A 57,671-nucleotide genomic window follows, 5' to 3' on the forward strand; every position below is an offset into this window, starting at 1 on the left:
CGCCAATGCGCCCAAGATGGTGGGCATTGGCTAAACTCACCACCGCCAGACCATGCGTTTGTGCGCGTGCAATACCTTCTGCCAGCGCCTGCTTTGCCACCACTTGCCCAAAACCCTGCTGACCGTCAAACGAGATCAGCGTGCCAAAATCCAGCGTTTTTTCTGCCTGCGCGTGAGGTGACAGCCCGCCTTCACGAATCGCGTCAATATAACGCGGCAACATACTGACGCCATGTGAGTCATGCCCTTTCAGGCTAGATTCGACAAGATTATCCGCCACAATTTCTGCGATTGATGCGTCCACATTATTCTCTGTCAGTCGGTCACGTAAATAATCACGTAAATAGTGATGGCTAAAAACAGGCATATCATTCTCTGTATACTGAAATATAAATGTAAGGCTCACTATAACGCGCAGGTTTTTATCCATAACTGACAAATAAGACTATCTATAGCGAATATTTAGCTAAGACAGTTATTGGCTTGTTTTCTCGTGCACATTGCTATTTAAAATCACATTTATTCTAACTTATTCCAAAAAACACTTTATCAGCAACGCATCAAGAAAATAGGATGTTTCTTTAGTACATTATTTACAGCATGTTATTTATTTAAATATTAACCTGCCGTTTTTATTATTTATTCCATACCCTTTTTTATTACTGCTTAACCATGAGAGATAACAATAATGAATCACTCACTACCCGCGAAAAAATCAACGCGTTTCACACGCCTTGCCGCCATGATTGGCCTGACGTTAACGGCATTCAGTGCTAATGCCGAAGGCACCATCAGCATCGCACAGCAGTTTGGCATTGGTTATCTGATTCTGGATGTCGTGCGCGACCAGAGCCTGATAGAAAAACACGGTAAGCAGCAAGGGCTGGATATCAAGGTAGACTGGCGCACGCTATCTGGCGCGACGGCGATCAACGAAGCGCTGCTGTCCGGCGCGCTGGATGTAGCCTCCGCCGGTGTTCCACCAATGCTGACCGTATGGGATCGCACGCAGGGTCGCCAGAATGTGAAAGCCATCGCCTCACTCGGCTCCATGCCCAACTATTTGCTCAGCAATAACCCAGCGGTAAAAACCATTCGCGACCTGAGCGATAAAGACCGTATCGCCGTACCTGCCGCAGGGGTTGGCTTCCAGTCACGCACGCTGCAAATCGAAACCGCGAAGCTTTACGGGGCGGAGGATTTCAAACGTTTCGACAAGATTTCTGTCAGCCTGCCGCATCCCGATGCTAGCGCGGCGCTTATCGCTGGCGGTTCCGAAATCAACGCCCACTTTTCTAGCCCGCCTTTCCAATATCAGGCATTGGAACATGCCAATGTGCACAAAATTCTGAGCTCTTATGATGTGCTGGGCGGTCAGGCGACGTTCAACGTGCTGTACACCACGCAGAAATTCCATGACGAAAATCCAAAAACCTACCGCGCCTTCTACGATGCCCTGAAGGAAGCCTCACAGATCGTCAAGGCAGATAAAGCCGCAGCGGCCGAAACCTATATTCGGGTCGAGAAATCGAAATTAAACCCTGAACTGGTGAAACGCATCGTCGCCGATCCTGAGATCGATTTCACTATCATCCCAGAGCGCACCTACGTTTATGCCGAAAAGCTGCAACAGCTTGGCGTGTTGAAAAACAAAGCCGCCTCCTGGAAGGACTATTTCTTTGCAGAAATCCACGACCAACCGGGTAGCTAAACGGCCAGAGTCAGCTTCATTCGACGAGAGCCATCGTCGCTACGCAGGAGAACAAGCATGACACATCGCTCTCACGACGCTGTCGCCCAGCCGCTGTTGCAGGTGGACAGCGTCGGGCTGGAATACCGCACGCGGCGCAGTCTGGTACGCGCCACCCATGATGTAAGTTTTGACGTCTTTCCCGCCGAACGCTTTGTGCTGTTAGGGCCTTCCGGCTGCGGCAAATCCAGCTTGCTCAAATCTATCGGCGGCTTTTTGTCTCCGGTAGACGGTGAAATTCGCCTCGACGGCCAGCGCGTCACACGACCGGGGCCCGATCGCATTATGGTCTTTCAGGAGTTTGACCAGTTGCCGCCGTGGAAAACCGTGCTGGAGAACACATCCTTTCCGCTGGTTGCCAGTCGTCAGGCAACGCGAGCCGAAGCAGAAGATCGCGCCCGTTATTTTCTCGATAAGGTCGGACTAGCAAAGTTTGCCGATGCCTATCCTCATACCTTATCCGGTGGGATGAAACAGCGTGTTGCCATCGCGCGGGCGCTAACCATGCAACCGAAAGTGCTGCTCATGGATGAACCGTTCGCCGCACTGGATGCGCTAACCCGTCGCAAAATGCAGGAAGAATTACTGGCGCTGTGGGAAGAGGTGCGCTTTACGCTGCTGTTTGTCACCCATTCGATTGAGGAAGCACTGATCGTCGGCAGCCGAGTTTTGCTGCTCTCACCGCACCCGGGTCGCGTGCGGGCAGAAATTAACTGCCACCAGTTCACGCTGAGCGATCAGGGCAGCGAAGTTTTTCAAAACACGGCACAGCGCATTCACCGTCTTCTTTTTCCAACCGATGCAGACACGCGATCGCCTGCCGCATCCACGCAAGGTAAACCCTATGAGCATTCAGCCCCCCGTGCGGCCTGAGTATGAGCGTGAACTGGCACCGCTGAAAGACTTTACCCTCGCCCAGCCGCTGCCGCTGGCAACCCGTCTGTGGAATCAGACCTGGATTCGCAAGCTGGTGCTGCTGGCTGGGTTGCTATTACTGTGGGAAATAGGCGCACGCTGGCAGAATAACGATTTGATGCTACCCAGTTTCCTGCAAACGTTTCAGGCCTTTCGCGACGACATCGCCAGCGGCGAGCTACCGCATAAGATGGTGGTTTCACTCGGTACGCTGATAAAGGGCTATGTCATCGGCAGCCTGCTTGCGCTAGCGCTCAGTGCGTTGGCGGTGTCCACCCGTTTTGGCCGCGACCTCTTAGGTACCTTGACCTCCATGTTCAACCCACTGCCCGCGATTGCGTTACTGCCGCTGGCCTTGCTGTGGTTTGGACTGGGAGAAAAGAGCCTGGTCTTCGTGCTCGTCCACTCGGTGATGTGGCCGATGGCGTTGAACACCTACTCCGGCTTTCTTGGCGTTTCAGAAACGCTGCGTATGGCGGGTCGTAACTACGGCCTGACTGGCTTTCGCTACATTAGCGCGATCCTAATCCCTGCTGCGTTTCCGTCGATTATCTCCGGCCTGAAGATCGGCTGGGCATTTGCCTGGCGCACCCTGATCGCCGCTGAGTTGGTGTTCGGCGCCTCGAGCGGCAATGGCGGTTTAGGCTGGTACATATTCCAAAATCGTAACGAGCTTTATACCGATCGGGTTTTTGCCGGGCTGGCTTCCGTCATCATCATCGGATTGCTAGTTGAGGGACTGGTGTTTTCCACGATCGAGAGAGTGACGGTTAAACGCTGGGGAATGCAGCGCTAGATGCTATTTCAGTTATGCGAAATCTGCCCGTTCATAGCCAGAATTGTTCTTTTGCGGCGATCTCTATCGCTGTTACAACTGATTTGTCTTTTCCTACAGAGATGAGAGATCGCGAACATGATTGCAATACAAGCGCCGCAAACCTATCTGAATCGTGACGGCGTCATTCGTTCTGTTGGTGACTATGTTGCCCCTCACGCCAGCACGCTGTTGATTGTGACGAGTCCGCAGGCGTGGAAAAGGACGGCCGATGCCGTCGAGCGTAGCCTCAATGAACATGGCTTACAATATCAGGTCGAATTTTTGCCGGGCGATTGCACCAAGCCAGCAATAGAGGCGCTAACCGCACAGGCGCGCGCATTCAGCGCAGAACTGATTTTAGGTATCGGTGGCGGGCGTGTGCTCGATGTCGCCAAAGCCGTCGGCGACATTCTGGGACAGATCCCCGTCATCGCCGTCCCTACCATTGCCGCAACCTGCGCCGCGTGGTCGCCGATCAGCGTGATTTACAGCGACAGTGGCGCACACAACGGCCCCTTTCCACTGACGCGACTGCCAGTCTGGGTGCTGGTAGACAGCGAGATTATCGCCCACAGCCCCTCGCGTTACCTCAAAGCTGGTATCGTGGATGCACTGGCAAAGTGGTACGAATTTCAACCTTATTTGCGTCACGGCGATGACGGGTTGGCGCTGGCGCTCAAAGCGCAGGCAGCACGACTGGCCGTCGAGACGTTTAATACATATGGCGAGCAGGCCATTGCGGATAATGAGCAAGGTCTGGTCACGCCAGCGCTGCGCCGCGTGATCGACGCCGTTATCGCACTGGCTGGCGTGGCGAACAGCATGAAAGACGAGGTGCCACGCATTGGCGTCGCGCATGCTATTCACAACAGCATGACACGCCTGCCGGAACTGCATGACTGGCTGCATGGGGAGAAAGTGGGTTTTGGTCTGGCTGCACAGGCTTTTCTGGAACACGATAACGACGCTGACCGCGAAGAACTGTTCGCCCAACTGCGCCGCTACGGAAGCCCAATCACGCTGAGCGCTCTCGGCCTGAATGAACGTCCACAATTAGTTGAAAGTATTGCGCAGAACGTGAAGATTGCACCGAAAATTGCCGCACGTCTGCCTTTCATAACGGATGCTGAACATATTCAGCAGGCGCTGTGGCGCACCCAAACGCTGGAAGAAAATACGTTCAACAGCCACGCGGCGTAGTTGATACTCACCCTGCAAAATAGAAACGGACGCCTCGATCACTCGACGCGCCCGTTGCATAGGCTATTTGAAATAGTCCGGCATTATCCCTGCTGGGCAGGCTGTATACTCATCCCTTTAATCTCGCGCTCATAGGCCAGCGCTTTCTTTTCATCGAACTGGTGTTCCCATTTGGCAATTACCAGCACCGCCAGCGCATTACCAACCACGTTCAGTGCAGTACGTGCCATGTCGAGGATACGGTCGACGCCCGCAATAAATGCCAGACCTTCCAGCGGAATGCCAACGCTACCCAGCGTGGCGAGCAGTACGACGAACGATACCCCCGGTACGCCCGCAATGCCTTTGGACGTCAGCATCAATGTCAACACCAGCACGATTTCCTGCCCGATCGACAGTTCGATACCGTACAACTGTGCGATGAAGATCGCCGCAATACTCTGGTACAGCGTCGAACCATCGAGGTTGAAGGAGTAGCCAGTCGGCACCACGAAACTGGTAATTGATTTCGGCGCACCATAGGCTTCCATTTTTTCGATGATACGCGGCAGCACGGTTTCTGAACTGGCGGTGGAGTACGCGAGGATCAGCTCATCTTTCAGAATGCGGATCAACATCGTAACGCGCAGCTTGCACAACCGCGCCACTGCGCCGAGCACCACCAGCCCGAAGAAGAGGATTGCCGCGTAAACCAGCATCACCAGCTTAGCCAGCGGCCATAGCGAAGCGAAACCAAAATTGGCAACCGTGACGGAAATCAGCGCAAACACCCCAACCGGGGCATAGCGCATGATCATGTGCGTCACTTTGAACATGGTTTCCGACACGCCACGAAAGACATTCAGCAGCGGGTCACGATGCTCTTTAGGCAACGAAGACAAGCCCAAACCAAACAGCACCGAGAAGAAGATGATTGGCAGCATGTCACCACGAGCCATCGCCGCGAAGATATTCGGCGGGATCAGCGACAGCACCGTACCAACCAGACTATGCGAACCACTCTGCACCTGTTCCGTCGTCTTTTGATACTGCGAGATATCAACAGCGGTCAGCGTCGACATATCAATGCCGTGCCCCGGTTGGAAGATATTGGCTAGCGTAATGCCAAGGATAATCGCCACTGTCGTGATGATTTCAAAATAGAGGATGGTTTTGAAGCCGATACGCCCAAGTTTTTTGGCATCCCCTACGCCCGCAATCCCGACAATCAGGGTGGCGATAACAATGGGGACCACAATCATTTTAATCAGGCGGATAAAGATATCACCCGCAGGGCTGAGAATATTGCTGATGAGCCACTGGCGACTTTCCTGCTGTTCATGCAGCACGGCACCAAGTGCAATACCAAGAACCAACGCAATAAGGATTTGCCAGGCAAGGCTGATTTTTTGTGTTTTCATCGTCATTTTCCGTTTTAAACTCCCCGCCATCACAAACATGGCGCTAGCGCGACTCCGGCGCAATACGAACCGAAAAAATCAACGTGGAGGTGATTGACTAGTAAGAATATCTGATTGGTTGCTATCGTTATTTTTCTACTGCGACACAAGAATCGTTAACATAATTATTCAATAAAAATGCACAACTATTTGTATTGCTTAACAAAAACAAACATATAAGTTATTGTTATGATAGGGATGCTACTATTCCACCACGTTCAGATCAAGCAGATTATCGGCATGAGAAACCATATTTATGCTGAATCGAGAACAGAAGACGGCGAGTGTCGCGCGACAAAAAATCGCGACGACGTAGGAAGGAAAAGTCCTACCCAGTCAGGAAAATGCTGGCTGGGCATCAGGTTAGGAAGGTGTGTCACGACTCAAATTTGGTAATCAATCACCGCTTCATCGTTATCTGAGAACACCTTGTCCTTAATTTCATCCAGCGACAGTTCGGTGTTGCACAACTGAATAAATTTCCAGGCATAGTTACGTTGTAATTGACCCTTTTTTAGCCCCAGCCAAACCGTGTTGGCTTCAAATAAGTGTTCGGCATTCAACCGTACCAGCCCCTTATCACGCACGGGATCGTATGACATATCGGCCAGAATTCCAACGCCGAGCCCCAGCTCAACATAGGTTTTAATCACATCCGAATCCTGTGCGCTCAGCGTAATTTCCGGCGACATCCCCGCCGCATGAAACGCACGATCCAGTCGTGAACGCCCCGTTATCCCGTGACGATAGGTAATCAGCGGTTCCGCATTGAGCATCTCCAGCGTAATCACGGGTTTTTCCGTCAACGGATGGTGCTCCGGCACAATCACCGAATGGTGCCAGCGGTAGTAGGAGAACGCTGCTAGCGAAGGATCGTTAATTAATTGTTCGCTGGCAATACCGATATCGGCTTCGCCAGAATGAAGCATCGCCACGATTTCATCCGGCGTACCCTGATTCAACACCAGTCGCACCTGCGGATACAAAGAACGGAAGGCTTTAATCACTGGCGGCAAACTGTAACGCGCCTGCGTATGCGTAGTTGCTATCACCAGTTGCCCGGTGTCGTTATTGGTGAAAACATTCGCTAACCGACGAATGTTGCTCGCGTCATTAAGAATGCGCTCAGCCACCACCAGCAGCTCTTTTCCCGGCTCGGTCATCCCTAACAGGCGCTTACCACGACGGATAAAGATTTCAATCCCCAGCTCCTCTTCCAGCTCGCGGATATGGCGACTCACGCCGGATTGAGAGGTAAACAGCGTATTCGCTACCTCGGTCAGGTTGTAGTTACACCGTGCTGATTCACGAATAATCTTCAGTTGCTGAAAGTTCACCTTTCACTCCCTTGCTCTTTATTACAGATAACAACATTGATCCAAGGAATGAGAGGCAGAACAAATAAGCAAATGGAGTTGATTATATTTTTTTATACTAACGGTATGTCTACTACGCTAGATTACCTAACAAGGAATAGACATAAATAGTAAAATCAAAAGGTTAAATAAAAACCTTTTTATGTCACACACCACGTCAATCAACCATTTCGCTATGATTTATGCCTTTCTGATCTATTTACCTCGGCGTTTTTATTCCTATTTTCGATATTACTTCCTCCACTAAACTTCAAGCGGGCGTGCTATCACTGCTATGATGGAAAGCAGGATCAGAGACTAGGTAGCAGCATGCAGGGCGTACCGGAACACTTTACCGATGAAAGAGATTATGCCCAGTTTCGGCACTTGCCGACGCTCCCCGGCATCGAGCTTTACCACGCGCATGTCTGCCGCTATGCCTTTGAACCACACACGCACGAAGCGTTTGGCATCGGCACCATTGATGCTGGCGCGGAGCGATTCCGCTATCGTGGTGCCAAACATATTGCGCCTGTCGATTCGTTAGTGTTGATGAACCCCGATGAACTGCACACGGGGGAATCTGCCACGGAAGATGGCTGGCGTTATCGCATGATCTACATTCCGCCCGATGTGCTGGAGAGCGTCTCCGGCGAGAAAGGTTGGTGGTTTACCGACGTCGTGCGCCACGATCCCGCGACCGCGCGCCAACTGGCTATGACGCTAGCCGCCATGTGGCAGACGACCGACCCCTTGGCGAGTGAGAGTTTGCTGCTGTCGCTGATTGCGCTTTTCCGACCCCACGCGCGCATTGCACAGCGTCAAATTATTGAACCGTTCCATCGCTTTGATGTGGTGAAAGCCTATCTGCGGGAGAATTTCGCCCACACCATTACCTTAAAAGAGCTGGCGGCGCTGGTTTCCCTCAGTCCATATCATTTCCTGCGCCAGTTCAAAGCACAGTTTCACGTGACACCACACCAGATGCTGATGGCGATTCGGCTGTATGAAGCTAAACAACTCCTGACGCGGGGTATGGCCGCCGCTCATGTTGCCGTCGCCGTTGGATTAACCGATCAGGCGCACCTGACTCGTACCTTTGCTCAGCGCTATGGCGTCACACCTATTCGCTATCAAAAGCAGGTTTATCCGGTTCTGCGCTAGCCTTTTTAGTGCGAATACTTTCAGCGCCCCCGATGACAAACAGCAATATTCTACAATAATTCATCGCCGACTCTCCCTAGACTGGCGCGATGAGATATTGTGAACAAACAGGTTTATCATGCTGATAGGTGTTTTATTTGCGCTTGCCGCTGGACTAATGTGGGGGCTAATTTTTGTTGGGCCGCTGCTCGTACCGGACTATTCTGCCGCGTTGCAGTCCACAGGGCGCTATCTGGCTTTTGGGTTGATTGCTCTGCCGCTGGCCTGGCTCGATCGCCGCCGCCTGCGCCAACTCACCCGCAGCGACTGGCTGGAAGCCACGAAGCTCACCGTTATCGGTAACCTGCTGTACTACTTCCTGCTTGCCAGCGCGATCCAACGCACCGGGGCACCAATATCAACGATGATTATCGGCACGCTGCCCGTCGTGATTTCCGTCACCGCCAATCTGTTGTACAGCAAGCATGATGGCCGCGTGGCGTGGCGTCGGCTTCTCCCTTCGCTATTGCTGATTGCCGCCGGACTGGTCTGCGTCAATATTGCCGAGCTGAAGGGAAATACGGCTACATTCGATGTATGGCGCTACGCCAGTGGCATTGCGATGGCGTTTTGTGCGGTCATTTGCTGGACCTGGTATCCGCTGCGCAACGCACGCTGGCTGCGCGACCACAAAAGCAATACGCCGCTTACCTGGGCCACCGCACAGGGGCTAGTCACACTACCGCTGGCACTGTTGGGCTATATGCTGGTGTGCAGCCACCTGGCGCTGACGGATGAGATGTTTACGCAACCGTTCGGCCCACGGCCTGAAGTTTTCATTCCACTGATGATTGCGATTGGTCTGTTTTGTTCATGGATCGGTACGTTATTCTGGAACGAGGCGAGCCAGCGCCTGCCGACGGTGCTGGTCGGGCCGCTGATTGTGTTTGAAACGTTGGCGGGACTGACCTATGCCTTCATCATTCGACAATCCTGGCCGCCGCTGCTAACGCTGTGCGGCATCGCCTGCCTGATTGTTGGCGTGATCTACGCCATGCGGGTGAAACCGGAACCTGTAGTTGTGAAAAAATCAACGGTGGTAGAAGTACAGGTGCCGATTTCACGGGCAAAGTGAAGGCGAGTGAGAAAATAAGGCAAATCGTCCGTTATGTCCGGTTTGCCAGCTTCTGAAACAGCTCTGTCAGTTGCGCTTCATCCCTTGCCCCTTGATGCTGATCGGTCACCTTGCCGTTAGCATCAATAATAAATGACGTTGGCGTGCCGCTGACCTGATAGCGCTCTTTGGTTATACCCAACTGATCCCGCACCACCGGATACGTCACGCTATGATGTGCCAGCATCGAGGTGATATCTACGCCGTCAGGATCGGTGTTGACCGCCACAACGACCACTTTATCGCCATACTCCTTGCTCAACTTCTCCAGCGCCCCCATTTCGATCATGCAGCCACCGCAGCCCGACGACCAAAAATTCAGGTACACACTTTTCCCCTGCCAGCGCGACAGGTCCACCTGCTGACCAGCCAGATCGTAGGCTGCCAGCGCAGGTGCCTGCGCCCCGACGCTAACCTGTTCTTCCTTACAGCCACTCAGCGCCACAGCGCCCAGCAGGCAAAGCGCAGTAATACCGTTACGCCATTTCATGATGATTGACCTCTTCACCAAAATATTTGCCGTGTTGCAGGCGGATAATGCGATCGGCAAACCGCCCCAATTCAGGATTGTGCGTCACCATCACAATGGTACGCCCCTGCCGATGCAGATCTTTCAACAGATCCAACACCCGTCGTTCATTCTCTTCGTCCAGATTTCCCGTTGGTTCATCGGCGAAAATCACCGGAGGTTCATTCACCAGCGCGCGGGCAATACAGACACGCTGTTGTTCACCGCCGGAAAGCTGGCTGGGTAAGTGATCCACACGATGCGCCAGCCCAACCTGTTCAAGCACGCGCTGTGCCGCCGCTTCATCTACCACGCTGTGGTAATGCTGCGCCAGCATCACATTCTCCAAAGCAGTCAAAAACGGAATCAGGTGGAATTGTTGGAATACCAGCCCAATTTTATCAGCACGGAACTGTCGCCGTCCTTCCTCGTCCAGCCCTGCGGCATCGACGCCGTCCAGCAGCACCTGCCCTTCGCTGACCGTATCCAGACAGGTAAGAATATTCATCAACGTGGTTTTACCGGAACCGGACGCGCCCATGATGGCGACAAATTCACCGCGCGCGATGCGGATATTGATATCTTCCAGCGCGGTAACCTGACCAAAGCGTTTATAGAGCTGGCGAGTTTCAATCACCGCTTCCGCTGCCTGCGCCCTTTCCTGCACGTTCACCTCTACAGACATCGACCTACTCTCCTTTCAAAACTTTGGCCGGTTCGACATAAATCGCCCGCCGGGTAGGAACCACGGCGGCAACCGCCGCGACCAGCAAAGACAGCCCTAGCGTGAGCGGGAACACCGGCAAACGCAGGGAAATAGTCGCGTTGAATACCGCCATGCCTAACACCTGTGCCAACAAGTAGCCCAACAGCGAACCGCACACCACGGCCGCCAGTGCGATAATGCCGGTTTCCGCCAGCATTTGCCGGATGATGTCTCGTCCACTTGCACCCAGTGCTTTCTGTAACGCAAACTCGCGCGCGCGTTCGCCGACAATCGCCATCAGCGTGGTGTTCACACACAGTGAAGACAAAACGAGGATCACCGCCGAAACCAGCCCCATCAGCCCTTTGATTTTATTCAGCACCTGACCTTCCGACGCCGACACTTTCAAAATTGGGCGGATCTCCAACTGCGGATATTGCTGCTGGAGTTGTGCAGCAAAACGATCGACCTGCCCCAGATCGTTGCTGACGCTGAGCAACGCATTGCTGATCGCACCTTCTTTATCCAACCATTTTTGCGCCAGATCCAGATTCACGATCAGCATGTTGTCCGTCGCATCGCCGGATTCCACAATGCCTTTAATCTGCAAGCGCTGCTTCCCGCCGTCCCCCACCAGCGTGATGCTGTCACCGACTTTGACGTTTAATCGCTCTGCCAGTTTCACCCCGATCATGGCATTACGATCGTCGAAGCTCACACCAATCCAGTTGCCCGTGACCTGCCAATACGGCGCTAGCTGGCGCAGCGATTCGAACCACACGCCCATCAGCACCACTTTCTCCAGTTCTGTACGTGCCATGCCGTACAGATAAGGGCTGGATGCATTGATTAGCCCCGCGGGTGCGTTGTCGATAATCGGCTGAAAGGTGCTTTGTGGAATCGTATTACCGCGCGCCGGGCCGATGTAAAAATTGGCACCAAAGGTGCGCAGTTCCTGGCTCATCTTGGCGTTGATATCAAAATAGACGGCGGACATCGCTGTCACAATCGCCGCCCCAACCATCAGTGCAGCGAACACCACGCTGACACGCTGCATACGCAACCTCAGCGCGCGAAACACCAAACGCCAGAACATGCTATTCATCCAGCCATTAGCGCCCATACAGCACCTCCACCGGATACAGTTTGGCAATGCGCCGCGCAGGGAACCACGTTCCGATGATGGCGATCAGCATTGAGATCACCAGTACGCAGGGGATGACGATCCACGCGAAGCTCAGCGGTACACCGAACAGCATCAGGCCAATCGCTTTTGCCAGCCCCCAACCAGCGACACAGCCCGCGATACCGCCCGCCAGACCACTCAGAGCCGCTTCGAGATAAAACAGCAGCATGATTTGCCACTGTCTTGCACCCAGCGCTTTCATCAGCCCGATTTCTTTGGCGCGTTCCATGATAGTGCTGGTCATCAGCGAGGCGATCCCCATTGCAGAAGCCACCAGCGCCGCAAAGGTCACTACCGCCAATAGCAGTTGAATCTTGTCTATCACCACACCTTCTGAGGCTGCGACCTGCCAGATGGGGCGCACAACCGAACCGGAAATCGCCTCTTCCAACTGGTGCGCAATCGAAGATACATACGCGGTGCAGTACCAGAGGTCATATTCTTCGGCGTTGAGTGCTTCCAGATTTTCACGCGCCCGCCGCGACAGTTCATTTTCCGGTACGGTGAGCGCCGACACGCGAATGGCCTGAATTTTACCCGCCAGTCCTAGCAGAGATTGCACCGTTGCCAGCGGCATCACCAAACGACCTTCCTCATCACCACCGCTGCTCAGAATGCCGCTAATTTCCACCGTCGCGTCGCCTTTCAAACCGTGCAGCGCGAGTTTATCCCCTACTTTCCAGCCCGTTTGCGTCGCCAGTTGTTTCCCTACCAGCGCCTGCGCCACATTTTCCGTCGTCACCGGTTCCTGCGGCCACTGCCCTGCCACCTGCCAGTAAGGACTAACAGCCAGTTGTCCCGTGCGATAGTCTTCCTCATCCGGCACCGCGACAGGCTGGGAAAAGAAGGTGCCCAATACGGCAACCGGCTGGCCATTAATCTCGACATCGCCGCTCAACAGCGGAGCGAAGCCGACAATGTTATTACGCCAGAAGATATCTTTGATGTTCGGCAGCTCAGCCTCATCGAGGAAGTCCTGTCCTTCCAGCGGATTGCTGCGTTCGCCAAACAGCGCAGGCAACGCCGCCTGACCTGCTGGCTCAATCAAAATATTCGCGCCGTAGGACTTCAACTCGCGCGCCATTTTATCGCCGATGTCTATGGACACCGCCAGCAGCGCGGAGATCAGCCCCGCCGCCAAAAACACGGTCAACACCGCCAGCGATTTGCGCCGAATATTTCTGCGCCAGGACTGGCGTAACAGTCGCCACAGCATGATTATTCCTCCTCCACCGGTTCGCCTGCCGCTGCTTTGGCCGTGGCAAACTTCGCGGGACTTTCGCGGAAACGGTTATAGTTCGCTTCTGACGAGAAGAAGTAGGTTTTACCGCCGTAGCGATATTTATGCTCTGCGGTCACGTTGGTCAGCTTGGAACCATCAACCGGATCAACCACTTCCATCGACACTACCGTCGAGAAGTAGTTAGTACCTGCCGCCAACGAGGCTCGCCCAATCACCAATTCATTGTCGTCGTTGCTCCACCCTTCAATCGGGACCGGATTACAGCCCCCCGCCTTCCCGATAGAAGGGATGAAAATATGCACACCGCACGCGACACAAATAACCTGATTACCTTCCATCACGTAGCCCTGATCGCCGCACAGCAGGCAGGCATCAAACACCACGCCCAGACGCAGGCGATCGGGATAGCGGTTAATGATGAAAAAGCGCACAGCCTTGCCGTCATCGGCAATCCACACGAAGCGATGCAGCTTGCCATCACGCACCTGCTCAATCGGAATATGCACCTTGCCATCGGCCGCCAACGTCACCGGCTGCGCTTCCGACAGACGAGGCGGCTGCGACGCGACCTTGTCCCAATAGAGCTGAGCGAAGACGACAACCAGCAGCGCCGTGACTGTCGCCAGCAGCGTGCGACGCACGGTGCGGTAGCCTGCCGTCGCTTTACGCTTTTCAATCGCCTCATGCGTAACCCGCACCTCACGACGTGCATGCAACAGCGGCCAAACCAGCCCCGCTGCCAATACCGCCATGAATAGCGCACTGAGGTAATTTAATAAATACGCACTGTTGGTGACGTGTGCCACATAGCTCAGGCGTGGCTTGGTTAGCCCAAGCGCTTGTAATTTCATCAGCAACAGCAGCAGGTTACCGCTTATCGGCAACAACAGAAGTACGACCAGCAACGCCAGCAGCGGCCAACGCAGTAAAGAAATGCGACGCACAATCATGCCGCACAGCGCGGCGCAAAATACCAGCCAGCCAAACGCCAGCACTACGGCGCTGAAATTCAGCAGCAGATCGGTATTCACCACATGGGTGGACGTTAACGCAGTCAGATTGGGATCGCTGCCCCACTGTACCGCAGCGCCTGCTACTAGCAACGCCTGCCACAGATAACCGAGACGCGGATGGGAAAAACACTGGCAGGCAAGAAACAGGATCAAGGCAAGCGCTTGAAGCACTGTAAACCCAAGCAGAAACGCTCGCCCGTTAGGAAAATGAACGCCAATAAACGTACCGGCACACAGCGCCAGCAGTGTGATCCAGCTCAGCGGCCCGATCGTCGGCGTGGAACGATGACTCCAGCTCAACCCCAGTAATAGTGCAATCGGCAGGAAGGATTGGAGTGTCGTGATAAAGAAATAACTCATAGGCTCGTCACACTTCACGTTACATGTGCGTTGACTGCGTTTTGCAGGTGTGTCAGTTGGGCATGATGTGTAGTGGCATCAGCACGCTGACCGAAAAATCACCGTCTCTGTGGGCTGCGATAGCAAACCACAGAGACGTGAACATGCCCGCGACAGCGCATCGCGGGCAGAAGACCTTATTCTAAGCCGACGTATTTGAAGTCAAAGCTGACATCAAACGGTTTCCACCAGCGGCCTACACCCGTTTCACCATCGGTGTGACGGTGCATACCCGCTTTTGATGGCGGATCGATGTGGTAAGTCACTTTGTAGTTACCCACGCCCATCATTTTGATGTTCGCGCCGTAGTGTGGGCCATCGCTGGCAACCATCGGCATGAAGGTTCCTTCCTGCTTCGCACCAGTATCGGTGTTAGTCAATGTATACGCGATGGTCAGGAACGGCATCCATTCACCGGCACCAAAACCGTTCTTGTTACCTTCAGCAGCGTGAATATCCGCTTCCAGATGGATGTCCGCTTTCGCGGCGGGCAGGCCCATCCCACGCGGTTCCATGTCGATAGGTTGCAGATAAACGGCGGCAATTTCCATTTCGTTCAGGGAAACAGGCTCACCCGCTGGATATTCTTTAAACGCCAGTGCGGCAGGCGCAGTGAAAATACCGGCAATAACGGCACCTGCAATCAGACTTTTTTGCATATTCATCAAACCCATCCTCATCATCTCAGTCGTCTCCCCTACGCTTATGTCGCTAAGCGAGCAGGGGTTGTTTTATGGTTATGTTCTACTCTTTATTGCTTTCAGTATTACAGTCACGTCAGATTCATTATTTATCAGACGGTGGACGTTCTACGCCGCATCACCCACAGAGCGGCCAACGCCGCTGCAACCAGCACGCCCTGTGGTATCAACGTTTCCACATAAGGATAAATACCCAGCCAACTGATTTCCGGTACACCCGTCAGCAACGTCGGTTCAAACAGTTTGCCTTCGATCAGCTCCAGCACACCTTTTCCTGCAAACACAAACGCCATCAGGTACATAAAGCAGCCAGTAAACATGAAGAACGGCTTAAGCGGTAATTTGACGATGGTGTAGCGCATTACGAAGTAAGCGATCAGCAGGATGACACAGCCGATGGCAAACCCAGCCAGAATGGAGAGGTGCCCCGCCATATTGCTAGCATCACCGACCAGCGCATAGTAGAACAACACCGTCTCCGCGCCTTCGCGGTACACGGCTAGAAAGCTGGTCAGCCACAGCCCGATCATGGAACCGCTGCTCAGCGAATGGGACAGCTTGCCTTCCAGATAAGCCTTCCAGTGCCGCGCTTCCACTTTGGACAACAGCCAGTAGCTCATGAAGAACAGCATCACCACGGCGATTAGCATCGTAATGCCTTCCAGCAGCTCGCGGCTGGCACCGGAATTGGTGAACACGAGTTGGAAAATCACCGCCGTAATCACGCTGCACAGCAACGCGACGTAAACCGACTGACGAATCAGCGGCAATTTGTCCTGCTGATTGTTTTTCACCAGATAGGCCACGATCGCTGCCACAATCAGCAAGGCTTCCAACCCTTCACGCACAATAATCAGTAGGCTGTATATCAACAGGCTCCAGTGCGTTTCATCGCCGTCGCCCAACATGGTGACCGCCTTTGCCAGTTCCTGCTGCAACGCGTCGGCCTGCCCTTGCAATTGCTCAACTGGCTGTTTGGCATTCATCATGCTCACCAGACGGGTGAAATACCCTTCCAGCGTAGATTTAAACGCGGCATCACGAGAACCTACTTTGTTCTCCATGCCAGTGGCTTCAAACAGATCGAAGTAGGTATCCTGCACCGCCATGATGGCGGGTTTGACCTGACCCTCGCGGTATTGTGCAATTGCGGCGGCAATCGCCTGATTGATATCGTCGGAGACCTTCGCCCAGTTCGCGTCCGGTACACCACCAGTATCGCCGTTCGCGACAGGTGCTGCCGTCGCCTGCTGGCTATCGCGCGTTGTCGGCAGCCCCGGCAGGACATCCTCGATATCCTGCAATAGCGTGGTAACCCGATAGGCAACGTCCGTCAGTTGATCGGGTTGGCTGGCTAGCGCAATCAGTGCGGAGAATTGTTGATTAATGGAGGCGGCCTGCTGCGCGGAGCGATTCTGTCTGACCGACATCTCCATCTCGGAGTTTTTAAACCCTTGATAATGCGCTTGCTGCACGTTCTGGCTGGCTTTTTTGTAATCTCCCGCCTGATATTCAGTCACGGCCAGCGCAAGCTGGTCATCGATGATTTTAAAGCTCTGCTGCCAGTACGGCGCGATCTCTGAATTGTCATAGGCACCGTGCTGCTCCTGCGCAACCAGTTTGTGCCCTCCCGACAACACAGGCAAAACGGCATCCAGTTCGCCCTTCAGCCATGAAATTTTTGCCTGCACCTCGGCCTGCGGCTTTCCTTCGCCAATCATGCGGCGAATTTCACCGAAGGTCGCTTCGAGCTGATAGCTTTTTTGCGCAGAGATATTGATGCGGATAGGGCCTTCGAGGTTTTCAAACACCTCAAAATAGGCCATCTGAACTTCGGTGCGGGCGTCATCCGGCTTTTGCTGCTCATAGAGCTGAGCCGTTTTATCCAGCCGGGTTTCGATATCGTGAATGAATGAGGCGTAATCGGTCGCGGCAACTGCCACTGAACAGCTAAACAGCCAACACAACAACAGAAGCGTTTTTTGCCAGATAGACATAAGCGAGTGATGGATCACAAATGATATTTATTCTTATTATCACTTTGAAGTCGCAATCTGTCTTGATTTACGTCACGAAAACACAACCAACAAGAGTCTTAGTATGTAACAAAGAGTTACAAACCTTGTTTATCAGCCCAAAAATCCTCTATTTTTCCAACTCATGAGGTAAATACGGTTTTTTTGATCGCAAAAACGGCAAAAAGACCACGTAAACCAGCACAAAAATAAATGCAAAAATAATGCCACTCATGAACATTATCAGCTAAAAATCTAGAGATCCCAGTCTTAAGATGATATTTCTTTACGTTACCACAGTCAGATTTACAGAAAAAATACCTTTTCCTGCTGTAATCCAAGGCATTACACATGTTGACGTTAATGCTTTTCGCTGAAATTTTAGGCGATGACCAACGAGCCTTCAGGCGGCAACCAAGGAAACCGGGCAGACTCCTTTCCGCCAGTTCATCCCAGCCTCGTTGACTCTCTCGCACTCACTGTCTACATACGTTCAACAACGGTCATGCTTAACCCCACGGCGGATCAGAATTTTTCCCACCCTTCACCGTGACGGCCATGTACCGACAGCAGCGGTGTGGTGCCCTGCCCGATAGCCCGATGAGCAGGGACAGACAACGCTGGGCGGGAAAAAGCAGGTTGCAGATCGCTATCCGAATCCAGACTGAACACATCCACAACAGCAGACAACTCGCTGGTTTGTTCATCCAACCGGGCTGCGGCCTCTGCCGATTGTGTCACCAACAACGCATTCTGCTGCGTGACGCTATCCATTTCATGCACCGCCTGACTAATTTGCGTAATACCGCGTGTTTGTTCGTCCGTTGCCGCCGCAATTTCACCAATCAGATCGTTCACGTGCGCGATGGAAGCGATAATTGCCGACATTGCCTCACCAGATTGCTTCACCTGCCCAGCACCGGTTTCAACCCGCGAGACAGATTCCGCAATCAGCGCCTCAATCTCTTTTGCCGCCTGTGCACTACGCTGCGCCAACGTGCGTACCTCCCCAGCGACCACCGCAAACCCTCGCCCTTGCTCTCCCGCTCGCGCAGCTTCAACAGCCGCATTCAGCGCCAGGATATTAGTCTGGAACGCAATGCTGTTAATTACCGAAGTAATATCGGAAATATGCCGCGAACTGGCGCTAATACCCTCCATCGTCGCCATCACGTTGGTACTGATATTTCCACCTTTTTGCGCCATGTCTGCCGCATCCTGCGCCAGCTTACGCGCCTGATGCACATGGTCGGTCGTTTGCCGTATCGTGGAACTAATCTCTTCCATGCTGGCAGCCGTCTGTTGCAATGCCGCCGCCTGCTCTTCTGTGCGGCTAGAGAGATTATCATTGCCATCCTTAATGCTGGATGTCCCATTATTGATTTCTGATGTGCTCTGCCGGATGACGGTTACCGTATCGCGCAAACTTTTCTGCAATGCTTTAATATCGGGGATTAACCTTCCCGCACAGTTTCGACCGAATTCAACCAGTTCACACCCCAACCGCCCCGCCGTTAGCTGTGCTAAATGAGATTTAAGCACCGAAATCGGGATAACCAGATAATTCCTCAAGTAATATTCGGTGAAAATCAACACAATAAGACCAAGAACCATCACAGCAATGAGCGCATTACGGTTTTGATCATTGTGTTCATTTACGGTTGGGATCAATGACGAGGCAGTAATGCCGTCCGAATAACGCTTAATGTCATCCCCAAACGTCAAGCTAACAGGTGGGTAAATAGAGCGAAATATCTGTCGGAATCCTTCATAATCACTACGTTGCAGCGCCGCATTCATCGGTTCGATCGCGGTAGCAATCAGGGCATGCCACGTTTTGCTTACCGCATCAACCGTCGCGTGCTCAACGCCAACATGCTCTGCCGCCTGGAATTTCTCCAGCGAATCCTTGGTGTTTTTTAGCGCTACCTGCGCCATTTCCAAGGTCTGTTTGGCGTTGTCTGGCTCGTTACGCTGCAAGTAATCCATCGTTCTTTCCATACGCGTTACGGCCCGAAAATATTGATCGGCTCCATAGACCAGATGGGAATATGTTTTTTGCTGAGTCTCACTTTTATCAAGCAAATGGGTAACCTGATAAAGTGAGTAAAGACTAAAACCAGACGCTATTCCCCACGCCACCAGTAAGGAAGCCACTATCACCAGCACCATTATTTTTATGCTGACATTTTTTAGAAATCCCATAATGCACTCCGCGACGTTAACAAATATTTCCCGCCCGCACGCTCTGCCGGAAAAGTATTTACTTTTTGCTCATGACTGTGCCGTTAGTTGTATCCCGCCCTATCCCGCGAGATTTAACAAACGTTCTGGAATCCCCTGATTCATCACCCGTTGGATGGGGAAGTCATGCTTAAAATTCAACCAATAAAATGCATTATCTTCCCTGAGGTGCCAGTCCTCGTTGTTTTAAACGGCCAACAAGCATAAATACATCAGCCCGATCGGTGGCACATAGAATCAGTATCGTCAAAAACAGTATAGGCATTAACAGATAAAGAGGATGAATATGCTGCGGCGTTATTTTCCAGACAAAAATCCGATGGAAAAAGGTCGCAACGCTCAACGTGTTAGGGCTCATTGTCACGCACTGAGCATGACTACGATCAGTAAATTAATTTTCTTTATCGGCGATTATCAAAAGTTAGACAACTGCATCAACACCTGCAGTTCTTACGATCCAAGACTCGGCTTTGGAGAACAATCATGCAGAAAGTGCTTACCGTCTGTCCGTATTGCGGGTCAGGCTGCAAAATTAACCTGCTGGTAGAGAACGGCAAAGTGGTTGGTGCGGAAGGGGCAAACGGCGTCACCAATGAAGGTGAGCTGTGCCTGAAAGGCTACTACGGTTGGGATTTTCTCAACGACACCAAGATTCTTACTCCCCGTTTAAAACAGCCTCTGATCCGCCGTCAAAAAGGAGCCCCCTTTGAGGCCGTATCCTGGGATGAAGCCATCGACTTCGCCAGTTCCCGGCTGAAAGCGATTAAAGCGCAGTACGGTGCTGAGTCGATCATGCACACAGGATCGTCCCGTGGACCCGGCAATGAAACCAATTACGTGATGCAGAAATTTGCCCGGGCAGTAACCGGCAATAACAACGTCGACTGCTGTGCCCGACTCTGCCACGGCCCTTCCGTTGCCGGGCTACAGGTTACGCTGGGCAATGGCGCAATGAGTAACTCCATCTGCGAAATTGAAAAGACCGACTGCATACTGATTTTTGGCTACAACGCCGCAGACTCACACCCCATCGTCGCGCGTCGGATACTGAAAGCCAAAGCGCGCGGAGCAAAAATCATCGTGTGCGATCCGCGCCGCATCGAAACCGCACGCATTGCCGATCTGTGGCTACCGTTGAAAAATGGCTCCAACATGGCACTGGTCAACGCATTTGCTAACGTACTGATCAATGAAGGCCGCTACGATAAAGCCTACGTCGCCCGCCATACCGAAGGTTTCGACGAATTCAGTCAGACCGTTGCGAAATACACACCGGAATATGTCGCTGACATTACCGGCTTATCACCGAAATTAATTCGAGACGCGATGCGGATGTATGCCGCCGCACCGTCCGCTACCATTCTGTGGGGAATGGGTGTGACGCAGTGGGGGCAAGGTGTTGATGTGGTCAAAGGGCTGTCCGGTCTGGCACTACTGACCGGCAATTTAGGGCGTCCGAACGTTGGCGTCGGGCCGGTGCGTGGTCAAAATAATGTACAGGGCGCGTGCGATATGGGCGCGCTACCTAATATGTTCCCCGGTTATCAAAACGTCACGGATAAGGCCGTACTGGCAAAATTTGCCGATGCCTGGGGCGTCCCCGAACTCTCTGACAAAATTGGCTATTCGCTGACCGATCTACCACATAAAATAAAAGAAGGAAAAATCAGAGCCAATTACGTCATGGGCGAAGATCCGCTGCAAACCGAGCCAGACCTGTCGATGCTGCGTGATGCCTTCAACGAACTGGATTTGCTGATCGTACAAGATATCTTCATGACCAAAACTGCCGCGATTGCCGATGTCATTTTACCGGCAACCTCCTGGGGCGAGCACGAAGGGGTTTATACCGCCGCTGACCGAGGGTTCCAACGCTTTTATAAAGCGGTGGAACCTCAGGGCGATGTCAAACCCGATTGGGAAATCATCAGCCTGATGGCGACGGCTCTCGGTTATCCGATGCACTATAACAATACACAGGAAATCTGGGACGAGCTGCGACAGCTCTGCCCGCTGTATTACGGCGCAACCTACGAGAAAATGGCCGGACTAGGCTATGTGCCGTGGCCGTGTCCGACGGAAGACAGCCCCGGCACACCGTGGTTGTACGCAGGCAATCACTTCGATCGCCCTGGCGGTAAAGGCCTGTTGTTAACAGCCGAATGGCGGCCGCCGATGGAATTGGTGGATGAGGATTACCCGCTGGTGCTGTGTACCGTGCGTGAAGTCGGTCACTATTCCTGCCGTTCCATGACGGGCAATTGCACCGCCCTGCAAACGCTGGCGGATGAACCCGGTTACGTACAGATTAGCCTTCATGACGCCGAGCGTTTAGGAATACACGATCAGCAACTGGTGTGGATCTCCTCACGACGTGGCAAGGTTATCTCTCGTGTCGCCGTTAGCGAACGCATCAACAAAGGTGCCGTCTACATGACCTACCAGTGGTGGATTGGGGCCTGTAACGAACTCACGCTGGATCATCTCGATCCGGTATCCAAAACACCGGAATATAAACACTGCGCCGTGAAGCTGGAAGCTATTGACGATCAGCAGGCAGCAGAAACCTATGTGCAGCATGAGTACAATCAGTTGAAAGATCGCCTGCGCTCCACGGCAGAAAACGTCAACTAACGAATTGCCCTACTGAACCACCACGGAATGTTGGCATAACGCGCTTTTACGTGGTGGTTTCATCATTTTCGATGCAAGGCTGTTTCGGCTTGGTCAGAACGCCGTAGTAAACAGCAATCTTTTCAGTGAAATAAATTAACAACATTATTTTAAATAATCGATAACATCCATTCAAACAACAAAGAACACCATTTTAAATAACCGCAGCACGATAAATATTACAAAACAGAAACACCTTGATTAATAATTATACTTTATTTAGCGTGACGTTATCAGCTACCATGATTAACAAATGCAAGTCATAGTTAAAATAATTAAAAAACTAATGTAATCAATAAGTGCGATATATATCATTCTTTCGTTGATTGTTTTTTTATTACTACCTAGTTTTTAACCAATTGACCATGTATTTTATTGATGTAATCCACAGCATCATTAGCAACACTAATTCAACACCTTACCCCGCTTCATCTCACCAGCAATAAATCAACCCAAAACATTGTTTAATAAAAGGTTAATACAAATAACGCTTTTTTTTCGATCTTCGCCCCACATCCCCATTTATCATTACAAGCGGTGAGGACATGCATTTTTCGCATGACAAAGATCACAATTACATAACAATCCGCAGAAAAAAAATGTAAAAAGCAAGAATCGTTGTAATATCGCCGGGCAGACACAACACCCCAATAACAGATTCGGGTGAGGGCTTGGTGTATTCAGGGAAAGCACCAGCCATCACGCGGCAATAATATTGTGTTGTCTGAATCAATTCATCAACATGAGGTTTATATGCAAAGGCAGAAGTTACTTGTACAGATAGTCTTGGCTATCGTCCTGGGAATATTAATCGGATGGGCCTGCCATCAATATCTTGATGGCAGTCGAGCAAAAGAAGTTGCATCTTATTTCAACATGGTTACCGATATTTTCCTGCGTTTGATTAAAATGATCATCGCGCCACTGGTCTTCGCTACGCTGGTTTCTGGCCTGGCAAGCATGGGAGGAAACTCTTCTGCCGTTGGCCGTATCGGTATGAAAGCCATGATCTGGTTTGTCAGCGCATCATTCATTTCCCTGCTGATCGGCATGCTCTTCGCTAACCTGTTCCAACCGGGGGCAGGCATGAATCTCGACATCCCTGCACAACAGGTTGCAACTGGCCTGAATACGGATGGATTTACGCTCAAGAGCTTCATCAGCCATATCTTCCCGAAAAGTATCGTAGAAGCGATGGCGAACAATGAAATCCTACAAATTCTGGTTTTCTCTCTGTTCTTCGGCTCCGCGCTTGCCTATGTAAAAGGCAAAAACAAACACGCGACCACGATCATTTCCATGATCGAAGAACTGACCAAAGTGATGTTCCGCGTGACCGACTACGTGATGGCGCTGGCACCGATTGCGGTGTTTGCCGCAATCGCTTCCGCGATTACCACACAAGGCCTGGGACTGCTTTACGACTTTGGTAAACTGATCGGTGAGTTCTACCTTGGTCTGGCCGTGCTGTGGGGCGTGCTGTTCCTAGTTGGTTACCTGTTCCTGGGCAAAGCCATTGTGACATTGGCGAAGCTGATTCGTGAACCGACCATGCTGGCTTTCGCTACCGCGAGTAGTGAGTCCGCTTACCCGAAAACCATGGAAGCACTGACCAAATTCGGCGTACCGAAAAAAGTCACCAGCTTTGTGCTGCCGCTGGGCTATTCGTTCAACCTTGATGGTTCAATGATGTACCAGTCCTTTGCAATTCTGTTTATCGCACAGGCTTACAACATCGACCTGAGCCTTACCCAGCAAATCCTGATCCTGCTGACATTGATGATCACCAGTAAAGGAATGGCGGGCGTGGCGCGTGCTTCTATCGTGGTGGTTGCGGCAACACTGCCAATGTTCAGCCTGCCGGAAGCCGGTATTCTGCTGATTATCGGTATCGACCAGTTCCTGGATATGGGTCGTACTGCAACTAACGTCATCGGTAACAGTATCTCTACTGCCGTTGTGGCCAGTCTGGAAAAAGACATCCACGACGACGATGAGGAAGACGCTACCGACGAAGTCGTCGCCTATCAGGAACCTCAGCAAGCGACACAAAATAGCTAATGCTGAGCGAGTGAATGATCTATAGCGGCCTGCGGGCCGCTATTTTTTTATCTCACGGTCTATTATCGCGTATCGCGACGTTTATAACCCGGACGTCGATGACAGCCCTTTCATGTAGCGCCAAAACTTCTCGGAAGCGACATTCAGACGCGCATCAAGCCGATACAGATAAACACCCATGCGGATCACCGCATTTTCCATGTTCAGGATCGCCAACTCTTTATTTTTCAGCTCTTCCTGAATGGAATAGTCCGGTAGCCAGGCAATGCCATAGCCTTTCTTGGTCATACGCTTGAGCAAGTCGCTCATGGAGGAAACAAAATTGACCGTAAACTTATCGCTGTCAACGCTGGATAAGTAACGGCTGACCTGACGCCCCATGTAGCTTGTCTCGGTATAGTTGAGCAGTGGCACCGATGAGGCACTCACATCAAACAGCGGCTTCCCTGCACTGTCGCACGCGCAGACCGGATAAAGCCGGGATTCCAGTATCTTCTCATGCATAAAGGGCTCCCCCATCAGATCCTCATTGTAAAACGAAAAAATGAAGTCGCTACGCCCTTCTTTAAGATTCAGCACCGCTTCATCTACATCGATCGATTCAACATAGAAGATTTTCTCCTGCGGGTCCGGCACGTCTTTTAACAACTCCGGCATGATAAACACCGACAGCGAATGCGCTGCCGCAATGGTGATCTTATTTTTGTAATTATCCCCGCCGTGCAGCTTATTAAGCTGATACTCTAAATCGTCCAATGTATTGCGGATATAAGCGTGGAACACGCGCCCCTGCTCGGTTAATTGCAATGGCAGTGCGCTGCGGTCAAAAATATCAAACCCGACGGCCGCTTCCAGCGCCTGAATGCGCCGACTGAATGAAGATTGAGAGATATTCCGCTTCTCGGCAGCCAGCGTAAAACTCCTGTGTTCTTCCAACATGATAAAGTCATAGAGCCACTTGGTTTCGATATTGTTTAGCATCACCCCTCACTCAAAACGCTCAGCGTCATGTTTTCGTCCCCGCCCCCCACGCTTTACATCATCAACAACGATTCTTTCTATGGCACGCCGTTAAACCCAGTAAAAGCATAGGGATGCCAATAGTTATGCAAATCATACATAGCAGATGGGAATTTAGCAATTCACATTGCCCGCCAGTGTGCGATTATCCTTTTAATTTCATAATGCTACAGGGTTAACAGCATGAACAGTCTCGTGGGAATTCTGGGTGGTATGGGGCCGGGTGCCACCGTCGATGCGATGCAAAAACTGATCAAAAACACGCCAGCGTATCGGGATCAAGACCACATTCCAATGATTGCGGTTTCTATTCCTGATATCCCTGACAGAACACAGTGCATCCTCCAGCACAGCGCGTCACCGCTGGACAAAATGCTGCAATATATGAAAATTCTCGAAAATGCAGGCGCTGAATGCATCATTATTCCGTGCAATACCGCACATTATTGGTTCAATGAATTAAAACAACAGTGCCGCGCGGAAATGATCAGCATTATAGATGTGACCTGTCAGGCAATTAGGAACGCTAATACTACACGCGTCGGCTTATTAGCGACGACGGCAACAGTGACAGCGAGAATTTATCAGGACAACCTAATAAACGATGATATTGAGTGCTACACGCCGGATGAAGCTGACCAACACCAGGTAATGGAAAGTATCTATGCCTATAAATCCGGTAATATTGCTGGGGCCTATAGCATGCTGTCACCGGTAAAAGATCGCCTGTTGCAGGCTGGCGTCGAAAAAATTATTTTGGGTTGTACAGAACTTCCACTGATTCTGGAGCAGGAAGTCAAAACCACCCCGCAATACTATGTCGATGCCACAGAAGAATTAATTAAGAAAACGGTCGAGTGGTATTTCACCCACAGCCCAAGAAATAATATCGCCGCTTAAGTAGGTGGTTACTTCAATTAACCGATTAAAATAAATATGCCACTCGAATTGATATGTTCACCGAGTGGCATATTACACATACTCAATATTTAATAAACTTCAACTACTAATAAATAACGTTCAATGATTATGATGGAAACTTGAGCGCACTATTTTGTGCTCCCGCATTAGAAACCACCCAAGATTTAGCCGCCGCAGTGGTCATCAAACTGTATGAATAGTTAGATGATGCCGTCCATTTAGCCGCAGGTGATTTACTTGCTACCGCTGCCGGTGAACTGCCATTATCCGTAAAGGTTGAACCGTTGCCTTTATCATCAACCATGCCTTTCTTTTCTGCACCGGAGCCAAATACGTTGCGCTCAGAAAGTACATTGGCATTCTGTGCGACCGTAAAGGCCAGATTGAATTTATTGACGTAGTTGTTGAAGACATGGAAATAACCATAACGCATCAGGCCGGGTGCACGAACCTGAATATTTTCGTAATAGTTGTGGCAGATGGTCAAACGTGGGTAGCCATTGTAGGCACTATTATTGTCATCTGCCGGGTGGCCGAAAATACAACCATACTTATGGTTTGAGAATAAGCAGTTACTGATCGTGACGTAGTCTGCTTTCTCACCGATATAAATCAGTTTATCAAGGCTACCATCACTATCACTCCACGTATGCCCCGGCCATGAGCAGTGATCCACCCAATAACCTTTACCGTAGTTCAAATACAGTTGGATATCGTCATTATCCTTGATGGAAACATCATGTTTAAAAACCAGATTCTGGAAAATGACGTTAGCTGAATTACTGTCAGCACGTAGGTGGATATTAGTCAGTACATTAGCCCCGCCAAAAGAACCGACAATGGTTTTATTGCTGCCAAATACCACTTTGGTCAACGCTGATGCTTTTAGTGATGCGCCAAGCACCACGATGGTTTTTGTGGAACCGCTCACAGCAGACTTAAAATCGGACAGAGAATTTACCGTAACAACTTTACCGCCCGTCCCTCCGGTAACATTCGCCGCTTTTGCAAAACCAATAATTCCAGTAAGATTTGTTGTTGGATAAGCCATAAATATCCCTCTTTACAATTAGTGAATAGTAATGTCTTACGATGCATTATTTAATCGATGACAAATAACACACCGCCGACAATTAAAGAGTGTATATAAGGGATTTCACTAAGCTTATTAATCGAGTTTAATAAAAAAACAACCTTGCGAATAATTAAATAACCAATTAATACGCTGCCATTCCTTTAGTAAAAACAGCAGCGCAAAAATGCGTATTACCAACCTTTTACTGCACCACCGTTAAAAATACGGTCTGCCGCCTGCTCAACCTCATCAGATTGATAGGCTTTAATAAATTTATTCACGTTCTCCGCTTCTTTATTATCCTCGCGGGTCACAATGATATTCACATACGGAGATTCTTTACCTTCAATAAAAATGCCGTCTTTGGTTGGCGTTAAGCCCGTTTGCTGAATATAGGTTGTACTGATGATCGCCACCGTCACTTTCGGATCGTCTAACAAACGCGGTAACTGTGCACCTTCCACCTCCATAATACGCAGGTTATGCGTATTGGTTGTGATATCCAGCACCGTCGGCAACAGCCCCGTATCCGGCTTCAGAGTAATTAATCCGGTTTTTTCCAGTAATAACAGCGCTCGTCCCAGATTAGTAGGATCGAAAGGAATCGCGATGGTATCGCCGTCTTTCAGATCGTTGATATTCTTTATCTTCTTCGAATAACCCGCCATAGGGAAAACGAAGGTATTCCCTACCGCCACCAGCTTATAACCGTGTTCACGATTTTGCTGTTCCAGAAAAGGGCGGTGTTGAAATACATTTGCGTCCAGATCGCGTTTATCCGTCGCCTCATTCGGCAATAGCGAACCGCTAAACCCAACCAGCTCGACATCCAAATTATATTTTTCTTTGGCTACTTTCTTCGCGACGTCAGCAACATCCTGCTCCGCGCCATTAATCACACCGACTTTAATATGATTGGCAGAGTTACCTGCATTATCACACGCAGTCAACGCCATTGCCGCGCTGACGACTCCCGCCACCAGCGTTATACGCCATTTTTTCATCATTCTGTTTCACCTGATACCTTAAATACATCGATTTCTAACTACACGGATTTAAGGAGAAAAACAGTATGTCCCTCGATTCAATGAGTCAAATAACTCCGCGTTCTATCAATATGCCTTTCATCATTCGGCCAAATCAGTGTGGTGATATCTGTTAAGCCGATTCCATTTTAATTATCTGCTATTGCTCGCCTTTGCATTCCCCCGCATTATGACACTTTGATGACTTTAGATGCACACGGCGAAACCATGATTAATGTGGCTTTGGTTGACGATCACATCGTTGTACGGTCTGGATTTGCACAGCTTCTGACACTAGAGAATGACATTCAGGTCGTGGGGCAATATGCTTCGGCGGCGCAGGCGTGGCCGCATTTACTCAAACAGCCGATTGACGTTGCCGTGATTGATATTGCCATGCCGGATGAAAGTGGCCTGTCGTTATTAAACCGCCTACGCCAACAGCGCCCCAATTTTCGCGCCATTATTCTGAGCATCTATGACACCACTGCATTTGTACAAAGCGCGTTGGATGCGGGCGCGGGCGGCTACCTCACGAAGCGCTGCGGCCCGGAAGAATTAGTGCAAGCGGTTCGCGTAGTCAGTAGCGGTGGCCTTTATCTGTGTGCCGATGCCCTGCACGCCATTCGCCATCAGCAGCAGCCACCGAAGGAACTGCTGGCGCTGACCCCACGCGAACGGGAAATATTCAGCCTGCTAATCAACGGAGTTAGTGTGAAAAGCATCGCCGAACAGCTCGAACTTAGCCATAAGACGGTCCACGTTCACCGCGCTAATATTCTCAGTAAATTACAGTGTGAATCCACAGTAGAACTGGTGCATTTTGCGCTGCAACACCAATTGCTGGCTGGGAAATAGCCAATGCGCCGCCTGCACGTCATCGGTATGACGCTGTTTCTGGCCTTTTTCTACAGCCTGATTTGGCTGGCGCTATGGACCATCAGTTTCTATTTAAGCAATAACGGCCAGCAGGCGGCGCTACTGTTACCGCAAGGGTTGCGATTGGCGTTGATGATTTTGCTGCCGCGCAAATACTGGCCGACCTTGCTGCTTGCGGAAATCGCTATACAGAGTTGGCTTATCAGCGAGCAGCTCATGACGCACTCGCTGCTACTGTTTTCCCCCTTTCTGAGCCTGATTCCAGCCATCATCACGCATAAAATCTGGCATCGCTATACGCTCTATTGGCAACGACTGCTGCTGTTGCTGGCAGCGTTGACGCTTAACACCATTCTGCACGGCATTGCTATCGGCCCCTGGTTACCCTCGCAACTGACACAAACGCTGCTGGCTACGTTTACCGGCGGTGTCCTGCTGATTCCGTTCATCTATTTATTGTACGAATACATCAAGCAGCAGCACTTGCAGACGTTGCTGGCACAGGAGATCCCCGATCCACCGCTGCGTACCTCGCTGCTGATTTGGTGCTCGCTGTTTTTTTCTATCGGCGTTTGCCTGCAAATGGCGTTCACACCCGAGATGGAACGCCTGCTGCTGATCTTCGTTTTTCTGCCCAATGTGGTGATGGCGTATAAATTCGGTTGGCAAGGTGGCGTACTGTCCGCCGTACTCGGCAGCCTGATGATTGCCGTCACTCGCCAGGTGAGCGGAGCCTTTGATGACCTGCTGGAGCTAGAGCTGTTTCTCTCTACGCAGGCGCTACTCGGCATTGGATTGGGGATCGCTATCAGCCGTCAGCAACAGTTGGCACAGCGTCTTCAGCGCTACCGCCAGCAGTTGGAAAAAGAGCTAAAAACCCGCCGCCAGCTGATGGAACGCATCATTCATACCGAAGAAGCCGTGCGCAAAGATATCGCGCGCGAGCTGCATGATGATATCGGTCAAAACATCACCGCGATTCAAATTCAGGCCATGCTGGTGAAACACAGCGCGCCAGCCGAGGCAGCACAACATGCCGCCGGACAAATCAGCGAGCTGTCACGGCGAATCCACCACACTACACGCCAACTGTTGCGCCAGTTGCGACCTCCAGTGCTGGATGAAATGGTGCTGGATAAAGCGCTGCATCATCTGGCGGATGAATTCGCCTTTGCGGCTCGCGGCATCCAGTTCCAATTAGATTATCAGCTTCCCACGCCCCCTCATGATGACGTGGTGATTTTCACGCTTTACCGGCTGGTGCAGGAACTGCTCAACAACATCAACAAGCACGCCAGCGCCACGCAGATTACCATTCGCCTCAGCCAACAGGATGACATGATTACACTCGACGTCATTGATAACGGCGTGGGCATCACACAGAAAGACAGTGCACATCCAACAAGCGGCGGCTTCGGCCTGCGAGGCATTGAAGAACGCGTGCAGGCGCTGGGCGGAAACTGGCTGGTGAAAGCCGTCGTCAACGAGGCATCCACCACGCCGCGCGGCACGCACATAATTGTTAACCTGCCCACAAAATTTAAACAAAAAGACGACTAATTAGGAATTTTTCCTAGTCATCTAAAACCTTGTCTCATCCTTTTTCATTCGCATCCTCCTACTCTTCTCTCAACGCGACGGAGAACCCCATGCAGGCACCCATGTTTCCAAAGGGACAGCTTTCACCAGCACAAATCAGTCAGCGCTATCGCTACTGGCGACCGCGGTTGTTGATTTCCATGGTCATCGGGTATGCCACGTTTTACCTGACGCGTAAAAGTATCAACTTCGTCATGCCGGTGATGCAGTTGGAATTAGGGTTAAGCAAAGGCGATATCGGTCTGCTGGGGACGCTGTTTTATCTCTGTTATGGCGCGTCCAAATTTATCTCCGGCATCGTGTGCGATCGCACTCAGGTACGCTGGTTTATGGGCGTCGGGCTGATGATTACTGGTGTGCTGAACATTCTGTTCATGTACTGCCAGTCGCTCACTGGTTTGCTAATTGTCTGGGCGCTGAACGGTTTCTTTCAAGGTTGGGGTTGGCCTCCCTGCGCCAGACTGCTGAGTAGTTGGTATTCGCGCAATGAGCGCGGCCTCTGGTGGGGATGCTGGAATACATCGATCAACATCGGCGGTGCAGCAGTTCCTTTACTGGCGGGCTATCTGGCCTCCGAATGGGGCTGGCAAGCGGCGCTGCTGGTGCCAGGCATTATCGGGATTGTGATCGGCCTGTGGCTGTGTTGGCAGTTGTGCGACAAACCGCAACAGCAGGGATTACCCAGCGTCGGCCAATGGCGGCGCGATGCGTTGGAGCTTCGTCAGGAGCAGCAGAGTCCACCGATGCCGATGCGTCAGATTCTGCGTGATGCGATTCTGCGCAACCGCACCATCTGGCTGCTCGGGTTCTCCTACATTCTGGTGTACCTGATTCGCATAGCACTGAATGACTGGGGAAATATCTGGCTGTCCGAAAGCCACGGCTTCAACCTGCTCAGCGCGAACGCCACGCTATCGCTGTTTGAACTGGGCGGATTGCTGGGGGCACTGTTTGCCGGTTGGGGATCGGATTTGCTGTTTCGTGGTCAACGCGCACCGATGATTTTGCTGTTTGCACTCGGACTGTTTTTAACTATGACCGCGCTGTGGCTGGCACCAATTCACCACTATTCGCTACTCGCGGCCTGTTTCTTCAGTATCGGTTTTTTTGTTTTTGGACCACAGATGTTGATTGGTCTGGCTGCGACGGAATACAGCCATAAGGATGCAGCAGGCACGGTGACAGGCTTTCTGGCGTTGTTTGCCTACTTGGGAGCAGCACTGGCGGGCTGGCCGCTAGCACAGGTGCTGCAACACTATGGATGGTCGGGATTTTTTACTCTGCTGGCGTTGGCCTCAGCCTGTATCGGACTGTTATTGATGCCGCTGCTGATGGCAGGTATCAGCCGCCGGGAAAGCTTGATGACATCAAAACAGCAATAACAATCGATAACTATACCCTAAATAATTCGAGTTTCAGGAAGGCGGCGACACAGCGAATCCCCAGGAGCTTACTCAGGTAAGTGACTGGGGTGAGCGAGGAAAGCCAACGCACATGCAACTTGAAGTATGACGGGGATATACTAAGGAAAACATCATGAAACTGACTACCTTAACTACCCTCATCGCCGCTGGACTGACCGTTGCTGCTGTCACCACCACCACTGCTCGGGCCGAAGGGCGCTTAGTAGTTTACTGTGGTGCTACTAACACCTTTTGCGAGGAAGAAACTAAAGCTTTCAGCGAAAAATACAGCGTCAAAGTATCATTCCTCCGTAACAGTGCGGGCAGCACGCTGGCAAAAATCGATGCGGAGAGAAAGAACCCACAGGCTGATGTCTGGTACGGCGGCACGCTGGACCCACAATCTCAGGCCGGCGAAATGGAATTACTGGAGCCGTATCAGTCTAAAAACCTTGAGCAGATCATGCCGCAGTTCCGCGATCCTGCCAAACGTAAAGGCAACTACTCATCGGCCATTTATGTCGGCATCCTTGGTTTTGGCGTTAACACCGACCGCTTGAAAGAGAAAAATCTACCCGTGCCACAGTGCTGGAAAGATCTAACCAATCCGGTCTACAAAGGCGAAATCCAGATTGCCGATCCACAAAGTTCCGGCACAGCCTATACCGCGCTGGCAACGTTCTCCCAGCTTTGGGGCCAGGATCAGGCCTTTGATTACCTGAAGAAACTGAACACCAACGTGTCGCAATACACTAAGTCCGGTATTGCCCCGGCACGCAACGCCGCGCGCGGTGAAACCGCCATCGGCATCGGCTTCCTGCATGACTACTCGCTGGAGAAAGAGAAAGGCGCACCGCTGGCACTGATCTCCCCGTGTGAAGGGACTGGCTATGAAATTGGCGGCGTCAGCATCCTGAAAGGCGCGCGCAATATGGATAACGCCAAACTGTTCGTTGACTGGGCGCTATCGAAAGAAGCACAGGAACTCTCCTGGAAGAAAGGCCAATCCTACCAGATCCTGACTAACACCACTGCCGAAGCGTCCCCGCTGTCGCTGAAATTGCAGGATCTGAAACTGATCAACTACGACATGGACAAATACGGCGCGGCAGACGTGCGTAAAGAGCTGATTTCCAAGTGGGTTAACGAAGTCAAAATGGGCCAATAATCTCGATTGATTGTCCTTGATTGATTGCAAAAACAACGGGAACACGGCGATACCGCATTTCGCTTAACGCCGTGTTCTCAGCATCGCTGATTGACCATGACTCAATATTATTCACCAACCAATACCTGTGACGATTCAATCTTATAAAACAACGCTATAAAGCACCAGGGAACCTTATGTCACACACACTCACTCTCTCACCGACGCCTAAACGGGATCCCGTTTTTCTGTGGCTGGCGCTGATTGCAGCAACCTTTTTGCTGCTGCCAGCATGGAGTCTGGACTACGGTCTGCTCAATGCCTCACGCGATGAATTGCTGGCGGCCTACAGTTGGTCTAGCCTGAATATCAGCCTGCTTTGGTTTCTACTGCCGTTAGGATTACTGGCGCGTCCACTACTTACTCCCAGCCGGGAACAGCGTAGTCGCCACCGTTTTGATGCGGCTTATGCCCTGTTCTGCACTCTTTTTGTGGTCATCAGTGCGACCATTGAAGGTCGCGGAATGGGCTATGGCTCTATTGGACTGTTTGTTGCGCTGAGTGCAATTATTACGCTGGCGCTCTCGCGGCTTGACTGGCTGGGTGGCGATCGCTTCGTCATCGGCTCACTCATCAGCATCATTGCGCTGATTAGCGTATTTATTCTTTACCCAAGTATCGCCATCTTCATCCCGATGTTCACCAATGACAGCGGTGAATTCGCGCCGTTGGCATTTATGCAGGTTCTAAGCCAAGCACACATTCTACGGGTGATCTGGAACTCATTCCTGCTGTCGGTTGCCGTCGGGATCGGCTGTACTTTCTTCGGTATGGTGCTGGCAATTTACACCTCGCGTATTGCCCGCCGCTCTGCGATTATCGGCCGTATCTTCTCCATTCTGCCTATCGTTACACCACCGTTTGTCGTCGGGTTAGGCGTAACGCTGATGATGGGCCGCTCCGGCTATGTTACCGAGCTGATGACGGCTTGGTTCGGCCTGACGAATACCAACTGGCTGTACGGCTTTACCGGTATCTGGCTGGCGCAGGTGCTCGCCTTCACGCCGATGTCGTTTATGATTCTCGAAGGCGCGATGAAGACGATTCATCCGTCGCTGGAAGAAGCGTCTTACACGTTGCGTGCCAACCGCTATCAAACCTTTCAGCGGGTTTTCCTGCCTCTACTGAAACCGGCGCTGGCTAACTCGTTCCTGATCGTGATCGTCCAGTCGCTGGCCGACTTCAGTAACCCGCTGGTGCTGGGCGGCAACTTCGACGTCCTCGCTACCCAGATTTACTTCTACATTACTGGGGCACAGTTGGATTACCAGTCGGCCAGTACGCTCGGCGTTGTTCTGCTGCTGTTCTCACTGGCGGTATTCTGCGTGCAATATCTGTGGATCGGTAAACGCTCCTACGTCACTATTTCCGGCAAATCCTCCCGGGGCGATGTACAGCCGCTGCCCGTTTCGCTGGTATGGATCGTCAGCATCCTGCTTTATGTCTGGATTGCCTTTAACGTCCTGCTGTACGGCAGCATTTTCTACGGCAGCTTTACCGTTAACTGGGGCGTGGATTACACCCTGACCCTGGCAAACTTCAGCAAACTGTTCGGACAAGGTTTTAGCGACGGCGCCTGGCCTTCCCTGCTGGATACACTGCTGTTCGCAGGTATCGCTGCACCGATTACGGCACTGTTTGGACTACTCATCGCCTACATCGTGGTGCGCCAACAGTTCTACGGCAAGAAAGCCATCGAGTTCACCACCATGCTGTGCTTTGCGGTGCCGGGCACCGTTGCCGGTGTGTCTTACATCCTGGCCTTTAACAGCGCGCCGGTTTACTTAACGGGCACGGCGGTGATTGTCATCATGTCGATGGTGATGCGTAACGTGCCGGTTGGTATCCGGGCGGGTATTGCCGGATTGGGACAGTTGGATAAATCACTGGACGAAGCATCACTCAGCCTACGTGCAGGTTCGATGCGCACGGTGTTTTATATCCTGCTACCGCTGCTGCGTCCGGCCATTTTGTCTGCGCTGATTTACAGCTTCGTACGTGCGATTACCACCGTCAGCGCCATTATCTTCCTGGTTACACCGGATACTCGCGTCGCCACGTCTTACATTCTTAACCGCGTGGAAGACGGTGAATACGGTATGGCGATTGCCTACGGTTCCATCCTGATTGTGGTCATGCTGGCCATTATTTTCCTGTTCGATTATCTGGTCGGTGAAGCGCGGATTTCCCGCACGAAAGCCAAGAATAATGCCTAAGCGGAGTGATTACCTTGAATACTGAAAAAAGCTTTGTCGAACTGAAGCACATCACTAAACGCTTCGGCAACAACACCGTCATTGATGATTTGAATCTGGCGATCCCACAGGGAAAAATGGTCACGCTGCTGGGGCCGTCTGGCTGCGGTAAAACCACGGTACTGCGAGCCGTTGCCGGTCTGGAAAAACCGACAGAAGGCCAGATTTTCATCGACGGCGAAGACGTCACCGAGCGCTCGATTCAGCAGCGCGATATTTGTATGGTGTTCCAGTCTTACGCCCTCTTCCCACATATGTCGCTGGGCGAAAACATCGGCTACGGGCTAAAAATGCTCGGTCGGCCGAAGGCTGAAATCAATCAGCGCGTGAAAGAAGCGCTGGCGCTGGTCGATCTGGAAGGGTTTGAAGATCGCTACGTCGACCAAATTTCCGGCGGACAGCAGCAGCGTGTCGCTCTGGCGCGTGCGCTGATCCTCAAGCCTAAAGTCCTACTGTTCGATGAGCCACTGAGTAACCTGGACGCCAACCTGCGCCGCAGTATGCGTGAAAAAATCCGCGAACTTCAGCAGCAGTTCAACATCACTTCTCTGTACGTCACGCACGACCAGAGCGAAGCCTTTGCGGTGTCCGACATGGTTCTGGTGATGAATAAAGGAAAAATCATGCAGTTAGGTGCGCCGCAGGAGCTCTACCGCCAACCAGCTTCCCGCTTCATGGCCAGCTTTATGGGGGATGCCAACATCTTCCCCGCCACCTTCACGGCAGACAGTGTGAATATTTACGGCTACCTTATCCCGCGCCCACAGGGATTTGCAGCAGGATTGAACGAATCGACCGTCGGTATTCGCCCGGAAGCGATTACGCTCAGCCATCAAGGTGACGAAAGCCAGCGCTGCACCATCACGCAGGTCGCCTACATGGGACCACAGTACGAAGTACAGGTGGACTGGCACGGTCAATCGATGCTGTTGCAGGTTAACGCCACCCAGCTTCAGCCGAATCCGGGCGACAGCTACTACCTGCAAATCCACCCTTACGGCATGTTTGTGCTATCCGAACAGTAAACGTCGGCCACACGACCGGGAGCACTCGCTCCCGGTTTTACTTTTGACACACTTCAGCTTTGGCACACTTTCATTTTAACCAGCGTCAATTAACCGAAATACACACATCGATTACGGATTCCCTGCACGATTTGTTATGATAATGCCCTCTAACGCACGGAATGGCCGCTATGAAGCAGAAAACCATCACATTAAACGATGTCGCAGAATATGCTGGGGTTTCCTATCAGACGGTTTCCCGCGTGCTGAATCAGGCGCCCCACGTTTCATCCCGAACTCGCAGTAAAGTGGAACAGGCGATGGCGGCGCTGAATTACACACCTAACCGCGTCGCACAGCAGCTAGCAGGGAAACCATCACTACGCTGGGGCTGGTAACCACCGATCTTTCACTGCACGCTCCTTCACAAATTGCCGCCGCGATTAAGAGCACCGCCAGCCAGTTGGGGATCAACATCGTGATGTCCATGCTGAGCAGTTCGGATGTCAACACCTGCAATAACGCCGTTAACGACCTGCTTTCTCAGCGGGTTAGTGGCGTCATCGTGAATGTTCCGCTATCAACGGATGAAATCGCCCACATTAGCCAAACCTGTGCTGATACGCCGGTGCTGTTTATGGATGCCGATCCCCATACCGACATCCTCAATGTTATGTTCGATCCCGATCACGGCGCACGTTTGGCAATCACCCATCTGCTGCAATTTGGGCACCAACATACCGCCCTGTTAACTGGGCCAATGACTTCGATTTCCGCCCGCCTACGTTATGAAGGTTGGTTAACCGAGTTAGAGAAACAACAGTTGTCCCCCGTCTCAGTACTGCACGTTGATTGGAGCGCCGCTTCTGGTTATCACCAGACGCTAGCCCTACTGGGACAATCCCTGCGCGTATCCGCCATTGTTGTGGAGAACGATCAAATGGCACTTGGCGTTTTACGCGCGCTGCACGAATATGGCCTGCGCGTGCCGGAGCAAATGTCGGTGATCGGCTTTGACGATACTCAGGACAGCACTTATTACACCCCACCACTGACGACTATTCGCCATGATTTCAGGTTGTTAGGTAAAGAAGGCGTCACTCGTTTGCTCGCCATGCTGCACGATCCTGCTCATGCTTCGTCACTGCTGTTACCTACCGAACTTATCGTGCGCCATAGCTCCGCCGTGCAGTCATCAGCCCACGCCTCCCTGCAAGAACTAACAAAAAATCTGTTGGACATTACACGTCAGCTCCAAAGACTGTAACCCTTTACACAACAACACCGTTATCACCGCAGCGGCCAAACCATAACAAAAAAAACCTTATAAACAATAAGTTATAATTTCATCCTTGTTGATTTATTGCGCACCGTTTTCCAAATTCGATGTTACCTCATAAATGCTGGCAGATTGATGCACACAGTGTGATGACCGTTGATGTCAACGTTGATGCTGCAACTGTATTGCCGTCACTGGCCAGAGTGGGTTTGAGCTGCCAATTGGCTGGCATCACGTCCCAAGTCAGTTGGGTCGGGCTTGGGCCACATGAAAATTACCCAGACGGCAGATCGCCGCACAGCACGGGCATTGGAGCCTGCCACTAAATAGCTTCGCCAAATAGTAGATCACTTGAAGGGAACTCAGTCCGAGTTATGCGATCTGATCAATCGCCAAATCAAAACAAATCACCAACCGGACTGAGCGATGCCGATCATAGCAGCAATCCCTGATGAAGAACGACGACTAATGCGTAAAGAAGCCCAGCAGACTCGCGATAAAAACCATTCCAGACGACTCATCGCCATACTGATGCTGCATCGGGGAATGACCGTCACCGACGTCGCAAGACTGCTCTGTGCCGCTCGCTCATCCGTCGGAAGATGGATAAATTGGTTTACTTTACATGGCGTTGAAGGATTAAAGAGCCTCAGGTCTGGACGAGAACCACGTTGGCCAGTCGCGGATATCCTGCATATTTTGCCGCTTCTGGTTCAGCGTTCCCCTCAGGACTTTGGCTGGCTGCGTTCCCGCTGGAGCACTGAGTTATTGGCACTTATCGTTAATCGGCTTTTTAATGTAGCGCTTCATCCCGCCACGTTGCACCGCTACCTGAGACGAGCGGGTATTGTCTGGCGCAGAGCCGCACCGACACTGAAAATCAAAGACCCGCACTATGAGGAAAAGCGACTCGCTATCGAACACGCTGTCGCCCGGAAGCAGACAGACCATCCGGTATTCTATCAGGATGAAGTCGATATCGACCTGAACCCGAAAATCGGCGCGGACTGGATGCTCAAAGGACAACAGAAGCGTATTACTACGCCGGGACATAACCAAAAACATTATCTGGCAGGTGCACTGCATTCGGACACGGGGCGAGTCCATTATGTCGGCGGTAACAGCAAGTGCACTGATTTATTTATCAACCTGTTAGAGGCATTACGGCGCACATACCGGCGAGCAAAAACGCTCACGATAGTGGTAGATAACTACATTATCCATAAAAGCCACAAGGTGGAGCGCTGGCTGGAGAAAAATAAGAAGTTCCGGTTGTTGTTCCTGCCAACGTATTCGCCGTGGCTGAATCCAATAGAATTGCTGTGGCTGTCGTTGCACGAAACCATAACGCGTAACCATCAGTGCCGATATATGTGGCAATTGCTGGGTCGGGTAAATCAATTTATGAATGCGGCCTCACCGTTCCCCGGCAATCATCATGGTCTGGCTAAAGTGGAGCGATAATATGCAAAGTTATTTAGATGACCTTCACACGCCCTACATTTTTCCATCGGAGAACGGATTACGTTGCAACACGAGTACGCTGACATATGGGTTATTACCGGAAACTTCCATTTCGGGCTAAGTCGCTACGGACTAACACAACTGATGACATGCACCCACCACCATTTACTCGAAAAGGAAAAAGGCGTTTGGCTTAATCTGGATGGCTTCCACATGGGGATTGGTGGCGATGACTCTTGGAGCCCCAGCGTTCATTATGATGAACTGCTCACAGCAGCGCATTATCACTATCGCGTAGCTATCCAACATCGCTAACCGTATTAATATGAAAAATAGTATTAAAAATAACGAAAGAGCACGGTCACATCATCTCTTTCCATTTTAGTTGTATCCAGCACGTATATATCCGCAGTCAAAATAAACGTTGCGGATATATACCCTAAATAATTCGAGTTGCGTGACAAAACGTTAGCGTTTTGAACAACGCTCTGCGTTGGTCCTTAGGACAAGGTCCATTTATGCCCTTGTTATGCAACACTCGCACGACAAATTGGTTCCTGACCGATTTGAACGCGGCTTGAAGAATGACGGGTATAATGCATATCGGAGAAGACAACATGTACTACTTACATAATAAAAATTTCCGGATATTCGGCCTGTTTTTCTTTTTCTATTTCTTCATCATGAGGGCTTACTTCCCCTTCTTTCCTATTTGGCTTCACGACATTAATAAAATAAGTAAAAGCGACACAGGAATTATTTTCGCCTGTATTTATTTTTTCACCTTACTATTCCAACCTATATTTGGCTTTCTATCCGATAAGTTAGGTCCGAGAAAACATCTACTATGGATTATCACCATAATGTTGGTGTTTTTTGCTCCGTTCTTTATCTATGTTTTTGGCCCGTTGTTAAAATACAATATCGTTTTAGGTTCTATCGTCGGCGGGATTTATCTGGGGTTTATCAACAACGGAGGCGCATCGGCCATTGAGGCCTACATCGAGAAAGTCAGTCGCCGGAGCCAGTTTGAATTTGGCCGTGCGCGCCTGTTCGGCTGTCTCGGTTGGGCGCTCTGCGCATCCATTGTCGGTATCATGTTTACCATCAATAACCAGTTTGTTTTCTGGCTTGGTTCCGGTTGTGCAGTCATCCTCGCCATCCTGCTGTTACTGGTAAAACCAGAGTTCTCCTCCAGCGCCATCGTTGCCGACCAGGTCGGCTCCAACCAGAAACCGTTCAACCTGAAAATGGCAGCCGAACTACTAAAAGAACGTAAAATCTGGTTCTTGACCCTCTATGTCATCGGCGTTTCTTGCGCTTATGATGTGTTCGATCAGCAGTTTGCCAATTTCTTCACCTCATTTTTCGATACTCGACAGGAAAGTAAAGTACGAGGATATTTGGTTATGTCACTACACTGGGTGAATTGCTTAATGCCACAATCATGTTTTTTGCTCCGCTTATTGTGAAACGTATCGGCGGTAAAAACGCGCGTCTCATCGCAGGGACGATTATGTCCGTGCGTATTATTGGCTCCGCCTTTGCCAGTTCCGTGTTGGAAGTGATTGTGCTGAAAACGCTGCACATGTTCGAAGTCCCTTTCCTGATCGTCGGTTGCTTTAAATACATTACCACGGTCTTTGAAGTCCGCTTTTCCGCAACGATTTATCTGGTGTGCTTCTGTTTCTTCAAACAGATATCAATCATTTTCATGTCCATTCTTGCTGGCAATATGTATGACAGCATCGGCTTTCATGGCACTTACCTGGTTTTAGGCAGCATCGCCCTCTCTTTTACAGTGATATCCCTATTCACTCTGTCAGGAAAAGGGACGCTATACACCTTTTCCCATAGACAGAAAGCACCAATAAGACAGCCCTAACGATAGAGAAATACACTGAAATGCCGATATTTGCCAAAAATATCGGCAGATTGCACATTCTCTCACCGAACAGTGCGGTTTTGTGGTTTACGCCTTTGACATGTGTAGCACACGTCGTTATCATGCGCCCCGTTCACACGATTCCTCTGTAGTTCAGTCGGTAGAACGGCGGACTGTTAATCCGTATGTCACTGGTTCGAGTCCAGTCAGAGGAGCCAAATTCTTGTTTTCATGCCTCTTTGCGAATCCTTATGTGATTCAGATTCAATAGGTTAGCGTGAAAAGTCTTCCCGATGCATTTTCAGTTTACCCTCCGCATCGGGAGAATTTGGTGGTCAGATTTGGGGTCAAGTTGGTTCGATGACGGAGTGACCCCCAAATGTCTCTTAACGACTCAAAAATCCGCAACTTAAAACCATCCGTAAAACCCTTCAAAGTTTCTGATTCTCACGGTCTGTACCTGTTGGTTAATCCAGGCGGTTCACGTCTCTGGTATCTCAAATACCGTATCAATAAAAAAGAATCTCGCCTCGGCTTAGGTGCCTATCCTGATGTATCTCTGGCCGACGCTCGTCAACAACGTGACGGTATTCGAAAATTGCTGGCGCAGAATATCAACCCCGCACAACAGCGCGCTGCTGAAAGAACCACTTCCTCACCAGAGAAAACCTTCAAGCATGTGGCATTAGAGTGGCATAAAAGCAACCGCTCATGGTCAGAGAACCATGCCATCCGTCTGCTTGCCAGCATGAATAACCATATCTTCCCGATAATTGGACACCTGCCGGTCACAGAACTAAAAACTCGCCACTTCATCGATCTGCTGAAAGGGATTGAGAATAAAGGTTTGCTGGAAGTGGCGGCACGCACCCGGCAGCATATGTGCAATATCATGCGCCATGCCGTGCATCAGGAGTTGATAGAGCATAATCCGGCGGCCAATCTGGACGGTATCATCGCCCCGCCCATTAAACGCCACTACCCTGCCCTCCCGCTGGAGAAACTACCGGAACTGTTGACTCGCATTGAGGACTACAAGCAAGGGCGAGAATTAACCCGTTTGGCAGTATCACTTACTCTGCACCTGTTCATCCGTTCCAGCGAACTACGTTTCGCCCGTTGGTCTGAGATCGATTTTAGAAACAAAATCTGGACCATTCCGGCTACCCGTGAATCCATTCCTGGTGTGCGTTATTCCGGGCGTGGTGCCAAAATGCGCACGCCACATATCGTCCCCCTCTCTCATCAGTCTATCGCTATTCTGAAACAGATACGGGATATCTCTGGGCATCAGGAACTGATATTCCCCGGTGACCATAATCCGTATAAACCAATGTGCGAAAACACGGTGAATAAAGCTCTGCGCTTGATGGGTTATGACACGAAAGATCAAATCTGCGGCCACGGATTCCGGGCAATGGCCTGTAGTGCCCTGATGGAATCAGGTCTATGGTCACAGGATGCTGTTGAACGTCAGATGAGCCATCAGGAACGCAACAGCGTCCGAGCGGCCTACATCCACAAAGCAGAATATCTCGACGCTCGTAAAGCGATGATGCAATGGTGGTCAGATTATCTGGATACGTGCAGGGAAGCCTATGTGCCACCGTATATCTGGGGGTCAAGGGGATAACATTAAGACGGCATAATCTTGGATATGAGGCCGTATCATTCCATCCGGCCTCATTGAGGATTGTGTATCAGCTAACAACGCCAATAGATGGCGAAACCGCTCCTGAAGGCTTAGGAAGGTTAGTGGCGGGAAAGTTAAAAAACTGTCGCGCAGTCAGAACTGGCGGAAGCATTCGCTTATGCTTTAAATCAGTGGCTGGCCCTTGCGTACTATGCAGAAAATAGCTGGCTGGAAGTGGATAATAACATCGCGGGAAATGCTCTACGACTGGTGAGTCTGGGGCGAAAAAACCAACTGTTCTTCGACTCTGATCACGAAGGTGATCAGGGAACGAACGGATAGGCCGTTTATCGACTGAACGGCATAGATTCGGATCACTACCTGTACCATGTGCTGAATGACATCGCCGACTGGCTGGTGAGTTGTGATAAGGAACTGCTGCATGGTGGGTAAAGCTATCTCAGGAACAACCCTTTCAACACGGCTTTACACTTATGAAGATACAAGTTAAGCGTTAAAAAAACAATTTCAGGATAATTGCTAATTTTCAGGCTGGAATGCCTGATCGTATCGCTAAGTATAATGTTAGCAGGCGCTGTCCCCATCAGCCCATCGCTTGATATCACTTATATTTGGCGACCTGATGCCTGTACTCAAAATATTCTTAGTTGTGTATAGACTGATCTTAGCTTTGTCACCACCATGGTTTTCTATCTCAATTAGCGTGTTGTTGATAAATAATCCCTCTGAAAGAAGCTTTTGATTGATCTCACCTATTTTTCGATCACTGTCGAACTCGCTTAATACAATGACCGGGTTTCCTGAATATGACTGATATTCCAGACACTGCCTTGCCATGTGCCTTAGGGTTCGATAAGTATCGGAGGACCCCGTCTTGCTAATGAAACTGCCGTCTAAAGATGATTTGTTGTTTTTTAAATCGCTTACGGTTATGGCACATCCGCTAAGTGATATAGAAAATAATATTGTAGCTAGGGACAAATTTTTCAATTTATGCTCCATTATTCTGGTAAATGTCCTACTCAGGTTAGGATCAAAATTGCGTTTTCTTTCAGACGGAATTTTGATTTGGTATATCAACAATAACCATGAGCCCACCTTCTGCAGACGTACTTAGGAAAACACTGCTGTTATGTTGCTGCGCAACCGCTTTGACTATTGCAAGCCCCAATCCGCTCCCGCTTTGTATCTGATTGGGATCACGAAAAAATCTGTCGAATACCCGCTCCCTCAATTCAACCCTGATTCCGGGCCCTGCATCTGAGATACGCAATTGAGTGGATTTATCTAATGATCGTACCTCTACCTCAACCCGCCCGCCGTCAGGACTGTACTTCACAGCATTTTCAATTAAGTTGTCGATCAGCGACATCAGGCGCTCCCTGACACCTGTAATCCAGACTTCATCATGAGAGTAGAACTCAAGCTCAATTCTGCTCTCAGCAGCTAGCGGTGCCAACTCAGCCATTCGCTCTTGTATGAGCGTCGTCAGCGGCACAGGCTCCATAACAACGTCAATGCGCGCTTCACTGTGCATCAGCAACAGCAACTGATTGACGAGACGAGCAGCACGGCTATTGCTACGAATAATCCCTGCAAGCAATTCCTGTTGACTACAGTTGCTTACATCGGACTGCAGAGCCTCAACATTGACTCGCATTGCAGCCAGCGGAGTACGCAACTCGTGAGCGGCATCTGCAATGAAAGTCCGTTCCCTTTCAGTGCTTTCTCGTACCCTAGCAAGGAATATATTAATCGCGTCCACTATTTGGCGAAGCTCCTTGTGCTTTGGCACTGCTTTTAAGGGAGAAATATCTTCTGGTGTTCGTAAGCAAACTTCATTTGCCACCTTGTTCCAAGGACGCATTGCAATGCGGATTGACAGCCACGCAGGAAACAAAAGAAAGGGAATGCATACCAGCAGCGGTAATATGTAGTATCCGCGCGAGTTCAGGTATATGAAGAAGTTCCAGCCTCCAGCAGGAGTGAGCAGTGTCACCTCTGTGTCGGAGCTCCTAGACTTCAGAGTACGGCTAGTCCAAGCGCGGCCGTTACTCTGAATACTTTGAATCATCCCATAAGCGGTATTTGTCACATCTACCGGAGCGCCATCAGATGAATAAATTATCTCTTTATTCTTCCGAACGATTAGGCTGATTGACATTTTTGGGTCTTCACCTCCGCCATAGCCTTCCCGCAATGCCTTACTGAATTTTTCCAGCACATCGGTTAGATCGCGCGGGCGATCCCCCATACGATCCACCACTGTCAGAATGGTTTCATAGGTTTTGCTGCCTGATAGCATTGGAGGGCTACGTAAGTTATCCCATAAAATGTAGGTCAGAAAAATACACCAAATCAGCGTGAGTAATAGCATCTGGGCGATCATAATTCGCCGTACTAGCGTTGGGATTCTCAGATAGTGCCAAAAATTACGCATCAACCTCCCCCCCTCTGAATGGGTACGGTATCAATGACAAACCCAACACCTCTCACCGTTCGCACATAGCCGTCACCGATTTTGCGACGCAAATTTCCCATATGTACATCGAGCGCATTACTCATATTTTCTTTTGCACCGAAGATTCTTTCTTCCAGAAAACTACGTGTCATAACACGGTCAGCACGCAACATTAACGTTTCAAGCAGCGCGTATTCACTTACCGTCAAATCAACATGCCTTTCGCTCACGGTAACGCGACGAGTCGGCACATGGAGAGATAGCCCTCGAATCTCTATCACCTCATTCTGAAACCCATAACTGCGCCGCACAAGTGCTCTCACCCTAGCCAATAACTCGGCGAGAACAAAAGGTTTGACGAGATAGTCGTCTGCACCAGCATCCAGCCCAGTCAAGCGATCTTGCAGCGTGCCTCGAGCAGTCAGGATGATGACGGGGATCCCCTTGAACTGCTGACGCAGACGCGCCATCAGGCTCATGCCATCACCATCGGGCAGGCCGAGGTCAAGCAATACAAGTTCTGGCACGCATACATCGAGTTGATGCAGAGCATCCACTTTACGGCGAACCCATATGACATCTAATCCCTGGTCTGTGAGGGCAATACGTACACCATTGCCGAGATCGATGTCGTCTTCGATTAGGAGAATTTTCACAATAGTTACTTTATCAACAGTGAATGAAGAACGTCTGAAGAAAAAAGCGGTATCAGTAAATCTATCAGGTTTGCAGAACTGGAACTTACTTCAGTATTTCTTCATTTTGGGCTCATGAGAACTTCAGGGTAAGCATTCAAACTGAGCGTTCTGGCGTTTAAAACCGCTTGTATCGTAGTCAGTTGAACCCACAAGGATTTCCTTAATGAGAACGATCGAACTGAGTCATAAGTTCCTCCATTCACTCTCGGGGCGTACCCTGGGAAAATTGTTGTCAGGATTTGTCCTAGCATTACTGGCAACCCCAATACTGGCATCAGAACAGAAACAGGGCAACGAGTTGACCCTAGGAGGAGGAGTGGAGGTTGCGCCACGTTATTCTGGTTCGGATGAAAACCGAGTCACGACGGCCCTAGTGATTGATTACTCGATGGTAAATGGTTTCTTCATCAGCTCCACGCGTGGTATCGGTTATGGTAACAACATCGGCAAATTTGATTACAGCGCTGCGCTAAGTTATCGCGCAGGCCGAAAGGATCGTGACGTGGACAGCGACTCACTCAGCTACGGTAGCGACTACCTGCGCGGTATGGGTGACGTTAAGGGCTCAGCTATCGGTATGCTTGGCCTAGGATACGAGGTGACCGACTGGCTTAATTTTCAATTGCAGGCTGAGGTACCGGTTTCTCAGCGAAGCAATGGTGAGGCTCTGCATTTCAGCATTGTCAGCCCGCTTTATATGTCATCGAAAAACTCTGTGACGCTGGCGCTGACCAGTAGTTGGGGAACCAGTAAGTACATGCAGACTTACTACGGAGTAAGTGCATCACAGTCGGCTGCATCGAGGTTTACTCGATATGATGCCAAGTCTGGTATTTATGCCTACTCACTGAATATGGACTGGACGCACAAGCTTAATCAAGACTGGAGCGTAGTTGCCGCAGCAGGTTTTACGCAGTTGGCTGGTGATGCACGAAACAGTCCAATTGTTCAACGAAAAACATCGCCCACTGGCAGCCTGAAGGTGACATATAGCTTCTGATCGTTGTTCGACGTGTGCTTCTCGGTAGCCTAAGGCTATGCACTGTCAATAAATATAATATTTGCCCCGCCCCAATTCAGATGATGGGGCGCGACTCAACTCACCACATCGCCTCAATTATGCCATGTCACTCAGCGCTATGTTATTAACTATGCTTAATTGGAGGAGCAACAAATGAATTTAAAACTGACTGGGAAAGCGGCTCTAGTAACTCGAGTCCAAACCAGAATTAATTTTAGCATTTACGAAAAACCAGTTGCGAACTTTGAGTGCTGGATTAGTTTAATCTGGTATTTGTTCTTCTTCTTTTTCCCTACAGCCAGACATGGTCCGGAAAAGCCGTCTGAGGTGCTTATCATTCAATAAAATTCAGACATCATCACGTTATATGCTCCCGCACCCTGAAAAAAACTCACTGAACAATTTCGTGATTTTTTGAAAAGCCCAATAAAATGATGGGGTTTACCATGTCAAAAAAACAAACATCTCCAAGTACAAACTCTAATTATCCTGACTGGATGACTATAAGCGAAGCAGTTGAAATGACAAATAAAAAAGGGCTAGGAATTAAAAAAAAATGACATTTACAGACATGCATTACATGATAGCATTCGTCTTTCCATTTACTTTCAATCACCAATAGTATTACGAAAAATCCAAAGATCAAACAACAAAGTAAAACTTAGGGAATCAGAACCTTCATTAATTAATCGCTTATGTTTTTTTGATAAAACAACCTTCATCAACGAGTATAATTTTATTGTTAGCACTAACGGTGCATATATAACACCCACACAGAGAATTATTGACACCTCATTAATTGGGCATGAACATGTTCTAATACAGAAATTGCTTGCCCATTCACTTAAAATCCCTCTACCAGTAACAGGAGCCATAGAATTTAATCATGGCATAACAGTAATCTTACAGGGTGAAACATTTCAACTATTCGAAAGGGTAACATGGAAGAAAAGGATAAAACAACAAATCATGAAACTCCCTAAAAATATTGCACAAGATGTACACAAAGAAATATTCTCTCAGAGAATAAACTGTTACTTGGAAAAAGAGTATTTTCCTGCTTATGTTCTACCTCGTGATGCCTGTTTTGTCATTAGAAAATCTGAACTTGATAAATTAATTTACATCGTGACCAAGAACAAAATGGACCCATTATCTTCAACACGAATATCGACACCGCTATCTCGACTTTTCTGGCTTGCCTGTAAAAACAATGAAGCTATCAGCCCATTAATCAGGCAACCTTATAAGCTTCTGTCCATCTTTGAAAAATGGGCATCAGACGAAGGCATGACCGACCGATTCAGCGGCGATACGTTAAAGACGGCGCTTGAACGTGGTTCACCGACGTCCGTTTAGGCCCCTAATTAAAATGACATTACACGCTTCAATCTAAAAACCCGTATTAAGGATTGTGGTGTCCGTAATACGGGCTCTTCAACTTTTACTCCGTTCCTCACTGTGTTTTTTTGTCATCTCCGGGCATATCCCATTTCTGCACTGGAGGTATTTATGACATCGCATCAGTTATTACGTCTGAAACAAGTGGAAGTAAAAACCGGCCTGAAACGCTCGCAAATCTACCTGTACATGAAAGAAGGCACCTTTCCCTCTTCAATAAAGATTGGGCCTGCCAGCGTAGCCTGGCTCGAATCTGAGATTGATGAGTGGATCAACCTAAAATTAGCTAATCGCTTAACGCGCTAAAGGGAGATAACGCATCATGTTTCCCTCACTGAATTATGCAGTATTAACAAACGCCCTTGCCGCGCTCAAGGAAGGTAATTTTCGTTATTGTGAAACGTTAGGATTCACATTCGACGAATTGAATGCCCTCAATCAGCTATCCCTCGACGAACTGTTTATCGTCAGCCGGGCATCGACACAGTTTATGTCGATCACTGTCCGTCACGACGTTCTACAACAGATCCTGACGCTGTCCCACCAAGAAGCGCAACGCCAGCAGCAGATAAATCGCGCCGTCAGATTGGGAGGATCTATTGCACTCCTTAATCATTTTTTTGGCCTCACCTCGAATGAAGTCTGCGCTCGTCGCCGATTGCTGAATGTCACCATCCCTTATGGCCGAACACCTATTCCAGATGAAGACATTGATGCAGAAATTTGGCTGTCATGGAAAAAGAACCGCTCTGAAAACCTTGATACACCTGACGCACTGGAAGCAATGATGCTGGTTACTGAATCCTTATCTTCTAGGGAAAAGGGGCCTTCCCTGACCGCCGTCTGGAACCGTATCACCGGTTGTGAGAAAGAAACACTGAACAGGAGGACATCGCATGCCAGATGAGATCGATCGCGATCAAGAATTTAATGAGCAACGTCTGGAAGAGATGATTGAACAAAACCGTTTCAAGCCAGGAACAACGCCCTCATTACATTACTGCCGTTTGTGCGGTGAACTCATTCCCGAGAAGCGGAGAGAAACCCTGCCGGGCGTGACAACCTGTACGGAATGCCAAACCATACTTGAGCGTCGTCAACGCTGATAATATGCAAGGATACGCGCAGAGAGACGCTCTTCTTTGCGCGTTCTTCATTATACGAGCAAACACCATCCGTATTATAAGTAGTGAAATGTTGAACAGAAAACCATCACTTTTATTGTTCCTTATCCAGCTTGGTCCAGACTTGCTCTGGAAAATCTCTATGTTAGAACACGATTAAATCGGATAACCAGCAACGAGCGAGAGTCGGATTAATTTTTCTTGATCTACCTAAAGAATATTATTCTGCCATCAAGAGATTAAATAACAGAACCCATCTATAATAAACCAATTTTATACATATCAGGAAGGTGTTACCCTTCCTGATAAAAACACTTAACTTTTGTTGAAGTTTTCCAAGTAATTATGAACTAATTCTTTCATGCGAACTTTAGATGTCATCAATAACTGAGAGGCTAAATTGGGCAACTCCTCTTTTTGAAGTTGACTTTGGCTAATTTCCTTAATTATTTTGGAAGCATCAGTTCTTAATTCCTTTATCTTCGCCATTGTAAGTACAAAACTATCCGTGGCATAAGCATTATGAGTTGCCTTATCATCATGCTGAACTGAAACGCGTAATATATTATATTCCCTTCCATAATTAGCTATGAACCATAGCTCAGCGATCAAAAGTTGACCATGTTCTTTTTTATTTAGAGGATTCCTCTCCTTTTTTCCACTTTTCGCTTCGATAAGATAGGCAGTTTTATCATGAGTAATCCACATGACATCCGGACCATCACCATTATTATCGAATCTTTCTGAGCTAAAACCCAAATATTTTCCTAGGTTGCACAAAGACTCTTCAAATTGATTGGAAGATGCATTCTCGTGTAAAAAGGAGGTATTACTTTCGAACTCTCTATATACACCCAGCCTTGCCCTATATCCGTCAAATAAGGAGGATATAGATTTACTTTGCTCATCTGGGATATTCATTTTTATATAAGGCGGTTTTACTTGAGGTCTCTGCAAGTGAATATTGCACGCAAAAGCCTCTTTTTGTAAATCAGCGGATAACTCTTCCTGCCCCCAATGATGAGATATTTTCGCAGCTAACTGCAATAACCATCCCTTAGATTTTTGGTCAACTATTTTGTTACTTGTAAACTCCCTTATTCTGGCAATTGCTTTTTCTGAGTGACCATTCAACCATAATTCTAAAGATTTCCTCTCGGTCAATGAGTATTCTAAATCTGAATTATTTGTATGATTTTTATCGACACTTTCAGCTAAAGTTTCTGCATGATATTCGACCCATTCCTCATCACGATTCAGACTTTTTCTCATCGTTTCCGCTAATTCTTTTGCTGATGATATTTCTTTACTGACAGTATTCCCCATATCTATCTGCGCACGAGTTGCATTTGTCAAAAGGCTAAAGTTACTTTCTCGCGCGATCCATGACGACAATGCTTTACCTGCCATAATAATAATACAATAATCGCCGCTACCTCTTGCCCCTCTACCGATACCTTGCTCGATTCTTTGGGCAAGCAATTGATTAATAGCAGCACCTCCAGCTAAAGCCATAGCCCTGTAATTGTCGTAATCAGAGGTACCTTTAGGTAACTCATCCATTACAACTAGTCGACATGCTTCTCCTGGTAAATCAATACCATCATATCTATTAATTAATGTTAAAGGTCTATCACTGGTTCCATTGATTAACTCTTTGATAAATGTATCAACTTCACCATTGTTCTTGGGTATCTTTGATACATCTCTCCATTTCTCCGCCTGAAGAGTTGAAGGTGTCAATATTAAAACCCTTTTCTTATTCTCTGAAAGCCAGATTACAAGTTTTTTAATTGTATCATCAATATTAAATTGAAATGGCATTAACTCAGGGATTAATATCATCCTTTCGCTAATTCCAGCCAGTGAATTTGATTTTAATTGGTTACTTAAGGAATTAATTGATATATTAAAGGTTCTAACTAACTCGCTATCATCTGCTATAGTTGCAGACATGTATATTCTGCGTTGTGCATTTTGGAATGAAGGGAAAAGATGAATTAAAGGTAAAACAGGGGTAATAGTAAACCCTTTCTTCGTTAAGATAGCATGACAGTATGAAAGATAATCGCTTATAAGTGGCCAAGACATTGAGTCTCCAGTCAAACTTCGCACTATTTGCCTTACTTCCTCTTTTCTCAGATTCCAAGCCCAATATGGGATTTCTAATATACTATTACTCTCACCTGACATTATAGAGTCAAATGTTCCCTCTTTTTCAAGAGCAACAAAATCTGCTCTAAACAAAGAGCTTATTTCTTCAAAAACGATCCTATCTTTTTTTGATGATACTTCAAAAGTAAAACACTCTCTTACAACAGAGAACGATGAATGGGCATCGTCTAATATTATAGTACCTGTTTCAATTAATTCTTTCCCATCTCCCAGAACTCCAAACTTACTTCTTCCATTGAATAAAGCGCTGTATGTTGCGACCATTATAGCTTTGCTGTTTATAAAATCTTCATGCAATGCTGTTCCAGGAATATAACTTACAGTTTGTATTCCTATATCCTTCGCTTTTTCTCTAGTTTGAGATACAAGGTTTTTGTTAGGGGCAAGATACAATACGGGGCCTTTCTTCTCATTCAAAGAAGACTGAGCCATTAGGAGACCGACTAAGGTTTTACCTCCACCAGTGTGGAGTTTAAATATTATATCCTTTTGATTCCTAATATTAAACCAATTTTCAAGCACATCAGATTGGCTTGAATAAAGATCGTTCATACCTGCTGGTTTAGGAAGTCTTCTGAAAATCTCTAACGGTTCTATAGGTGCGGGTTTTCTTTGGTTATCTCTTAACTTTCCGAAATCAACCATCATATTCTCCTTATATAGATAAATATATACAGTTATGATAACGCTTTATTATAACCACTAAAATTAAAAGCAAGTACTTTTATCTGCCCACCTCCGAATATAAAAATTTAAAGTCAGTGGTTATCTTCCCATATGAAATATCGATTTCATAATTATGCGGGATTCCTGCACTCCGTATACTGATGTGAATCTCAAAGCTGATAGTATCGTTAGGTCTCTTCTGAAAAATTTTGCCATTCATATCAGATATGAACCAAAACTGTAAAAGTACCAGCTATAGGCAAGCTAACATAACAATCAATTCTAATTATTATCACGCTATTCATTTTCTCTCTCATTTCAATTTTGATTTGATCATTTCCCGCCTGTCGCTGGTATCGCATGCTAATCACGCCACCTTCTACTGGCGAGCTTTATGGACGTTTATTCGTCCGGGACGAGTATTGCTCTTTAAAAAGATGAGTCGGGCTGTCACACAACCACAATTCAGGGTGCCGCTGAATGTTCTCGCTGACCCGTTGAAACCGGAATGCAGAATCGGGATGTGATCGATTGAGTTAATTCATCATAACTTTCTATTAAAGGAAATAGAATGAGAAAACCTGCCTATCACGTATTTGTCACGCAAGAAAGCCAACCCGATGCCAGCAGAGAGAAAAACACCTACTGGACAAAGGTCGGCGTAGCGTTCGCTCATAACGGAAAACCTGGACTGAACATCGTACTTATACCCGGCATTGCTGTCTCCGGTAAGCTGGTGCTCCTTGAACCGAAAGACGATAGCGACGCACCGCAAGCCGCTCAGCACGATTAGCACTCCCCCCTCACGCACCTTTTCCCCTGCCACCGACAGCCGATAGCTGCGTGTGGCTCGACTTGTTACCGAGGCAACCATGCTTTCCCCCACTGCCTTTCTGGCGGCGGCCATGCAGTGTGCCGTCACTGTTCACCCCTCCACCGCGTTTGATGTGGCTAAAGTGGAATCCAGCTTTAATCCTTATGCCGTCGCTGAAATTGTGCCAAAGAAGGAGAGAATACCCGGCAGCGTAGGTGTCATTTCTCACCAGCCCACCAGCAAACAAACTGCCATCAACATCATCAAGCAGGTAGTCGCAAAAGGTCGCCGCTATTCGGTCGGGCTGATGCAAATCACCAGTACCAACTTTCGCCATTACGGCGTAACAGCACATGACTTGTTAGACCCCTGCACTAATCTGTCTGTTTTTGAGCGAATACTCACCGACTGCTACCAACGCGGTGGCACGCTGAAAAGAGCACTCAGTTGCTACTATTCCGGCAATTTCGATACGGGTCAGTTGCCAGAATCCGCCTTTAACCAAACCAGTTATATCCAGCGTATTGGCTATGCGGTCCCGTCAACGCGGGAAGATCTCAAGCGTAGTACCACCAGCCAATCCACCCCAGAGATTCATTACCCGACCACCGTCCTACGCGGTGAACTTACCGATATAGCCACACCTGTTTTGACCCCCTTGCACTATCCCGACGCCATCATTCGCGGCGATGTATCCCTACCTGTATTTAATGAGGAGAAATGACGATGCAAAAACGTAAATACTGGCCTGCGTTTTCTTCCCTGTTGATATCGACACAGACACTGGCAGCAGGGAGCGGGTTTAATAAAGCCAACGATACGCTGAGTAATACGTCCAGTGGTTTGCTTGGGTTGGCCGCCGTCACGATCACGCTGGCTACCATGTGGGTGGGTTACAAGGTACTGTTTGACGGTAAAAGCCTGCATGACATGCGCAACGTCATTATCGGAGCCATCCTGATTGTCGGCGCATCGGGCTTTGGTGCCTATTGGGCATCCTAGGGGGAGCCGATGACCACCCTGAACAAAGCACTGACCCGCCCTGCCGCCATTATGGGCATTCCTCTCGTCCCGTTCGTGATCGTCAGCGGGGCTATTGTCCTGCTGTCGGTTTACACCAGCTATTACCTTACCTTGTTATTAATCCCTGCCTGGCTGGAAATGAAGGCAAAAGCCCGAACGGATATTCATTATTTCGGACTGCTGTGGCTGGCCTTTAAAACCCGTGGGCGATTTGCCACGAATCGATATTTCGGTGCCAATGCAGTGCTGGCAAACCACTATGACGCCGTCGATGTTTCGGAGTTTACCGATAAGATGAAATTAAACGAGCGCATCACGCTGGATAAGTACATTCCTTATTCCTCCCACATTCATCCTCACATAATACGAAATCGTTCCGGTGACTTAGTCGCTACTTGGGAATTGGACGGCACTGTTTTTGAATGTGAGGATGAACATCATCTGACATTGCTGGCAAGCCACCTTAACAACCTGATCCGCTCGTATGAAGGGCTACCGATCACTTTCTATATTCACCGCATACGAGAGCAATATCAGGATGGCTTTGATGCCAGTTCGGGCATCCCCTTTTCGGATGAAGTTACTGAGCGCTATTACCAACCAATAAACGAGCAACCACTCTGGCGGCACCGACTGTTTTTTACTGTCTGCTATGTCCCTTTCTCCATGCTGGAGAAAAAAGTCATGAAGACGCAGCCAGCCGGAAAAAGGAAAGTGGCGCTGGATGACGCCCTGAAAGAGATGCTGGAGCACCATGAAGCCATCAACACCACCCTGTCACGTTACGTGGCAACGTCTTTGGGCCTCTATGAGGAGAAAGGTCGGGTTTACTCTTCGCAACTGGCTTTCTACCATCGCCTGGTGACGGGGAAATGGCAGAACGTGGCAGTGACGCGCACACCGTTTTATCACACACTCAGCACGCCGGATGTGTTCTTCACCACCGATACCGCCGAATGTCAGACGGTCGGCGGTTCCCGCTTCTTCCGTAGTCTGGAAATTAAAGACTATTCACCGGAAACCTATACCGGGCTGCTCGATGCGCTGCTGTATGCCGAAAGCGAGTATGTGCTGACGCAGTCTTTCACCTGTATGGCACGGGATGAAGCGCAAAATCATATCCGACTGGCGGAAAAACGGCTGAACTCAACTGACGATGACGCCATTTCACAGCGTGAAGAATTGATCGTCTTACGTGATCTGCTTCAGTCCGGGCATGTGTCTTGCGGCAAGTATCACTTTTCCCTTCTGGTCTCGTCCGCCAGCGCCGATCAGGTGGTAAAGGAGACCAATGCGCTGGCCCAGCCTTTTAACGACCTCGGCATCATGACATCCCTGTCCACGCTGTCGTTACCTGCCGCCTATCTGGCTCAACTCCCCGGCGTCTACTCGCTGCGACCGCGGCTGGTGGTGGTCAGTAGCCAGAACTACGCAGATATGGGGAGTCTGCATAACTTTCATCCTCACAAGCGTAACGGCAATCCGTGGGGTGAGGCGATTGCCATCCTGAAATCCCCCGGTGGTGGCGGTTATTATCTGAACTTGCATGACAGTCAGGCAGGACGAGATGACTTCAATGAGAAAACGCCGGGGAATACCGCCATCATCGGTAAGACAGGTTCAGGAAAGACCCTGCTGATGACGATGATGAAACAGTTGATGCAGAAGTACCGCAATGCGGCGACATTCTCCGCCTCTGCCACCATCAAACGGCTGACCACCGTTTACTTTGATAAAGACAGAGCGGCGGAGATGTCGATCCGCCAGATGGGCGGTCGCTATTTCCGTATCCGAACCGGCATTCCTACCGGATTTAACCCATTTTCACTCGCACCTACTCGACGGAATATCAGCTTTATCAAGCGGCTGATCCGGATGCTGTGCCGTCGTGACGGTAAGCCACTTGATCCCCGCGATGAAGAGCGTATCAGCACAGCGGTGGATACCATTATGCTGGACTATCCGCCGGAATATCGCCGTTATGGTATTACCCGATTGCTGGAAGTATTGCCCGAACCACCGACCAAGGAGGCCCGAACTAACGGTCTGCGTATACGACTGAAGCAGTGGGCGCAGGATGGTGAACTTGGCTGGGTATTCGATAACGAGGAGGACACGTTCAACATCGGCGATATTGATAACGTTGGTATCGATGGTACGGAATTCCTGGATGATGACGACATTCGCGGGCCGATCACCTTTTACCTGCTGTACCGCGTCACCAGCCTGCTGGATGGTCGCCGACTGGTGATGTTCATGGATGAGTTCTGGAAATGGCTGGCTGATGTCGAGTTTTCTAAATTCTCCCTCAATATGCTCAAGGTGATTCGCAAACTGAACGGCATTTTTATCCCCGCCACCCAGTCACCCGATGAAATCGTCAGGCATCCCATCGCTCCGGCGATCATTGAGCAGTGCAGCACGCAAATCTTTCTCGCTAACCCCAAGGCCAGCCATACGGATTACGTGGAGAAAATGAAAGTCCCGGAAAGCGTTTACGACATGGTTCGCAGCCTCGATCCGAGCGAGCACTATATGGTTATCCTAAAAACACCACTGCGTGCTGGTGAAACTCGCCCGTTTGTCGCCATGGCAAGAATGGATTTATCGGGGCTCGGGAACATCACCAAAATCCTGAGCGGCAGCGAAGACAACCTGAAAATATTTGATGCTATTTATCAGGAAGGCATGTCCCCTCAAGACTGGAAAGAAACGTTCCTTAACCAGGCTATCTGATACTCACCTCGGAGGTTATCACCATGCAAACCAGAAACGTCTTTCTGGCGTTATCGCTATTGGTTTCCACACCCGCACTCAGCGCTGGTATCCCGGTGTTTGATGCCGCCAGTAATACCGAGTCAATTAACCAATGGATACAGAAACTCCAGCAATGGCAGGAAACGGTCACCCATTATAAAAGCGAACTTGATGCCTATAAGCAGCAACTAGCGACCGCAACAGGTATACGCGATATTCAGGGATTTCTCCGCGAGGCGAAAAGCCTGAAAAACGATATTGAACATCTCCGTAAAAATGGTATTTCACTGGATGACCTGCTGACCAACCCAAGCGGTTA

At 49.6% G+C, this 57,671-nt stretch carries 44 protein-coding genes, 1 tRNA gene and 6 pseudogenes (2 of these 51 cut by a window edge); 33 read left to right on the forward strand and 18 right to left on the reverse strand.

The annotated features are described in order from the left end of the window. Positions 1–367 carry the start of a malate/lactate/ureidoglycolate dehydrogenase gene (locus tag A7983_RS22530; protein ID WP_005970836.1) on the reverse strand. 656 nt of this gene lie to the left of the window's left edge, so 367 of the gene's 1,023 nt are visible here — the first part of the coding sequence; it begins with the start codon at positions 365–367; its stop codon lies off the left edge, out of view. A gap of 321 nt (positions 368–688) precedes the next feature. Here A7983_RS22530 and A7983_RS22535 point away from each other — a divergent pair, with 321 nt between their 5' ends. The 4 genes from A7983_RS22535 (at position 689) to A7983_RS22550 (ending at position 4,682) form a co-directional block, all read left to right on the forward strand. Then, entirely contained in the window at positions 689–1,711 is a 1,023-nt protein-coding gene (locus A7983_RS22535; RefSeq protein WP_005970838.1) for an ABC transporter substrate-binding protein, read from the forward strand. Positions 1,712–1,768: 57 nt separating this feature from the next. Next, positions 1,769–2,623 (forward strand): ABC transporter ATP-binding protein, encoded by an 855-nt coding sequence (locus A7983_RS22540; RefSeq protein WP_005970840.1) that lies wholly within the window; start codon positions 1,769–1,771, stop codon positions 2,621–2,623. Continuing rightward, complete coding sequence (locus A7983_RS22545) at positions 2,595–3,461, forward strand: ABC transporter permease (protein ID WP_005970842.1); 867 nt, start codon at positions 2,595–2,597, stop codon at positions 3,459–3,461. Before A7983_RS22540 ends, A7983_RS22545 begins: the two co-directional genes overlap by 29 nt. A 117-nt stretch (positions 3,462–3,578) precedes the next feature. Next, positions 3,579–4,682: an iron-containing alcohol dehydrogenase family protein gene (locus A7983_RS22550; protein WP_005970845.1), complete on the forward strand. Its 1,104-nt coding sequence runs from the start codon at positions 3,579–3,581 to the stop codon at positions 4,680–4,682. A gap of 83 nt (positions 4,683–4,765) precedes the next feature. Here the strand turns inward: A7983_RS22550 and gltP are convergent, their stop codons facing one another. Next, positions 4,766–6,082, reverse strand: a complete 1,317-nt coding sequence (gene gltP, locus A7983_RS22555; RefSeq protein ID WP_039478627.1) for a glutamate/aspartate:proton symporter GltP — start codon at positions 6,080–6,082, stop codon at positions 4,766–4,768. A 422-nt stretch (positions 6,083–6,504) separates the two neighbouring features. Then, the gene (cbl, locus tag A7983_RS22560; protein WP_005970850.1) at positions 6,505–7,458 is read right to left on the reverse strand and encodes an HTH-type transcriptional regulator Cbl; all 954 of its coding nucleotides are present in this window, start codon (positions 7,456–7,458) and stop codon (positions 6,505–6,507) included. Positions 7,459–7,806: 348 nt separating this feature from the next. Between cbl and A7983_RS22565 the strand changes: the two genes are divergently transcribed. Then, positions 7,807–8,640, forward strand: coding sequence for an AraC family transcriptional regulator (locus A7983_RS22565; protein WP_005970852.1), 834 nt, complete (start codon positions 7,807–7,809; stop codon positions 8,638–8,640). Positions 8,641–8,758: 118 nt separating this feature from the next. After that, positions 8,759–9,754, forward strand: coding sequence for a DMT family transporter (locus A7983_RS22570; RefSeq protein WP_005970858.1), 996 nt, complete (start codon positions 8,759–8,761; stop codon positions 9,752–9,754). A gap of 31 nt (positions 9,755–9,785) precedes the next feature. Here A7983_RS22570 and A7983_RS22575 read toward each other — a convergent pair whose 3' ends face one another. From A7983_RS22575 to A7983_RS22610, 8 genes are all read right to left on the reverse strand, one after another. After that, positions 9,786–10,283 (reverse strand): TlpA family protein disulfide reductase, encoded by a 498-nt coding sequence (locus A7983_RS22575; protein WP_005970860.1) that lies wholly within the window; start codon positions 10,281–10,283, stop codon positions 9,786–9,788. Continuing rightward, positions 10,270–10,986, reverse strand: a complete 717-nt coding sequence (locus A7983_RS22580) for an ABC transporter ATP-binding protein (RefSeq protein WP_005970862.1) — start codon at positions 10,984–10,986, stop codon at positions 10,270–10,272. Before A7983_RS22580 ends, A7983_RS22575 begins: the two co-directional genes overlap by 14 nt. A gap of 4 nt (positions 10,987–10,990) precedes the next feature. Continuing rightward, positions 10,991–12,130 carry an ABC transporter permease gene (locus A7983_RS22585; protein ID WP_005970863.1) on the reverse strand — a complete coding sequence of 380 codons (1,140 nt, stop codon included), beginning with the start codon at positions 12,128–12,130 and terminating at the stop codon, positions 10,991–10,993. Beyond that, positions 12,120–13,409, reverse strand: coding sequence for an ABC transporter permease (locus tag A7983_RS22590; RefSeq protein WP_039478625.1), 1,290 nt, complete (start codon positions 13,407–13,409; stop codon positions 12,120–12,122). The genes A7983_RS22585 and A7983_RS22590 overlap by 11 nt, the downstream gene beginning before the upstream one ends. A gap of 2 nt (positions 13,410–13,411) precedes the next feature. Next, on the reverse strand, positions 13,412–14,809 hold the full coding sequence (locus tag A7983_RS22595; RefSeq protein ID WP_005970865.1) for a Fe-S-containing protein: 1,398 nt from the start codon (positions 14,807–14,809) through the stop codon (positions 13,412–13,414). 176 nt (positions 14,810–14,985) lie between these two features. Continuing rightward, positions 14,986–15,513, reverse strand: coding sequence for an iron transporter (locus tag A7983_RS22600; protein ID WP_025918878.1), 528 nt, complete (start codon positions 15,511–15,513; stop codon positions 14,986–14,988). Between the two features lie 128 nt (positions 15,514–15,641). Next, on the reverse strand, positions 15,642–17,546 hold the full coding sequence (locus A7983_RS22605; protein WP_005970869.1) for an FTR1 family iron permease: 1,905 nt from the start codon (positions 17,544–17,546) through the stop codon (positions 15,642–15,644). 543 nt (positions 17,547–18,089) lie between these two features. Next, complete coding sequence (locus A7983_RS22610; RefSeq protein WP_005970871.1) at positions 18,090–19,769, reverse strand: methyl-accepting chemotaxis protein; 1,680 nt, start codon at positions 19,767–19,769, stop codon at positions 18,090–18,092. Between the two features lie 522 nt (positions 19,770–20,291). Here A7983_RS22610 and fdhF point away from each other — a divergent pair. Together fdhF and A7983_RS22620 are read left to right on the forward strand one after the other, a co-directional pair. Continuing rightward, the gene (gene fdhF / locus A7983_RS22615; RefSeq protein ID WP_005970873.1) at positions 20,292–22,442 is read left to right on the forward strand and encodes a formate dehydrogenase subunit alpha; all 2,151 of its coding nucleotides are present in this window, start codon (positions 20,292–20,294) and stop codon (positions 22,440–22,442) included. A gap of 792 nt (positions 22,443–23,234) precedes the next feature. Next, positions 23,235–24,542, forward strand: coding sequence for a dicarboxylate/amino acid:cation symporter (locus tag A7983_RS22620; protein WP_005970875.1), 1,308 nt, complete (start codon positions 23,235–23,237; stop codon positions 24,540–24,542). Positions 24,543–24,623: 81 nt separating this feature from the next. Here the strand turns inward: A7983_RS22620 and hypT are convergent, their stop codons facing one another. Beyond that, a complete protein-coding gene (gene hypT / locus A7983_RS22625) occupies positions 24,624–25,523 on the reverse strand; it encodes a hypochlorite stress DNA-binding transcriptional regulator HypT (protein ID WP_005970877.1) in 900 nt (299 codons plus the stop codon). Between the two features lie 222 nt (positions 25,524–25,745). On the opposite strand from hypT, the gene cuyB reads away from it, so the two are divergent. After that, the gene (gene cuyB, locus A7983_RS22630; RefSeq protein WP_005970879.1) at positions 25,746–26,462 is read left to right on the forward strand and encodes a cysteate racemase; all 717 of its coding nucleotides are present in this window, start codon (positions 25,746–25,748) and stop codon (positions 26,460–26,462) included. A 127-nt stretch (positions 26,463–26,589) separates the two neighbouring features. Here the strand turns inward: cuyB and A7983_RS22635 are convergent, their stop codons facing one another. Further along, entirely contained in the window at positions 26,590–27,534 is a 945-nt protein-coding gene (locus tag A7983_RS22635) for a pectate lyase family protein (RefSeq protein ID WP_005970881.1), read from the reverse strand. 215 nt (positions 27,535–27,749) lie between these two features. Beyond that, on the reverse strand, positions 27,750–28,565 hold the full coding sequence (locus tag A7983_RS22640; RefSeq protein ID WP_005970883.1) for a MetQ/NlpA family lipoprotein: 816 nt from the start codon (positions 28,563–28,565) through the stop codon (positions 27,750–27,752). Positions 28,566–28,811: 246 nt separating this feature from the next. On the opposite strand from A7983_RS22640, the gene A7983_RS22645 reads away from it, so the two are divergent. From A7983_RS22645 to A7983_RS24630, 14 genes and pseudogenes are all read left to right on the forward strand, one after another. After that, positions 28,812–29,441, forward strand: a complete 630-nt coding sequence (locus A7983_RS22645; RefSeq protein WP_039478703.1) for a response regulator transcription factor — start codon at positions 28,812–28,814, stop codon at positions 29,439–29,441. A gap of 3 nt (positions 29,442–29,444) precedes the next feature. Continuing rightward, positions 29,445–31,022: an MASE1 domain-containing sensor histidine kinase gene (locus A7983_RS22650; protein WP_005970887.1), complete on the forward strand. Its 1,578-nt coding sequence runs from the start codon at positions 29,445–29,447 to the stop codon at positions 31,020–31,022. Between the two features lie 89 nt (positions 31,023–31,111). Next, positions 31,112–32,443: an MFS transporter family glucose-6-phosphate receptor UhpC gene (gene uhpC / locus A7983_RS22655; RefSeq protein ID WP_005970889.1), complete on the forward strand. Its 1,332-nt coding sequence runs from the start codon at positions 31,112–31,114 to the stop codon at positions 32,441–32,443. 154 nt (positions 32,444–32,597) lie between these two features. After that, positions 32,598–33,632: an ABC transporter substrate-binding protein gene (locus A7983_RS22660; protein WP_005970892.1), complete on the forward strand. Its 1,035-nt coding sequence runs from the start codon at positions 32,598–32,600 to the stop codon at positions 33,630–33,632. Positions 33,633–33,808: 176 nt separating this feature from the next. Then, on the forward strand, positions 33,809–35,887 hold the full coding sequence (locus tag A7983_RS22665) for an ABC transporter permease (RefSeq protein ID WP_005970894.1): 2,079 nt from the start codon (positions 33,809–33,811) through the stop codon (positions 35,885–35,887). Between the two features lie 5 nt (positions 35,888–35,892). After that, positions 35,893–36,951 (forward strand): ferric ABC transporter ATP-binding protein, encoded by a 1,059-nt coding sequence (gene fbpC, locus A7983_RS22670; protein ID WP_039478617.1) that lies wholly within the window; start codon positions 35,893–35,895, stop codon positions 36,949–36,951. A 170-nt stretch (positions 36,952–37,121) separates the two neighbouring features. After that, positions 37,122–38,197 (forward strand): annotated as a pseudogene (locus tag A7983_RS22675) (LacI family DNA-binding transcriptional regulator). Between the two features lie 152 nt (positions 38,198–38,349). Next, positions 38,350–38,534: pseudogene (locus A7983_RS23760) on the forward strand (beta-galactosidase small subunit-related protein); the annotation flags it as partial. Positions 38,535–38,635: 101 nt separating this feature from the next. Beyond that, positions 38,636–39,673 (forward strand): IS630 family transposase, encoded by a 1,038-nt coding sequence (locus tag A7983_RS22680; protein WP_005968447.1) that lies wholly within the window; start codon positions 38,636–38,638, stop codon positions 39,671–39,673. 13 nt (positions 39,674–39,686) lie between these two features. Then, positions 39,687–39,988: pseudogene (locus A7983_RS23765) on the forward strand (beta-galactosidase small subunit-related protein); the annotation flags it as partial. 302 nt (positions 39,989–40,290) lie between these two features. Continuing rightward, positions 40,291–41,558: pseudogene (locus A7983_RS22685) on the forward strand (oligosaccharide MFS transporter). Between the two features lie 142 nt (positions 41,559–41,700). Further along, positions 41,701–41,776 (forward strand) — tRNA-Asn (locus tag A7983_RS22690). A 161-nt stretch (positions 41,777–41,937) separates the two neighbouring features. After that, complete coding sequence (locus tag A7983_RS22695; RefSeq protein ID WP_039479339.1) at positions 41,938–43,191, forward strand: tyrosine-type recombinase/integrase; 1,254 nt, start codon at positions 41,938–41,940, stop codon at positions 43,189–43,191. Positions 43,192–43,329: 138 nt separating this feature from the next. Further along, positions 43,330–43,644 (forward strand): annotated as a pseudogene (locus tag A7983_RS24630) (IS66 family transposase); the annotation flags it as partial. 132 nt (positions 43,645–43,776) lie between these two features. On the opposite strand, the gene A7983_RS22705 reads toward A7983_RS24630, so the two are convergent. The 3 genes from A7983_RS22705 to A7983_RS22715 are packed head-to-tail and all read right to left on the reverse strand — an operon-like array spanning position 43,777 to position 46,329. Next, complete coding sequence (locus A7983_RS22705) at positions 43,777–44,214, reverse strand: hypothetical protein (RefSeq protein WP_043885394.1); 438 nt, start codon at positions 44,212–44,214, stop codon at positions 43,777–43,779. Between the two features lie 49 nt (positions 44,215–44,263). Further along, positions 44,264–45,652 (reverse strand): sensor histidine kinase, encoded by a 1,389-nt coding sequence (locus A7983_RS22710; protein ID WP_005967085.1) that lies wholly within the window; start codon positions 45,650–45,652, stop codon positions 44,264–44,266. Beyond that, complete coding sequence (locus A7983_RS22715; RefSeq protein ID WP_005967087.1) at positions 45,652–46,329, reverse strand: response regulator; 678 nt, start codon at positions 46,327–46,329, stop codon at positions 45,652–45,654. Before A7983_RS22715 ends, A7983_RS22710 begins: the two co-directional genes overlap by 1 nt. Positions 46,330–46,534: 205 nt before the next feature. Here A7983_RS22715 and A7983_RS22720 point away from each other — a divergent pair, with 205 nt between their 5' ends. The 5 genes and pseudogenes from A7983_RS22720 (at position 46,535) to A7983_RS22745 (ending at position 49,899) form a co-directional block, all read left to right on the forward strand. Next, positions 46,535–47,371 (forward strand): MipA/OmpV family protein, encoded by an 837-nt coding sequence (locus tag A7983_RS22720; protein WP_005967089.1) that lies wholly within the window; start codon positions 46,535–46,537, stop codon positions 47,369–47,371. A gap of 467 nt (positions 47,372–47,838) precedes the next feature. After that, a pseudogene (locus A7983_RS22730) lies at positions 47,839–48,751 on the forward strand (hypothetical protein). A gap of 153 nt (positions 48,752–48,904) precedes the next feature. After that, on the forward strand, positions 48,905–49,099 hold the full coding sequence (locus A7983_RS22735) for an AlpA family transcriptional regulator (protein WP_005967095.1): 195 nt from the start codon (positions 48,905–48,907) through the stop codon (positions 49,097–49,099). A 16-nt stretch (positions 49,100–49,115) separates the two neighbouring features. Further along, positions 49,116–49,700, forward strand: a complete 585-nt coding sequence (locus A7983_RS22740; RefSeq protein WP_005967098.1) for a DUF2857 domain-containing protein — start codon at positions 49,116–49,118, stop codon at positions 49,698–49,700. Continuing rightward, a complete protein-coding gene (locus A7983_RS22745; RefSeq protein ID WP_005967099.1) occupies positions 49,690–49,899 on the forward strand; it encodes a TraR/DksA family transcriptional regulator in 210 nt (69 codons plus the stop codon). Before A7983_RS22740 ends, A7983_RS22745 begins: the two co-directional genes overlap by 11 nt. Positions 49,900–50,232: 333 nt before the next feature. Here A7983_RS22745 and A7983_RS22750 read toward each other — a convergent pair whose 3' ends face one another. Next, positions 50,233–52,740: a DEAD/DEAH box helicase family protein gene (locus tag A7983_RS22750; protein ID WP_206536642.1), complete on the reverse strand. Its 2,508-nt coding sequence runs from the start codon at positions 52,738–52,740 to the stop codon at positions 50,233–50,235. A 589-nt stretch (positions 52,741–53,329) separates the two neighbouring features. Here A7983_RS22750 and A7983_RS22755 point away from each other — a divergent pair. The 5 genes from A7983_RS22755 to A7983_RS22775 form a co-directional block, all read left to right on the forward strand. Further along, positions 53,330–53,551 (forward strand): hypothetical protein, encoded by a 222-nt coding sequence (locus A7983_RS22755; RefSeq protein ID WP_005967102.1) that lies wholly within the window; start codon positions 53,330–53,332, stop codon positions 53,549–53,551. Between the two features lie 79 nt (positions 53,552–53,630). Next, entirely contained in the window at positions 53,631–54,296 is a 666-nt protein-coding gene (locus tag A7983_RS22760) for a lytic transglycosylase domain-containing protein (RefSeq protein ID WP_005967103.1), read from the forward strand. Then, positions 54,293–54,574 carry a TrbC/VirB2 family protein gene (locus tag A7983_RS22765; RefSeq protein ID WP_086002448.1) on the forward strand — a complete coding sequence of 94 codons (282 nt, stop codon included), beginning with the start codon at positions 54,293–54,295 and terminating at the stop codon, positions 54,572–54,574. The genes A7983_RS22760 and A7983_RS22765 overlap by 4 nt, the downstream gene beginning before the upstream one ends. Positions 54,575–54,583: 9 nt before the next feature. Next, positions 54,584–57,331: a VirB4 family type IV secretion/conjugal transfer ATPase gene (locus tag A7983_RS22770; RefSeq protein WP_005967105.1), complete on the forward strand. Its 2,748-nt coding sequence runs from the start codon at positions 54,584–54,586 to the stop codon at positions 57,329–57,331. Positions 57,332–57,354: 23 nt separating this feature from the next. After that, on the forward strand, positions 57,355–57,671 hold the beginning of the coding sequence (locus tag A7983_RS22775) for a type IV secretion system protein (protein ID WP_005967106.1). 400 nt of this gene lie beyond the right edge of the window; 317 of the gene's 717 nt are visible here — the first part of the coding sequence; it begins with the start codon at positions 57,355–57,357; the stop codon falls past the right edge of the window.

Origin of the sequence: Pectobacterium wasabiae CFBP 3304, assembly GCF_001742185.1 — a bacterium.
Taxonomy (GTDB): Bacteria; Pseudomonadota; Gammaproteobacteria; order Enterobacterales; family Enterobacteriaceae; genus Pectobacterium; species Pectobacterium wasabiae.

Excerpts from the sequence above, each read along its gene's own strand:
- A7983_RS22535 (WP_005970838.1), top strand. The coding sequence starts at position 689 with ATGAATCACTCACTACCCGCGAAAAAATCAACGCGTTTCACACGCCTT.
- A7983_RS22540 (WP_005970840.1), top strand. The coding sequence starts at position 1,769 with ATGACACATCGCTCTCACGACGCTGTCGCCCAGCCGCTGTTGCAGGTG.
- A7983_RS22545 (WP_005970842.1), top strand. The coding sequence starts at position 2,595 with ATGAGCATTCAGCCCCCCGTGCGGCCTGAGTATGAGCGTGAACTGGCA.
- A7983_RS22550 (WP_005970845.1), top strand. The coding sequence starts at position 3,579 with ATGATTGCAATACAAGCGCCGCAAACCTATCTGAATCGTGACGGCGTC.
- gltP (WP_039478627.1), bottom strand. The coding sequence starts at position 6,082 with ATGAAAACACAAAAAATCAGCCTTGCCTGGCAAATCCTTATTGCGTTG.
- A7983_RS22565 (WP_005970852.1), top strand. The coding sequence starts at position 7,807 with ATGCAGGGCGTACCGGAACACTTTACCGATGAAAGAGATTATGCCCAG.
- A7983_RS22570 (WP_005970858.1), top strand. The coding sequence starts at position 8,759 with ATGCTGATAGGTGTTTTATTTGCGCTTGCCGCTGGACTAATGTGGGGG.
- A7983_RS22575 (WP_005970860.1), bottom strand. The coding sequence starts at position 10,283 with ATGAAATGGCGTAACGGTATTACTGCGCTTTGCCTGCTGGGCGCTGTG.
- A7983_RS22580 (WP_005970862.1), bottom strand. The coding sequence starts at position 10,986 with ATGTCTGTAGAGGTGAACGTGCAGGAAAGGGCGCAGGCAGCGGAAGCG.
- A7983_RS22585 (WP_005970863.1), bottom strand. The coding sequence starts at position 12,130 with ATGGGCGCTAATGGCTGGATGAATAGCATGTTCTGGCGTTTGGTGTTT.
- A7983_RS22590 (WP_039478625.1), bottom strand. The coding sequence starts at position 13,409 with ATGCTGTGGCGACTGTTACGCCAGTCCTGGCGCAGAAATATTCGGCGC.
- A7983_RS22595 (WP_005970865.1), bottom strand. The coding sequence starts at position 14,809 with ATGAGTTATTTCTTTATCACGACACTCCAATCCTTCCTGCCGATTGCA.
- A7983_RS22600 (WP_025918878.1), bottom strand. The coding sequence starts at position 15,513 with ATGAATATGCAAAAAAGTCTGATTGCAGGTGCCGTTATTGCCGGTATT.
- A7983_RS22605 (WP_005970869.1), bottom strand. The coding sequence starts at position 17,546 with ATGTCTATCTGGCAAAAAACGCTTCTGTTGTTGTGTTGGCTGTTTAGC.
- A7983_RS22610 (WP_005970871.1), bottom strand. The coding sequence starts at position 19,769 with ATGGGATTTCTAAAAAATGTCAGCATAAAAATAATGGTGCTGGTGATA.
- fdhF (WP_005970873.1), top strand. The coding sequence starts at position 20,292 with ATGCAGAAAGTGCTTACCGTCTGTCCGTATTGCGGGTCAGGCTGCAAA.
- A7983_RS22620 (WP_005970875.1), top strand. The coding sequence starts at position 23,235 with ATGCAAAGGCAGAAGTTACTTGTACAGATAGTCTTGGCTATCGTCCTG.
- hypT (WP_005970877.1), bottom strand. The coding sequence starts at position 25,523 with ATGCTAAACAATATCGAAACCAAGTGGCTCTATGACTTTATCATGTTG.
- cuyB (WP_005970879.1), top strand. The coding sequence starts at position 25,746 with ATGAACAGTCTCGTGGGAATTCTGGGTGGTATGGGGCCGGGTGCCACC.
- A7983_RS22635 (WP_005970881.1), bottom strand. The coding sequence starts at position 27,534 with ATGGCTTATCCAACAACAAATCTTACTGGAATTATTGGTTTTGCAAAA.
- A7983_RS22640 (WP_005970883.1), bottom strand. The coding sequence starts at position 28,565 with ATGATGAAAAAATGGCGTATAACGCTGGTGGCGGGAGTCGTCAGCGCG.
- A7983_RS22645 (WP_039478703.1), top strand. The coding sequence starts at position 28,812 with ATGATTAATGTGGCTTTGGTTGACGATCACATCGTTGTACGGTCTGGA.
- A7983_RS22650 (WP_005970887.1), top strand. The coding sequence starts at position 29,445 with ATGCGCCGCCTGCACGTCATCGGTATGACGCTGTTTCTGGCCTTTTTC.
- uhpC (WP_005970889.1), top strand. The coding sequence starts at position 31,112 with ATGCAGGCACCCATGTTTCCAAAGGGACAGCTTTCACCAGCACAAATC.
- A7983_RS22660 (WP_005970892.1), top strand. The coding sequence starts at position 32,598 with ATGAAACTGACTACCTTAACTACCCTCATCGCCGCTGGACTGACCGTT.
- A7983_RS22665 (WP_005970894.1), top strand. The coding sequence starts at position 33,809 with ATGTCACACACACTCACTCTCTCACCGACGCCTAAACGGGATCCCGTT.
- A7983_RS22680 (WP_005968447.1), top strand. The coding sequence starts at position 38,636 with ATGCCGATCATAGCAGCAATCCCTGATGAAGAACGACGACTAATGCGT.
- A7983_RS22695 (WP_039479339.1), top strand. The coding sequence starts at position 41,938 with ATGTCTCTTAACGACTCAAAAATCCGCAACTTAAAACCATCCGTAAAA.
- A7983_RS22705 (WP_043885394.1), bottom strand. The coding sequence starts at position 44,214 with ATGGAGCATAAATTGAAAAATTTGTCCCTAGCTACAATATTATTTTCT.
- A7983_RS22710 (WP_005967085.1), bottom strand. The coding sequence starts at position 45,652 with ATGCGTAATTTTTGGCACTATCTGAGAATCCCAACGCTAGTACGGCGA.
- A7983_RS22720 (WP_005967089.1), top strand. The coding sequence starts at position 46,535 with ATGAGAACGATCGAACTGAGTCATAAGTTCCTCCATTCACTCTCGGGG.
- A7983_RS22735 (WP_005967095.1), top strand. The coding sequence starts at position 48,905 with ATGACATCGCATCAGTTATTACGTCTGAAACAAGTGGAAGTAAAAACC.
- A7983_RS22740 (WP_005967098.1), top strand. The coding sequence starts at position 49,116 with ATGTTTCCCTCACTGAATTATGCAGTATTAACAAACGCCCTTGCCGCG.
- A7983_RS22745 (WP_005967099.1), top strand. The coding sequence starts at position 49,690 with ATGCCAGATGAGATCGATCGCGATCAAGAATTTAATGAGCAACGTCTG.
- A7983_RS22750 (WP_206536642.1), bottom strand. The coding sequence starts at position 52,740 with ATGATGGTTGATTTCGGAAAGTTAAGAGATAACCAAAGAAAACCCGCA.
- A7983_RS22755 (WP_005967102.1), top strand. The coding sequence starts at position 53,330 with ATGAGAAAACCTGCCTATCACGTATTTGTCACGCAAGAAAGCCAACCC.
- A7983_RS22760 (WP_005967103.1), top strand. The coding sequence starts at position 53,631 with ATGCTTTCCCCCACTGCCTTTCTGGCGGCGGCCATGCAGTGTGCCGTC.
- A7983_RS22765 (WP_086002448.1), top strand. The coding sequence starts at position 54,293 with ATGACGATGCAAAAACGTAAATACTGGCCTGCGTTTTCTTCCCTGTTG.
- A7983_RS22770 (WP_005967105.1), top strand. The coding sequence starts at position 54,584 with ATGACCACCCTGAACAAAGCACTGACCCGCCCTGCCGCCATTATGGGC.